Here is a 56214-nt window from a genome sequence, read left to right as displayed (position 1 = left end):
CTGCTGCCGGGACGGTGGGAGCAGTTGAGTACATTTGACCTTTATCAGCTCATGCAGCAGCTCAACCAATTAAATTCAGGCAAGCGTCGCCGCATTGGGTGCGTGATCGGGTTGCTGTTAACCACCGGCCGCAACTTGGAAGGTGTGCTAAATGCTCAGGTGCTACCAAGTAAAAGGAAAATACCCGGTGCTATTGATGAACAGTCAATCGTCGTTGTTCATGGTGACAGCCCTGGTTGGGTGTCTGGCATTTTGCGTCCTGAAAACAGTCGTCAAATGACGGGAGAATGGCCGACGCATATGCGCGTTACTCAGCCACGGATGACGCTACCGATCACTCCATTTAATTGGCAACTGATAGAAGAACATGCAACTCATATCGCTAGACGCGTCAATAAGCGCGCTCTTCCCCTATTCCACAAAGACAATAGAGAAGAGCTCGAAAATGATGTAAAAGCGCTGCTTTCTGACGCCAACCGAAAAACAGGGGCTCGGCTAACCGTACACCGTTTAGGGGCGCATCTTTTTAATACGCTCAACACTGGCGATGCTGATTTGACGGCAGCGTGCCTGATAACGGGGCGTATGCCGTCGTTCGGCCAGCAAGCGTCTCTGTACTACTACGCACCCAGCACACACCGTTTAGCGCAGCCGTATTTACAGGCCATGCGCGCGATTGAACAGCAATGCTCCGCAGGTGCGCCTGAAGCCAATGACGTTAAGCATACTCGTACGACTGCAGGCCCTGCTACAGGCAACCCCCAGCATGTAGGCTCCAAGCTGGTACCTAAAACGGCGTACGTAAAAGAACTCGTTGCCACCTTGCAGCAGCGAATCAAAACCGCAAACAAAAGCGTGCAACCATTAGAGCTGTTCAGTATGCACAATGCCTACGTCGCCTATACCGTCGCCATGTTGATGTTTTCGACCGGCTATCGCAGCATTCGCGACCCACTGCCCAACTGGGAAAATATTTCCTTACCTCGGCGCATGATTATCATCGCGGATAAAACCGATGATGAGCAGAGCCACGCCCGTTTTTTACCGCTCACCAGCCTCATGGTTGAGCAATTGGAGCACTACCAGCGACATCGCAAAGGCATTCTAGGCCGCCTGGACGTTTATCTTCAGAAAGCGTGGAATACACCGTTTATGTTTTTGAACCAGTCCGGCACGCCGCAAGAAGTCACCCCCTCCAGGCTGGAGGTTCACTTGAAATGGCGAGACTCACCGCCGCTCAATATTAACCGCCATTTTTTACATACTCAGTTGAAAGAGAGCGGCTTATCATCAGAGATTGTCGATGCATTTATGGGGCACTGGGATGCGGGGCAGGCGCCTTGGGCAAGCTACTCGACGTTTTGTCCTCGTGAGTACTGTGAGCTTATCGCCCCCGCCATCGAAAAACTGATGAAGGAACAGGGCTGGAAAGCATTAAAGGGTAAGGCGTTATGAGCGAACAGGCCGTCTGGTCAGGCTGGAAACTATTGCCGCCTAAAAAAAGTAACTCCGATGGTCAAGAGGAACGTCGCTATCAGCGCGCCCGTGAGCGCTACCAGCGCCTTTGGAGCACTCTTGAATCATTAGAGCAAAACGTTCCTGGCGTCATAGAAGGCCAACAAGGCCTCGTTATTCCCGACGCAACCACCACGGCGGTGTTCGAAGCGCTGCATCAGAACACGCCACCCAAGGCGCTGCGCAAAACGCACAATTTTTTAGTAAAAGGGTTAGAGCGTGGGCACGAACAGCTGAAATGGTCGGTGACAATTCCCAGCCCATTGGTCACGGTAACCCGCAAGCCCCCGACCGTTACCACCCTGTCTTTCGCTGAACTACATCGCTGGGATGCACTTGTCGCAGCGCACGACGCATTTCCAGGCACAGCAGAACTTAGCGGCCATGCCCTGCATAAGTGGCTGACGGGGCGATGGCTATTTCAGCTTATTCGCGAAGGGGCTCTGCTAAATAAACGTTACGTTGAGCAGCTGCCGGACGCCTTTGAGCAGGGCATTACGTTAGCTGCCGACAAGGCATTTCTCATCTTAGCGGAATGCATGCAGTCGGCAAGTGAGGAAGACAAAGAAGAAGAGGATGAACTCGTTAATGGCGACTCGCTTTCTCAAGAGTCCCCAGAGACGCCCATCGAAAAAGAGCAGCGCTTTCGCTTTCGGCGGCTATTTCTGAGCCCCATCAGCCAATTGCTGCTCCTGAACGTGTACCAAAATAAAGGCAAGCTATGGCCCCGCATCGCTTCCAAAAGTCGCGTGCCTGCCGCGCAATGCTTGACATTTTATCTCAAACATATTGCCGACGATGCGCCGCCAGCAAACATCTCGGCCCTACTTTCTATGGCCAACACTGCGTCAGCGCTGGAAAAGCCGCCCTTGCTGAATCACTACGCAAGCAAAGCCGATATTGCGCTATCACTACGCCCTTCATCCTGGCAGCGGCTGCTTCGTCGCAATGTGTTAACCGACACCTCCATCGACACCAATGACGAAGACGTATATCTGGATTTTCAAGCACCCACTCAGGCCCATACGTCCCCTTCCGATCAGTTAAAGCAGCTTCGTCAGCTGCAAGGGTGCTTCTCAGATTTGTTAGTAGGCCAACCCGGCAGGCGTGAGGCGATTGACAAGATTGATGAGTTTATTGCCACTTCAAACAAGAACGGCGTCATGGTCGTGTTATTGGCAAAATGGTGTCAAAAATTGATGGAAAAAGGTGGCCGGGTTAAATCTAAGCTTGCCGCCAGTACTACCTCTACCTACCTTTCGACAATCGCCACTCCGTTGGTTGCTCACAGCCGATCCATTGACGATGTGCTGTCAGCCAGTGCCGATGAGTGGGAAGCGCTTTATGAAAACGTCTTGAATAGCGCTAAAACACCCGCCGCTCGCGCTAAAATGCAAAATCGCCTCACTGATTTTCATCTTTTCCTGGTGGATACCTGCGCAGTTCCCTACATCGACTTTGAAAGCACCGGCAGCTCGCAAAGACGGGTAGATGTGAACATTGTGACACCTGCTGAGTTTCGCCGCGCGATGGCGTTGATTGACACCTCCCAGCAGCCCGAGCGTTTTCGAACCATGCAGAAACTGGCGCTGATACTGGGCTACCGCTTTGGAATCCGTCGTAGCGAATGCGCGGGGCTGATGCTAAAAGATCTTCCATACCTTTTTGATGACGACCCACACGATGGTGAAGTCATCATTCGCTCTAATGAATACCGGCAAGGTAAAAGCTACTCGGCAACACGGCGACTACCGCTATGGTTACTGATGCCAGAAGAACGGAAACAACTTATTGATTGGGTGAAACGCCGTCACGGGGAAATCACCACCGCTCAGAGACAGAAGCAATTACTTTTTTGCCGCAGCGGAAACGGCCGTTTGCTGCTAGACAATAAAGCGCTCTTTCACCCTATACAAACTGCCTTGAAGACGGTTAGCGGCGACGACATGCTACGCTACCATCACCTGCGGCACAGCTTTGTGTCCTTTACCCTGCTGCGCCTGCTGGAACGTGCGCCGTGTGAACTGCTGCCGCGAGCATGGCGAATGGATGACAACCGCACGATGGCGATGCCAAACGCTGACGCCGATATATCGGCTTTGGCCGGCCTTGCGCCTCAAGATTGCCCTTCCCGCAAACGACTATGGCAGCTTGCGTTGTGGGCGGGGCATGCAAGCCCAGAGGAAACGCTTAGCACGTATACCCATTTGTTAGATTGGGTACTTGGTCAAATAATACACGGACACTTTAACCCCACTCTCAGTCTCGACCAGCAACTTACACTGCTGCACTTACCTTCTAAAACAGCACTAACCAGCTGGCGTAACCGTCGCGGCCTCAAAGGCCAGACACAAGCCAGCGTACTGTTGCAGTATCTGCAAGATGAATGGCAGACGTATGTAGCAGAAGACCCTTTGGAGGAAGAGTGGCAGCCTTACCAACCGCCGATCAAAAATCCGCTTGATAATCCACTAGAAGCCGCGTTTGACTGGCCTGAAGCCACGACAATTTATCAAAGCCTGCGGCTTGTCGAACAGCAAGAGACACGCGGCGTACCGCTTGATGATGCGATCCATCGGACAGCCAAACGGTTCGTTCTCGAGCCTGAGCAACTTACTCTCTGGTTAGAAAACGGAGGGGCGCTGATGCAACGCAAAACGCGCCGCACCAATCAGCAATTTAGCCGTGAAGAGAACCGCCATGACCGGCAACGCCGTGTTGCCTCAAAACACATCTATATGCCAGAACTGCACCGCTGCATGGCACCTCCTATCAAGCCGCATGTACTGAGAGAAGCAGGACAATTTTTTCATAGACTGCTTGATTGGCACCAGAAAGAACCCATCAAGGCCGAAGAGAGCTTGGTCACCTTGCGAAATCACATGCAGCGCAGCACCGGACACATCGTGCTCCCCGACGCAGAAGCGATCAATTGCGTACGTGAACTACTACGACCACTGCGCTGTTTTCAGCATACTTATCTAGTCGTCGAGGTAGCAGCAAATGCCAAGGCAAAACGCATCAAACAGCACTGGTCTGATGCGACCGATATTCCTCATAAACGCATTGAGCTGATACCTACGCCCTCTCCTTCGGGCCGTACTCGCGATTGGTATGGAAACGCCCATCTCAAAATCACTCGGGGTAGCTATAAAAGCCCGCAACAGCCGCTATGGGAAGCGGTGCGCTTCGCAGCATTTATGACAATGCTGGTACTGGGGCTGTGTGATGACGATGCGCAGGGGATATGCACAGCATGAATAAAACTATCCCCACCGGCTTTGCTAAAAGTGGGTGGGGATAAGTTGGATAGTGACTTGGAAGTCAGCGTCCGCTAGCCGTTTACTATCTCGTAACGGGTGATGAAACACAGCTTCTGGCTGGCAAAATTAGCCCAACGCACCGTTACTTGAAGACGCTGACCCATTTTAGGAGCCCCTCCTTTCAATACATGGCGGTCGGTTAAAAAGGCGCGGAGATTTCCTTTGATTCCGATTAAGTAGAGGGACCAGACCTGGTGATGCATCAACCATTCAGGCCCTTCCACACCGGCAACATATACCTCTCCAACAAATTGACGATCCGCTTCGCGGGTAGTGGTTTGCGATGTTACTGCCATGCTTGATCCTCCCAAGCCCAAAGCGTGCGCTCTAATTCCGCGAGAAGACGCGGAATCGCTTGGCGGTTAGCGTCAAGGCCAAGTTGTTGAAGAGTGCGCCCTACCCAGGTCGTTAGCGCATCAAGGTTGCTGTTCTCTTGCCCATCACCAAGCCACATCACGAGCGCGCAGCCAGAAGCTAAGCTAGTAGCGGCGGCCAAGGACTCCGCCAAACGGCGTTCAAGGCGCCGCTGAGATTGGTGGGCTGCCGTAACGCGCAGAGAGTGTTCGATATCGTCGCGGTTCAATTTTAGAGTATTGAGCTGTTTCATCGTCTTCTCCTAAGCGCGTTTCTGGTTAAGCATGCGCTCAAACGCAGAGCCGTCTTGGCGCGTTAGGTTGGGCACAAAGCGTGAGTAAACACGGAAAAGCATTTCCGTCGTGGTATGGCCCATCTGGCGTGCTATCCACTCGGGGCTCTCGCCTGCCGCCAACCATAATGTCGCCGCGGTATGGCGTGTCTGATAAGGCCGACGCTTATTCATCCCCAGTTCTTCTAGCAACGGATACCAGACGCGCTTAGTGACGTTATGATGCGATAGCGCGGTGCCTTTACGCGTAGTGAAGACCAGACCTGTCTTCCCCGTGACTTCAAACTGAGCCTTCAAGGCATCAAAGACCGGCTGCGACATATCAATCGCACGGAAGGAACCATCGTTCTTAGTTGGCACAACCTTGCCGTTCACCACCGCTTGATGTACTAGGATCTGACGACGGGAGAAGTCCACATGCTCCCAGGTTAAGCCGTCAATCTCGCCAGTCCGCATGCCAGTTAAGAAGCGCACGGTGTAGTACTGACGAAAATCGTCGCGGACATTACTGATGATCCGCTGCACCTCATCAAGGGAAAACGGTTCCACATCGGTACGTGGCACATTGAGCGATTTAATCCCGCGGTACGGTGAGCTAAACTCATAGCGGTCGGCGGCTTCATTCAACATCATGCGCAATGGCGTCATGATGTGGTTGATACGGCTAGCAGAGAGTTTCTTGCCGCTCCGGGTATTTACTTTGGCGAGTGACGCCCGGAACTCAAGAATTTCTGCACGGGTGATGCTGCCGACTTCCTTATGCCCTAACGCGGGCAAGATATGGCGATCCAGACACCCCTGCACGGTCACGATTTGCGACTCACGCCATTCGATCTCTTTCTCTGCAAACCACGTTTCAGCAAACTGATGCAGTAATGGCGTTGCTTGATAACCCCCTACAGCAGTCAGCGCCCGTTTGCTTAAGGTCTGTGCTCGCGGGCTATCCGGGAAGTAGCGTCCATAATCAAACGAGCCCAGCGTAATCTCAGCTTCAATTTTCTCCAGAATCCGCTCTAGCTTTTTCCGGTTAGCCGCCGTGTTATCCAGCGTTGTTTGTTCACGGCAGCGTTTGCCCAAATAACGAAAGTCAAAGTACAGCTTGCCTGTTTCTTTGCGCGCAGCAACTTTACCCATGGCACACACCTCCCCCAGCCATCGGCACGCCAAGGATTTCCTCCTTCGAGTGCAACTGCATGTCGCGCTCAATAGGCTCCCACAAATAAAGAATCTTACGGCCGCCAAACGGGCGGATATAGTGAATACCTTCCAGCAACACGTCGTCTTTTAAACGTTCGCGAATGGTGCGGGCATCGTATTTGATGCGCTCAGCAAGCTCGCCTGTCGTTAAGTAGTGAATAGACATCTTACGTCCTCTTTAGTGCATTTATGTAGCTTACACGCTACATAATAGGCATTAAAAAGAAGCTGTCAAGCGCCTTTTGTAGCTTTTACTCAACATAAGATGTGGGAAGCCAAAATACTTGATAAGATATAGCCAATTGAAAAAGGCCACTTCCATGATTAGATTTCGCTTAAAAGAGCTACTGGCTGAGAAAGGCTTCCAGGAAAATCGGCGAGTGACGCTTGATGAAGTGTCACAAGCGACAAGCATTCACCGAACAACACTCTCTAAAATTGCCAACCAGCGTGGCTACAATACGGGCACGGAAAATATTGATCGGCTATGTGAATATTTTGACTGTAAGGTCGACGACATCATTGAATATGTGCCTATGTCAGACAAACCAGAATCAATTGGATAAGCCAAAACTCAAGGAACAACCTTGATAGGGTAGGGAACGTGCTCCTGCGAACAGGGTGCCGTTCCCCCCTCCGAGCCGTGCGTGCAGCTTTCACTGCACACGGCTCTCCATGTTGTTACGAGGACTGTACCTGTTATCAGCTCCCCTTTGCTCAGCCTTTTCTGTAGATGCTATGTTCAGCACTCCTTTTCAGATTTCAGCCTGCTACTAGGCGTACCTAACTACGGCGGGTATGGGATCTACCAGCAATCCCAGCCACTTACGTGGCACTCCAATGTACCGTTTACACGGCGCACACTGCTCCCCTCCCTGAAGAGGGTGTCGCGAAAGGGATAAAGCCGTAAAATGATTCTCTTTTGCCTGGGAACTTACCGTGACGACCGCATGCATGCCCACGCCTTATGACAGGCAATTTTCGCTTTTTTAGGTGTCGCCTGCTTCGTCTATCCCATCCTCTCGCGTCACGGCAACCTCGTCGGGACAACGCTTTCTGCACGGAGATGCCACGGAGGGAGATCTACCTGGGCATGACAAAGCTTGAAGAGCACCTGAGGCAGGCCGGAGTTCGCGCTCCTTTCGTGTTGACCGACCTATTGGATACCCAGACCGGACACCCTTCGAGGATCGTTATGCCGCCACAGGACGTGCACCCTATTCGCCACGCGCGATCATGGGGCTGATTCTCAATGGGACCATACACGGGGTCTCACCTCATCAATGCGGGCGCTGGAACGGCTGGCACGTATCGACATGTGATGCATGTGGGTGACCGGAGGTATCGCTCCCGATCAATGGATGGGTATCACCCAAAAAAACGTGACCAAGCTTGTGACTCATAACGGCCAAAGGTCATTAAGAAGCAAGCGAGCGAGGAAGGTAGTATTAAGAATGTGGCCACGCGTTGGTCACAGGGTGGACACAGACAAAAAATAAGGGCTTACGAGTTAACGTAAGCCCTTGATATATATGGCGCGCCCGGCAGGATTTGAACCTGCGACCCTCGGCTTCGGAGGCCGATACTCTATCCAACTGAGCTACGGGCGCTTGTGGGTGCGTATCGTAACCGTGCGGGGCGGCTGTGTCCAGCCGCGAAGCGGTTTTGCGGGCTTGTTCAATTGACCCTTTTCCCTTCTCTAGTGCATGCTTTGGAAGCACTTCTGCACCTTAGAAAAATCGGGAACACAATAAAATGAAAACATTTGCACGTAGCACGCTGGCACTGGGCATCTCACTGGCGCTGGTGAGCGCCGCGAACGCCGCTGATTTTGCTGATATGGACCCTGTTACCCTGCGCCTGGCCCACGTGGTCAACGAGCAGGATGGTTTCCACATCGCTGCCACCAAGTTTGAAGAGCTGGTGGAAGAACGCACCGACGGCAAGGTCGATATCGAAATTTTCCCCAACGCCACCCTGGGTGACGAGCGCACGCTGCTGGAAGGCATGCAGATCGGCACCGTGGACATGGGCGTGATCACCAACGGGCCGGTGGCCAACTTTGTAGAAGAGATGGCGGTATTTGAACTGCCGTTCCTGTTCCCTTCCCCGGAAGCCGCTTACGAAGTGCTTGATGGCCCGATTGGCCAGGAGCTGCTTGATAAGCTTTCTGAAGTGAACCTGAAAGGCATGGCTTACGCCGAGCGCGGTTTCCGTAATCTGACCAACAGCGAGCGGGCGGTTAATACGCCGGAAGACCTGGATGGTCTGCGCATCCGCGTGATGGAAAACCCGGTTTACACCGATACCTTCCGCGAGCTGGGCGCCAACGCAATTCCCATGGCGTGGACAGAAGCGCTCACCGCCATGCAGCAGGGCACCATCGACGGCCAAGAGAACCCGGTCAACGTGATCCACTCGTTCAACCTAGATGAAACCCAGAACTACATGACGCTTTCCCGCCACACCTACGCCCCGGCGATTTTTGTGATGGGCATGCCTGTCTGGAACCAACTGCCGGAAAACGCCCAAGAGGTACTGCTAACGGCAGCACAGGAAGCGGCGGAGCATGAGCGCCAGGTGAATGCAGAGATGGAAAGCGAACAGCTGCAGGCCCTGCGCGATGCGGGCATGGAGATCAACGACGATCCCGATATGGAAGCCTTCCAATCCGCCGTGGCGCCGGTGTATGAGAAGTACGGCGAACAGTTCGGTGATTACCTGCCGCGCATTCAGGAGGCGCTCAAGTAAGTGACCACCACGACTCAACCGCTGTTAAAGCTGCTGCGTCGAATCGAGCGCGGGCTGGATGCCATCATCCAGCCCGTGGTCTTTGCGGGCATGGCGGCGCTGATTGGGGTGATTACCCTGCAGATCGTCTCGCGAGTGCTGTTCACCGCTGTCGGCTGGACGGAAGAGGTCGCCCGCTTTCTGCTGGTGTGGATTACCTTCCTGGCCGGCACCCTGGCATTCCAGCGCGGGCGACACATTGCCGTGACCTTTGTAGTGGACGCCCTGCCCGGCCGCCTTCGCCAAATCGCGCGCATTGCTGCCCTGCTGATTGTGTTGGCGTTTATGATCACGCTGATAGTGATCGGCTACCGCTACATGCAGGTGCAGAGTTTTCAAAAATCCGCCTCGCTGCGCCTCTCAATGACCTACGTCTACGCGGTGATGCCAATTTGCGCGGCGATCATGGCGTGGTACGCGCTGGTGGATATTATTGAACTGCTGCTGGGCGACGAGACGACACACGCTCAGGAGGAGCCGCTATGACGCTGCTGCTCTTCGGGCTGTTCTTCCTGTTTATGCTGCTAGGGGTGCCGATTGCCTTTGCGATTGGCGCCAGCACGCTGTATGCCCTGCATCAATCCGGCGTGCCGCTGATGGTGGTCACCCAGCAGATGTTCCAGGGCATCAACTCCTTTGCCCTGGTCGCAATCCCGATGTTTATTCTCGCTGGGGATTTGATGGCCCAGGGTAAGGTGAGCGAAAAACTGGTCAGCTTTGCCGATTCGTTAGTCGGCTTTATGCGCGGCGGGCTTTCCGTGGTCTCGGTGATGGCGGGTATGTTCTTTGCGGCGATTTCCGGCTCTGGTGCCGCGACCACGGCAGCGGTCGGTTCTAGTCTGGTGCCGGAGCTAAAGCGCAAAGGCTATGACCCGGCCTCGGCGGCCAGCTTGATCGCCGCCAGCGGCACGATTGGGGTGGTGATCCCGCCCTCGGTGCCGATGATCATCTACGCGGTGATCGCCCAGCAGTCGGTTTCCAAGCTGTTCCTCAACGGCTTTTTGCCGGGACTGGCGATGGGGCTGGGGTTGATGACCATTGCGATTGCCCAGGCCTACAAGCGCCAATACCCCAAGGGCACGCCGCTGTCGTTGGCCACCATTTGGCATACCTTTAAAGATGCCAGTTGGGGGTTAATGACGCCGGTTATTATTCTCGGCGGTATCTTCTCGGGGATATTCACGCCTTCAGAAGCGGCGGTCGTGGCAGTGAACTACGCCATGCTGGTGTCGCTGTTTGTCTATCGTGACCTTAACCTGCCCCAGATTTACAAGCTGCTGATTCGTTCGGCGATGACCACTGCAGTGATCATGCTGGTGATTGCGATGTCGGCGGTGCTGAGTTGGACGCTCTCCAGCTGGCAGGTGCCGGGGGCGATTGCCCAGGCGATGCTGTCACTCTCCACGAACCCTTACGTAATCATGCTGCTGATCGTCGGTATTATTCTGCTCACCGGGGTGTTTATCGAAACCGCCAGTGCACTGATTATCCTCACGCCGGTACTGTTACCGCTGGTGCTGCAACTGGGCATTGATCCGATCCACTTTGGCCTGATTATCGTGGTGGGGCTTTCGATCGGCATGATTACCCCGCCGGTGGCGATCAATCTCTATGTGGCCTCTTCGATTACCCAGCTGCCGCTGGAGCGCATTACCCGCGCCATCATTCCTTACCTGCTGGGGTTGATCGGGGTGTTGCTGCTGGTCGTCTATGTGCCGATCTTGTTGGGCTGGTCAGGCAGTTAGCCACACGCTTTCTGAGAGCGGTAAACGCAACGGGGCTTGCCACTTGGCAAGCCCCGTTTATTTACTGATGGCTAAGCAACCGTTAGAACGCTTCCCACTCATCCTCTGCCTGATGGCTAGATGACGGTTGTGACGAAGGTTTTGCAGCAAGCGCTGGGCGTTTCAGACCGCTGGCATTGCCGCGCTGGGAGGCAGATGGCGAGGCCAGCGCCTGATGCCGCTGTGTGGGCTCATCTTCACCTAACACAAAGGAGTTGATCAGCTGGTTCAGGTGCTCCGCATGACGACGCATGTTGGCGGCAGCGGTAGTGGACTCCTCCACCATGGCTGCGTTCTGCTGGGTCATGGTATCCATTTCAGCCACGGCGGTGTTGATCTGGCCAATACCGCTGCTCTGCTCCTTGGCACCGGCGCTGATCTCGCCGATCACATCGGTGACTTTCGCCACGCTGGAGACAATTTCGCGCATGGTGTTGCCCGCGTTGCGCACCAGCTCCGCCCCGGAGTGGGTGTGCTTCACAGAGGCATCGATCAGCGTGCGGATCTCTTTAGAGGCATCGCTGGAGCGGCTGGCCAGAATGCGTACTTCCTGGGCCACCACGGCAAAGCCGCGGCCATGCTCACCTGCCCTTGCGGCTTCCACCGAGGCGTTGAGCGCCAGGATATTGGTTTGGAAAGCAATCGAGTCGATCATGCTGATGATGTCGCTGATGCGCGATGCGGAGTCATTAATATCGCGCATGGTGCTTTCCACCTGCCCCATCGCGGTTTCACCCTCGCGGGCCACTTCTGCGGTGGATTGCACCAGCTTATTGGCCTGCTGGGCGTTGTCAGCACTGTGATTGACGGTGGAGGTGATCTCTTCCATCGAGGCAGAGGTTTGCTGCAGATTCGCCGCGGCTTGCTCGGTGCGGGTCGCTAGCTCTTCCGAGCTTTGCGAGATTTCGCCCGCCGCTTGATGCACGCTTACCGTGCTGCTGCGCACGTCACGTAGCGTATCCTGCATACGCGCTACAAAGGCGTTGAACTGGACGCCAAGGTCGCCGATTTCATCGCCGCTTTCTACTGCCAAGCGACGGGTTAAATCACCGCGCCCCTGGGCGATATCGTGCATCGCCGAGGCGGTACGCTTGATCGGTCCCAGTGTACGGCGCACAAAACCATACGCCACCAAGGCAATCACGCCGAATAGGACCAGCGCCAACAAGGATGAAATCATAATCGATTGGCGCAAATCGGCAGCCGCATCGGCTTCCAGCTCAGCCATGGATTGGTCAACGTCGGTAACATAAACGCCCGCGCCTACAATCCAACCCCATTTTTCCAGGCGATCAATATAGGAGTGTTTCTGTTCCGGCTCTCCGCTGCCAGGATATTCCCAGGGGTATTCATAAAAGCCACCGCCATCTTGGCCTACCTGGATAAAGTCACGCACGATGTAAGACCCATCAGGCGCTTGTAGTCCGCTTAAGTCCTGGCCTTCCCGCTCTTGGGAGTGCGGAAGTACCACGTTGGTGCCATCGTAGTCGTAAACAAAAATGTAGTTTTCACCCTCGAAGCGCATTGAACGCAGCATCTCAGCAGCGCGTTCCTTGGCTTCGCGGTCGTTGGCATCGGCGTCGTTGTAGATGGGCGCGATAGCGGTAGTCGCCATCTGCACAATGTCGCGCACCGAGGCTCGTCGCTCTTCAATCAATTGTTCGCGCTGTTCCACCAGCGCCTCACGGGTATCTTGGGTACTGCTAAAGACGTCAAACCCGACCAAGGCGACCGTGACCAACAAAAGCGGAAACAAAACCAGTATCAACACCTTGGTTTGCAAGCCAAGGCCTGACTTAGGGGGAGACGTATTAGAATGGATAGGCAGAGTGGGCATTGTGTGTCTTCCAGGTTCGATCTTGAGAAGGGTTTTAGCGTATAGACTAAGTCTATATCGACTGAAAGTGTGTCAACTTTAACCACTTTTTTAGCTTTTTTGCTTTATAGGCAACTATTTAGCTAAAAAACCTTCGCTCCATAACCTAGGTTAAGGTAAAAGCACACTGATCCATTCATGGTGGGGAAGTGGTGGTCAAGGATGGCCCGTTTTAGCAAGACGCTAACACATGTTCTTCGGTTGCCTTGATCTTTTCTACCGCCTGATCAAGGCGACCTTTTTATTGCTACTGTCTTTCTTCCCTTCTCTTAATAACCTCGTTATCTACTCTCGATCTAACATTTCCTGTCGTCCTTGTTATTTGCGCTTGTTACTTGCTTTTGTTACTTACTTGCGCCAGCAGCGTATCATGGCGCTAGCGTACAAGGAGAACGGCAAGCCATGGTTCAAAATTCCTCGTTTATTAGTGCTGCCCTGCTCCTGATCCCTAAGTTGGTACTCTTTGCTTGGCGTGTATTACGCAATTTTCTCAAAAACCACGGCATTCTACTGGCGGGCGGCGTGGGCTATAACATTTTGCTCTCTATCGTGCCGCTATTTGCGCTGCTCGTGGTGCTATTAACCCAAGTGGTCGATCAGCAGCATCTGCTCAACGTGCTGGCTATTCAGGCCCGCCACATGGCGCCCGCCCACGCTGAAGTACTGCTGGATGCCGTACGCAGCCTGCTTGAAACCCGTGATGTGATCGGCATTTTGAGCTTTCCTATTCTGCTACTGTTCAGCTCATTTGCCTTTCGCATGCTTGAAGATGCCCTAGCGATTATTTTCCATGCGCCGGATAGCCCGCATATCAAGCGCAGCGTGTGGGTGTCGGTGATGCTGCCTTACGCTTTTATGGTGGTTCTCGGGGCCGCACTAATGGTGTTAACCCTGGTCGTCACCCTGGCCAGTTCGCTCAATACGTTGGTCTTTTTATTATTCGAGCGCGAGCTGCCCTTAGCGGGGTTGTCAGAACCGGTGCTTAACCTAGCCAGTTTCATCGGCGTTTTCTTACTCTTCAGCGCCATCTACAAAGTGCTTCCGGTGGTCAAGATCGCTTTACACCGAGCGATAGTGGGTGGCTTCGTCGCGGCCTTAATGTGGGAGGGAGTGCGGCTAATATTGGTTTACTATTTCGTCAATCTGTCTTTCGTCAACGCTGTTTACGGCTCGCTGGCCACCCTGGTAATCGTGCTGATCAGCTTGGAAGTGGGCGCAATCATTTTACTGCTTGGCGCCCAGGTGATTGCCGAACTGGAGCGCAACACCCGCCTTGGTCTGCCATGGCACATCGACCCAAGCCGTCAGCCGGTTACCCGGGTTGATTGAGCAACTCTGGCGCGGCTGAGCTAGTCTTTAAAACGCTTACTGCAAAACGATGCTTAAAAATACAATGCTACAAGGGGTGAGAACGATGACGTTGTTCGATCTAACCGGCCGCACGGCGCTGATTACCGGTTCATCCGGCGGGCTGGGGCTTGCGATGGCTCGCGGGCTGGCGCAGTCAGGCGCTCAAATTATTATTCATGGGCGCAATCAGGACAAACTTGAAGCCGCACGCAAGACGCTCTCTGAGGAAGGCCATAAAGTGCTCACAACATCGTTTGATGTTGCTGACGAGGACGCCATTGAGCAGGCCCTTGAAGCACTGAAAAATGATGGAATCAGTATCGATATACTGGTCAATAACGCAGGTATGCAGCTCCGCCGCCCGCTGCTTGAGGTCGAACACGACCAATGGGATAAGGTCATCAACACGAACCTAACCAGTACGTTTCTACTGGGCCGTAATGTTGCTCGGCAAATGATTGAGCGCGGCAAGGGCGGCAAAATCATTAATATTGGCTCATTGATGAGTTCTGTTGCGCGGTCAACGGTGGGTGCTTATACGGCGTCTAAAGGCGGCGTTCGCCTGTTGACCCAATCCATGGCAGCGGAGTGGGCTGAACATGGCATTCAGACTAACGCTATCGGCCCAGGTTACATGATCACCGAAATGACCCAACCGCTGGTCGATGACCCAACATTCAATGATTGGCTCATTAACCGCACTCCTTCCAAACGCTGGGGCGTCCCTGAGGATCTTGTGGGAACGGTGGTTTTCCTCGCCTCTCCGGCGTCGAGCTACGTCAACGGTCAGATCATTTACGTCGACGGTGGGTTGCTGGCGGTTATTTAATCGCTTTCATACCAGCAGCTGCCAGTCGGACGTCCACAAAGACCGCCTTACATTTGGCGGTCTTTTGCATAGAACGTCGTTAAATAACATTCACCCAGCGGAAGCCGCAGCCCCTTCACTGCTCTGCGGGCGCCGCTCATCCAGCATTCCTTTGTCGAGAATAAAGCGGATGATCTCTTCAAGCCCTACTCCGTCATAAAGGTTGGTAAATACGAAGGGGCGTTCGCCACGCATTTTCTTCGAATCGCGTTCCATCACTTCTAATGAAGCGTGAACATACTCGGCGATATCGATTTTATTAATGATCAGCAGGTCAGACTTGGTGATACCCGGCCCACCTTTGCGGGGAATCTTGTCGCCTGCGGAAACGTCGATGACGTAAAGCGTCAGGTCGGAAAGCTCGGGGCTGAAGGTGGCCGAGAGGTTGTCACCGCCCGACTCGACCATGACCAGTTCCAGCTTTGGGTGGCGCGTCTGTAGCTCATCGATGGCGGCCAGGTTCATTGAGGCGTCTTCGCGAATCGCGGTATGTGGGCAACCGCCGGTCTCTACGCCCAAAATACGATCCGCCGGGAGGGCGTCGTGCTTGAGCAAAAAGTCGGCGTCTTCACGGGTATAGATATCGTTAGTGACCACGGCGATATCGTAGTAATCCCGCAGCGCTAAACAGAGCTGCTTGAGCAGCGCGGTTTTGCCGGAGCCTACCGGGCCGCCCACACCAACGCGTAAACAGTGAGTCATCGTTCTCTCCTCGTTAACTTCTAAGCTTTTCAATTTATGAGCTTTTTAACTTCTAAACAGGCGCGAATATTGCGTTTCGTGTAACGCACTGGCCAGGGCCAAGCCGGGCAGCACCGGGCCTAGGTCATCATCTTCCAGCGCTAGCGCTTGGTTAACGGCATCCACCAAGGCTGGGCGCAGTTGCTCGATCACGCGCTGGGCGGCGGTGTGCCCCAGCGGTAGCGCTTTACAGGCCACCGCCAACTGGTTCTCTAGCCACGCCCAGGCAAAGCCCAGCAGGGTTTGGCGCACAGAGACACCACGCAAGTGAGCCGTATAGGCAAACAGCGTCACATAGCCTGCCTGGGGCGGTAGCAAAGGCGTTAGTAAGTCTTCACTTGGCATTTGCTGATCGTTTGGCAATAACTCCAAGCTGCCCAGCAGTCGTTTAAGCGAGGCGCCTAGGCGGCTGTCTTCAGCGGCCAGCTCGGCGGTTTCCCGGGTGGCCGATAGCCACTCATCCCATGCGGCAATCGATGAGCTATCCGCTTGGTTGAATGCTTCATGCAGCCGCGCCAGCACGGGCAGCTCGCAGCGGGTTAGGCCATCTTCCAGTACGCCGCTTAACCACTCGGCAAGGCTCGCTTCATCGCGCACCCAGTCCAGCTCGAAGGCGCTTTCCAGCCCTTGAGAAAACGCAAAGGCACCAATCGGCAGCGCGGGGCTTACCAGTTGCATCAGCCCCAGCAGCGCCAGTTCGTCGCTTTGGCCTTCTAATGCGGTAAGCTCAGTGTGCATGGTGGTGCTCATGCGTGTGGTCATGATCGTGTGCGTGGTCGTGTGAATGATCGTGAGAATGGCCATGACCGTGGGAATGTGAATGCCCGCCGCCCACTTGGTTATAAGCGCCCGGTTCAGGGTCAAACGTGGCGTTGTGGTGCTCTAGTTCGGCACCCAGTAGCTCGGCGAGTTCTTCCAGCACGTGATCCGGCGGGAAGCGCACCCAGCCGCCTTTTTCATCTTCACCCAGCGCCAGCTGTACGTGGCGATTGCCCAGATGATAAGCCAGTCGCGCCAGGGGTAAGCCAGTACTCACTCGCGCGGTAACCACCGGCTCCACTGCCGCGCGGATACGCACGACTTCGCCGCTTTCGGCTTTCAGGCCTTCGCCGCTGCGCAATACCGGACCGCGATCCAGAAATAGACCCAGCTCGCGGCCACTATCGCTTTGGGCTTTTAAGCGCCCGCGAATGCGCAGCTCAAAGGGCAGCGTCAGCGTGTCGCTAGCGGCGCTCTCCTCCACTGGTCCTAAACGTTCTATCAGTTTTAGCATTGCTATCGTCCCTTCGCTATCTCTGCGGCTGTGCCGCGGGTAGACCTACGAGAGGGCGCTGTGAATACCTCCCTGTACGCTACTTTTGCCATCCATGGCAAAAGACCCTCTCTACGGCCTACCCCCGTCACTTCTACCTAATGGAATAGCCTCAATCAAAACAAGTGGTACCGCTGAGCCAGCGGGAGTTCGGTGGCGGGCTCGCAGGTTAAAATTTCGCCATCGCAGCGCACTTCGTAGGTTTGCGGGTCGACGGTCAAGTCGGGGCAGGCGTCGTTGAGCTTCATATCCTGTTTGCGCACTTGGCGCACGTTTTTACACGCCGCTAGTTCGCTGTTTAGCCCCAAGGTCTCTTTTATGCCTGCATCCAAAGCGGCCTGGCTGACAAAGCTGAGCCGGGTTTGGCTCGCTGCGCGGCCAAAGGCACCAAACATATAGCGGTAATGCACCGGCTGCGGCGTGGGAATCGAAGCATTGGGGTCGCCCATGGGCGCTGCCGCAATCATGCCGCCTTTGATCATCATCGCCGGTTTCACGCCAAAGAAGGCCGGTTTCCACAGCACTAGATCCGCCAGTTTACCGACTTCGATGGAACCCACTTCATGGGCGATGCCGTGAGTGATCGCCGGATTGATGGTGTACTTGGCGATATAGCGCTTGGCGCGCAGGTTGTCGGCGCCTAGGGCTTCGTCTTCTGGTAAGAAGCCGCGCTGCACCTTCATTTTATGCGCCGTTTGCCAAGTACGGCAGACCACTTCACCGACCCGCCCCATGGCCTGGGAATCCGAAGCGATCATCGAGATCACGCCCAGGTCATGCAGAATATCTTCCGCGGCGATGGTTTCACGGCGAATGCGCGAATCGGCAAAGGCCACGTCTTCGGGGATATTGGGGTCAAGGTGGTGACACACCATCAACATATCGAGGTGTTCGTCGATGGTATTGACCGTGTAGGGCCGCGTTGGGTTAGTCGACGATGGCAGTACGTAGGGTTTGGAACAGGCGGTGAGAATATCCGGTGCGTGACCGCCGCCCGCGCCTTCGGTGTGATAGGTGTGAATGCAGCGCTCTTTGAACGCGGCCAGGGTATCTTCCACAAAGCCTGATTCGTTCAGGGTATCGGTGTGGATCGCCACCTGCACATCGTAGGCATCCGCCACGTTCAGGCAGTTATTGATCGAGGCGGGTGTGGTGCCCCAGTCTTCGTGCAGCTTGAGGCCCATGGCGCCCGCTTCTAGCTGCGCTTCCAGTGCTTCCGGCAGGCTGGCATTACCTTTGCCTAGCAGGCCAATATTCATCGGCAGGTCGTCCACCGCCTGGAGCATTTTGCCAATGTGCCAAGCGCCTGGCGTGCAGGTGGTGGCGTTGGAACCTGTCGCCGGGCCGGTGCCACCGCCGAGCATGGTGGTCACACCGCTCATCAGCGCTTCTTCGACCTGCTGGGGGCAGATAAAGTGGATGTGAGAGTCGATGCCGCCTGCAGTCAAGATCTTGCCTTCGCCGGAAATGATTTCGGTACCGGGGCCAATCACGATCTCCACATCGGGCTGTACGTCGGGGTTACCCGCCTTGCCAATCGCGGCGATGCGACCTTTCTGAATACCCACGTCGGCTTTGACGATGCCCCACCAGTCCAGAATCAGCGCATTGGTGATTACCGTATCCATCACCGTGTCGTCAGCGCGCTGGCTTTGGCCCATGCCGTCGCGGATGACCTTGCCGCCACCGAACTTCACTTCATCACCATAATGGGTGGCGTCTTTCTCGACTTCGATCCACAGCTCGGTATCGCCCAGACGAACGCGATCGCCCACCGTGGGGCCGTACATATCGGCGTAGGCTTGCCGGCTGATCTTGTTGGTCGGCTTCATTGTTTATCCCCCTCTAGCGCGCCCATCACATCACCCCGGAAGCCGTAAATTTCGCGCTTACCCACAAAGGGAATCAGCGTGACTTCCCGGGTTTGGCCGGGCTCAAAGCGAATCGCTGTGCCGGCGGCCACATCCAGGCGAAAGCCTCGGGATTTGTCGCGATCGAACACCAGCGCTGGGTTGGCTTCGGCGAAGTGGTAGTGGGAGCCGATCTGAATCGGGCGGTCGCCTGTATTGGCCACTTCGACACTAATTCGCTCACGCCCCACACACAGCTCAATATCACCCTCTTTTAATTGGTACTGTCCTGGAACCATTGGGCCGGGAATCATGATGCTCTCCTGGTTGCTGACAACTAGTTGATAGGTGTGTGGACAGTGACCAGCTTGGTGCCGTCGGGGAAAGTGGCTTCGACCTGCACTTCGTCGACCATCTCGGCGACGCCCTCCATCACATCGTCACGGCTAAGAATCTCGCGGCCGTAGCTCATCAAATCAGCCACACTGCGGCCATCCCGGGCGCCTTCCATAATCTCGAAGCTAATCAGCGCCACCGCTTCGGGGTAATTCAGCTTCAACCCGCGTGCCTTACGTCGCTCGGCCAGTTGAGCAGCGGAAAAAAGAAGCAGCTTGTCTTTGTCTCTTGGGGTTAATTCCATGGGGCGTTTCTCCAGCAATCTATTCGATTAGGTTAACCAAATACGCGGTGTGTGGGCGTCTCGCTCGATCCATAGGGGGCGCAAAAGTTGCCAAGCCTGTTCGCATAATGCCCAGGCTTCATTACGCGCGTTACCTAAGTAGCGTAATAGCAGCACGCCATGGCGGACGGTCACCGCCCAGCGTGCGTTATCCGGCAGCGCTTCACGCAAGGCTTCAATCGCCGCAGGCGCGTCGGCAATCCCCACCGCCCAGAGCGTGGCCTGCACCGTGGCGCCACCCTGCCCCCAGCGCCCAGCAAAGCGTGGGTGAAGTGGGTCTAACGGTTGGCGCTCTAACCACAGCGGCTTGCCGTCCAGGGTTAAGCGGAAGTGCTGCTCAATGCGTCCAGAAACATAGGGTAAGTCGCTGGCGGGGCGGCCCAGCGCCATCACTTCCCAGCCCAGGCATCGGGCACTGCCGTGAAGATCAATTTGGGTGCGCTGCTCGCCCTTGGAGCCATCAAAGGCGATAGTCTCCTGGGGCAGCCATTCCAGAGTGGCGCCATCTTCAACGCTTAACCGGGTGTACTGAGCCCACGCCACGCCCTGGCTGTCGGCTTTGTAGAGTTTATTGGCGGCAGGCGTTGTGAGTAGCGCATGGGCACCACCCTCGACATGGGCGTTAATGGTGAGCGCATCGCCGCTGACCAAACCGCCCGGTGGATGCAGCACGTACACATGGCACGCCTCACCGCGCCCTTCTGGGTAGAACGGCCGCTGCACCCGCAGCGGCCCCTGGTGGCGCGCCTGCACCATGCGGGTAACGCCATCGCGCTGGGCAAACCGCAGATCTAGCGATGCCGCCCAGTGGCGGCCCTGGTCAAAGCGGTGGCCGGAGGCAAGGGGAGATTTTGCGATATCGCATAGCATCATAATTAGCTATCGCTTCCTGTCAGTAAGCCATTCGCTAATGAGTGCAATTAATGCGCCAAAATGGTGAAAAGCAGAGTGCAGTGCCATTCATAAAACTAACACTGCGTTTTGTTAGCTGCACAAACTAAAAAAATGCACCAAAAAGGGGCGGAATTGCACTTAAAAGCACCATGCAAGGGCGCCACTATTCGTGCTCTTGACGAATGTGTCATCAACCTGTATATCATTTGATAGATAAAAAGACATCAAATGGAAAACACTATGGATATCCATTTCACTCAATATCAGCCCACTAAAGCCGTGGCCTCTGGCTATTGGCAGCAGGTTGGTCTTCCTGCTCGCGGCCGTAAGCTGCATGAATTGCTACATGCAGGCGTGGAATATCGTGTTTACCCCCAGCTTGCTAAGGTGTCAGGTATTGAGCAGAAGGCGCTGGCGCGCTATGTGGATATCCCTTCCGCCACGCTAAGCCGTCGCGCCAAGTCGGGCCGTTTCAAGATGGCAGAGAGTGATCGGCTGTATCGCTTTGCCGAGCTTTTCAAGGCAGCGCTGGACCTGTTCGAGGGTGACGCGGAGGGCGCCCGTGCCTGGCTGCTCAAACCCAATGCCGGGCTAGGCGGGCGCCGCCCCGTCGAAATGAGTGCCACCTCGGCGGAGTATCAAACGGTACTGAACCTGATCGGGCGGTTGGAGCACGGGGTGTCGGTATGAGCGAGGTCACCGCTTACCGGCTGGTGAAGCGCAAGTTTCAGGAGAGCGCGTTTGATGGCGAGGGTGCACGGCTTTACGGAGGGCGCTGGAACAGCCCAGGCAATGCCTGTGTGTATGTGGCAAGCTCCGAGTCGTTGGCGCTGCTGGAAATCATGGTGCATCTGGAAAGCTATCGACTGCTCAACGCCTATGCGCTACTGCGCCTGACGCTACCCACCGAGAGCATTCTCAGCGTTGGCGTAGAGGATTTACCCGAAAACTGGCAGGAAGCGCCCGCGCCTGCTGAAACGGCTGATCTAGGCGATGGCTGGCTGGCATCTGGCCAGAGTTTAGCGCTGGCGCTGCCCAGTGTGGTGGTACCAAGAGAGCTTAACTACATGCTCAACCCGGCCCACCCCTTATTCGAGCAAGCCATGGCAACAGCCGAGGCACTGCCATTTCAACCCGATCCAAGACTTTGAACCGGGTGTGGGTAACTTAAACAGTTCTTAGCAGATTCCAAAGGCGCGTTAATAGCCCGTCTTACGTTTATTCCCGCAATACTCAGAAACCCTTTTCAGCTCACCTCAGCGTCTGTTATCCGCTTGACATTGCATGAGTAGCGTCACAAACTTAGCCAAGGCTATACTTCTTTCATTAAGACAATCAGTTTACACAAAGCAATTTTAACCCATCTACCTCATGACGAGTCTGGAGCTACATAATGGCAACAAAATATGCCGTGATTCTATTGGGTACGCTTCCTTTAAGTGCATTGGCAACTGCCGATAAAACGCCCTTAAACGTGGTGGCAACGATTGGGATGATTGCAGATGTAGCGCAGGAAGTAGGCGGCGAATGCGTTAATGTGGAAGCCATGATGGGCCCCGGCGTAGACCCCCATCTGTATCAGGCAAGCGCTAGCGACGTAGCCTTGCTGCGGGGCGCCGAACACATTCTCTATTCAGGCTACTCATTGGAAGGACAGCTGGGGAGCGTGCTGGAGAATTTCTCGGCACGAACACCCACGCTTGCCGTGGCGCCCGCTTCCATTGATCCGGCGTCGTTGATCACCGCTCAGGATGTCTACGGGGTCGACCCCCACCTGTGGATGGATGTCTCTTTATGGGCCCAAACACTGCCCACCCTGAGCGATGCATTTAGCGAAGCACGCCCTGAGTGCGCCACGACGATTGAAACCAATACCGAGCGTTATCAAGCTCAGTTACTAGCCTTGCATGACTGGGTTAAAGAGAGCATTGCCAGCATCCCCGAAGAGCAGCGTATTCTCGTCACCGCCCACGACGCTTTCAGCTACTTTGGCCGTGCCTATGACATTGAGGTAGAAGGGATTCAGGGCATCAGTACCGAAACCGAAACCGGGATCGCCGATATTCGCAGCATGGCGGATAGCGTTGTTGCCCGTAACGTGCCCGCCATATTTGTCGAGAGCACCATCAACCCGCGCACCATTCAGGCAGTGATCGATGCCGCAAGGCAGCAAGGCCATGATGTGACCATCGGCGGCCAGCTTTATTCCGACGCCATGGGCGATGAAGGCACGGTAGATGGTACCTATATGGGCATGATCTACCGTAACACCCAGCACATTGTCGAGGCGCTAGGCGGTTCCTTGGCGCCGCTGCCAAAGGCACTGGATGACTGGGCCAGCGAGTGGCAACTCACTCAATAAGCATTCGATAAGGCAGTGCATCCATGGCGACATCCGACCTTACAGACACCGCTCTGAGCATTAAAAACCTGACGGTGAGCTACCATAACCAGCCCGTGCTTTGGGATATCGATCTGGATATCCCCGCCGGTGTAATGGCGGGCATTGTTGGCCCTAACGGGGCGGGCAAGAGCACGTTGATCAAAAGCCTGCTGGGGCTGGTGCCGTCGTTGTCAGGAGAGGTGATGGTGCATGGGCGACCCTACGCCACGCAGCGTAAACGGGTGGGCTACGTGCCCCAGCGCTCAAGCGTTGACTGGGATTTTCCCACCACTGCACTGGATGTGGTCACCATGGGGCTTTATGGGCGTTTAGGTTGGCTCAAAAGACCGGGGCGCAAAGAGCGCCATGAGGCGCAGGAAGCACTTGAGATGGTCGGTATGAGTGCCTTTGCTGAGCGCCAGATCAGCCAACTCTCAGGTGGCCAGCAGCAGCGCGTATTTTTAGCCCGTGCGCTGGTGCAGCAAGCCGATGTGTATTTTCTTGATGAACCCATGGCGGGCGTCGATGCCACCACCGAGCGGGCCATTATCGATATCCTGCGCCGCCTGCGCGATGCGGGCAAGACGCTGATTGTGGTCCACCATGATCTGCAAACGGTTCGCACCTACTTTGACTGGCTACTGCTACTCAACGTGCGGGTCATCGCCAGCGGCAAGGCCGAGGAGGTGTTCAAGATCGATCACCTACGCCAAGCTTACGGCGGCCAAATCGCGCTACTTGATGACAATGAATCGTTAATGTTTTCCGCCTCAAAGGTGAAGTAACCCATGGCGTGGCTTGAGCTTTTATCTGACTACACCTTTCAGAATGTCGTCATTGGCGCCTCACTGCTGGGGCTGATTAGCGGCCCGCTGGGCTGTTTTGCGGTGCTGCGTCGCCAAAGCCTGCTGGGAGACGCAATCTCCCACGCCGCCCTTCCCGGCATCTGCTTAAGCTTTATTATCACCGGTAGCCGCGATATTGGCGGGATCATTATTGGCTCACTGATCACCGGTTCCGCCGCCGCGCTGATCATGCTGATGCTGACGCGTTTGAGCCGCCTCAAAACCGACGCAGGTCTGGGCGCCTGCCTGAGCATCTTTTTTGCCGTGGGCATTGTGCTGCTCACCTATATCCAGGGCACCAATAACGCCTCTCAGGGTGGTCTTGAGGCCTTTCTGTTCGGCCAGGCCGCCGCGACGCTGCGCTCCGATTTATGGGTGATGGGCAGCATTACGCTGGTCACGCTGCTGCTGCTTGCCGCCTTCTGGAAACAGGCCAAGCTGGTCACCTTTGATGCGGAGTACGCCCGCACGCTCGGCATGCCTACCACCGTGATTGAAGCATCGCTCACCGCTATGGTTGCGCTAGCGGTCGTGGTCGGCCTGCAGATGGTCGGTGTGATTTTGATGGCCGCCATGATCGTGGCACCCGCGGCCGCCGCGCGACAATGGAGCCGCCACCTAGGCGGCATGCTCACCATCGCCGCAGGCGTCGGTATTGTCAGTGGTGTTTCAGGGGCGACCATCAGCACCCTGTCGCGTGGCCTGGCAACCGGCCCGCTGATTGTCCTTACCGCAACCGCCATCGTGCTTATATCGTTGGCATTGGCACCTGGACGTGGCCTGCTATGGGGCATGATAAAGCACTATCGCCAGAAGTCAGCGCTGCAGCAACAGCAGCTGCTTTATGCGCTGTACAAACACTCGGCCGATCCCTCACGCGCTTCCTCAACACTTGGGTCACGCCGGATGTTCAACAAGCTTAAGCAGCAAGGCTACCTAACCCGCTCTCTACGCGGTGCTACCCCAAGCGACGGCGGCTGGGGGCTAACGGCACAGGGCCAGGCGGAGGCTAGAAGAGTGGTCGCGGCCTTTGAGGAATTAGCATCATGATGGCAGAGCTACTGACCACAACTGCCCTGCCCATTATACTAGTGGGCGCGATGGTAGGCATCGCCTCCTCGGCGGTGGGCACCTTTTTAGTGCTGCGCGGCAACAGCATGTTATCCGACGCAATCAGCCATTCGATTGTGTTTGGCATCGTTATCGTCTGGCTGCTGACCAAGCAGCAGAGCGGGCCGGTACAATTGATCGGGGCCGCCCTCACCGGGCTGTTGACCGTCCTGCTCACCGAAGCCTTGGCGAGCACCAAACGGGTCAAGCAGGATACCGCTATCGGGCTGGTCTTCCCGGCCCTATTCTCGATCGGCGTGCTGCTATTGAATATTTATGCCAATGATGTGCATATCGACACGCATACTGTGCTGCTCGGTGAGATCGGTTTTGTCTGGCTGGATACCCTCGACATCTTCGGCCTGCCCATCCCCCAGGCGCTGGTATCGATGAGTGTGATGACGGTGCTCAACTACGCGTTTATCGGGCTCTTTTATAAGGAGCTGAAGCTGGCCACCTTCGATCCGGCGCTGGCCAAAACGTTCGGTTTTATGCCCTCGATTCTTTTCTATGTGCTGCTCATGCTAACAAGCTCCACTGCCGTGGCGGCCTTTGATGCAGTGGGTGCAGTACTGTTTATCGCCTTTGCTATTGTTCCCGCCTCCGCCGCCTATTTGCTGACCGACCGGCTGTGGATGATGTTTATCATCGGTGCGCTAATTTCTATCGCCTCGAGTATTTCTGGCTACTACCTCGCCGTGTATCTCAACGTCTCCATTGGCGGCATGATGGCCGTCATGACCGGCGTATTCCTGATCCTCGCCTTTCTGGCAGGGCCACGCTACGGCGTAATTACCCAACTGGTCAAACGCCAACGGGCACGTCAGGCGCCGGTGGAGCCGCCGCCCAACATTTGAAGCCCAGCTTTTGGAAACACGGCTCATCTGCGCGCAAAAAAGCGACCGCCTTTCGACAAACGCTTGGCCAGGCAGGCGGTAACCGGGTGTGGATAACTCAAACCGTCAAGTGCTGCTTGATCAGCTCATTGGAGAGCTCACCGATCTCGCCTTTAGCGACTGGACGGCCGCGATCCATAATTACAAAGCGGTCAGCGTACTTGCGGGCGAAGGGTAGCTTCTGCTCCACCAGCAATACGGTTAAACCATCCTCGTTGATCAACTGGCGAATCACCTGCCCAATCTGGGCGACGATATTGGGCTGAATGCCCTCCCCCGGTTCGTCCAAAATCAGTAGCTTGGGCTCAATCACCAGCGCACGGCCAATAGCCAACTGCTGCTGTTGACCACCGGATAGATCACCGCCACGGCGGTTTTTCATCTCCTTGAGCACTGGGAACAACTCGTAGACCCGCTCGGGAATCTTTTTCAGCCCGTCGCTGCGGGCGGCAAGGCCGGTGCGCAAATTCTCCTCTACAGTCAGCAGCGGAAATATCTGCCGCCCTTGGGGCACGTAGCCAATCCCCAACCGCGAGCGCGCTTCAATGGCTTTTTTAGTCAGTTGGATCTCGCCAGTCTCGGCGGTGTAGCGCAGCTCACCGCTTTTGACCACCACTTCACCCATTACGGCTTTCAGCAGCGTGGTTTTACCCACGCCGTTGCGCCCCATCACGCAGGTGCACTGCCCGGCGGGCACTTCAAGGTCTAAATCCCACAGGGTGTGGCTTTCGCCGTAGAACTGGTTGAGCTTTTCAATGGCTAGCATTAGGCGGCCTCCTCGTCATCGGCACCCAGATAGACCTCGATCACTTTAGGGTCATTGGAGACTTGATCCATGGTGCCTTCCGCCAGCACGCTGCCTTGGTGCAGCACGGTCACTTGGCGAGCAATCGAACGCACAAAACCCATATCGTGTTCCACCACCACCACCGACTGCTTGCCTGCCAGGCCGGTGAGCAGCTCGGCGGTGCGCTCCATCTCTTGCTCGGTCATACCCGCCACCGGTTCATCCACCAGTAGTAGACGCGGGCGTTGCATCAGCAGCATGCCAATCTCCAGCCACTGCTTCTGGCCGTGGGAAAGAATGCCCGCAGGCTGATGGCGGAGCGCCGTCAGGCCTGTGGTTTCCAGCACTTCATCGATGCGGTCTTTGATCTCGCCGGTCATGCGGGCAGTTAGGGTGGGGAAAATACGCTTGTCGGCGGCCATGGCCAATTCCAGGTTTTCAAACACCGAGAGCGCTTCGAATACCGTCGGCTTTTGAAACTTGCGGCCAATGCCCAGGCTGGCGATATCGGGCTCGTTCATATGCAGCAGGTTGTGGCGGCTGCCGAACCATACGCTGCCGCTATTGGGTCGGGTTTTGCCGGTGATGATATCCATCATGGTGGTTTTGCCCGCCCCGTTGGGGCCGATAATGCAGCGCAGCTCACCGTCGTTGATAGTCAGGTTGAGATTATTGATGGCTTTAAAGCCATCGAAGCTGACGGTGACATCTTCCATGTAAAGAATCGGCCCGTGGCGAACGTCCACCGGTGAGGCCTGAGGCGCCATGAAATCGAACACCCGGTCACGCTGGGACAGCGATTGCAGCAAACTCATGCGGAGGCCTCCTTGGACGTGTGTTGATGGTCAGGATCCGTCGTTTGATCCTCGCGCTTACGGCGCTTGAGATAGCGAAACAGCCCGGCCACCCCCTTGGGCAGAAACACCGTGACCAGTACGAACATCGCGCCCAGGGCAAACAGCCAGGCATCGGGCATGACACCGGTAAAGATGGTTTTGGCGTAGTTGACCAAAATGGCGCCAATCACCGCGCCATACAGCGTGGCGCGACCGCCCAGTGCGACCCACAGCACAATCTCAATGGAGAAAATCGGCGAGAATTCGCTGGGATTGATGATCCCCACTTGTGGCACGTAAAGCGCCCCGGCCAGGCCCGCCAGCATGGCCGATACCACAAACACAAACAGTTGAAAGCGCTCGACCCGGTAGCCGAGAAAGCGCGTGCGCGCTTCGGCGTCGCGAGTAGCCACGCTGACCCGGCCCAGCTTGCTGGTGACAATCGCACGGCAGAGGATATAGCCCAGCGCCAGCGCAACGCCAGTGGCGAGGAACAGCCCTAACCGCGTGGCGTCGCTGCGTAAATCAAACCCAACGATTTCGCGGAAATCGGTCAGGCCGTTATTGCCGCCAAAGCCCATTTCATTGCGGAAGAAGGCTAGCATCAAGGCAAAGGTCAGCGCCTGAGTAATGATCGATAGATACACCCCGGTAACCCGTGAGCGGAACGCCAAGAAGCCGAAGACCAGCGCCAGCAACCCAGGCGCCAGCATTACCATGGCAAAGGCGAACCAGGCCATATCGAAGCCGTGCCAGAACCACGGCAGGCTGTCCCAGTTCAGGAACACCATAAAATCGGGCAGCACCGGGTGGCCGTAGGTGCCACGGTCACCAATTTGGCGCATCAAATACATACCCATGGCGTAGCCGCCGATGGCAAAAAAGGCGCCGTGCCCCAGGCTTAAAATGCCCAAATAGCCCCACACCAGATCCACCGCCACGGCAAGCAACGCGTAACTCAGGTACTTCCCAAACAGGTTGACGGTATAGGCACCCACATGCAGCGGATTCCCCGGTGGCACCGCCACGTGCAGGAGTGTGACCAGCGCCAGCGCGGCCAGTAGCACACCCAGAAATATCTGCGTGGAGCGTTCACTGAAGGGTCGTGTTAGCCAAAAATTCGTCGATGATTCGGTCGTTAGTGACATCGTTTAGCCCTCCGCAGCCCGGCCCTTCTGCGGGAAGAGTCCACGCGGGCGTTTCTGAATGAATAGGATGATGAAGACCAGCACGATGATCTTGGCCAGTACTGCGCCTGCCCAAGGTTCCAGCACTTGGTTGATGACACCCAGCGATAGCCCGGCCACCAGCGTGCCCCAGAGATTACCCACGCCGCCGAATACCACCACCATGAAGGAATCGATGATGTAGTTCTGCCCCAAGTTAGGGCCGACGTTGGTAAGCTGGGAAAGCGCGACACCGGCAAGCCCGGCCACACCGGAGCCCAGCGCAAAGGTCATGATATCAACGCGAGTGGCACGAATGCCCATGGAGCGCGCCATGGCGCGGTTCTGGGTGACAGCACGTACCTCTAGCCCCAGCCGTGTACGGCGCATAATCAGCATCAGGCCGGCAAACACCACTAGCGCAAAGCCGAGCACAACCATGCGATTGAGCGTCAGCGACAGCGCATCGTTCACTACCAATGAACCGCTCATCCACTCGGGGGTGATGACGGTACGGTTGAGTGGAGAAATCACCGTGCGCACCAACTGCTGCAAAATCAGGCTGATACCAAAGGTTGCTAGCAGCGTCTCCAGCGGGCGGCCTTTTAGGAACTGAATCACGCCGCGCTCGATCGCCACGCCTGCTAAGGCGGCAACCATAAAGCCAGCGGGAATCGATAGAATCAACGCCAAGCCCGGCTGGCCGGGCAGCAGTTGCTGCATCGCCCAGGTGGTGTAGGCGCCCAGCATCATCAGCTCGCCGTGGGCCATGTTGATCACGCCCATGACCCCGAAGGTGATCGCCAAGCCAATGGCGGCCAGCACCAGTACCGAACCAAGGCTCAAGCCGAAATAGAGGGTTTCCAGGCCGCGATTGAGCTTGAGCTGCTGCTCGATGCCCGCCAGGGAAGCGGCAGCGGCATTGGCGACGATGGGATCATCGCTATTGGCTGCCCGGCTCAACGCCACGCGAGAGCGGGGGTGAAGACTGCCGTCCAGCGCTTCAACCCCAGCCATTTCACCCGCTTCAGCGCGGTAGATCGCCACGGCTTGAGTTAGCCGGTAGCGCACCTGCTCGTCCTCTTCCTGTTCGATCAAGTCATCAAGCGTGGGCACCAGCTCACCGTCTACTTCACCTAACAGGCGCTCGGCTGAGGTGCGACGGCGCTCCACATTAGGCGAGTAGAGGTCAACGACCGCGATGGCACTGCGCAGCTGATTGCGCAGGTTGTTGTTAATGCCGATACGCTCCAGGTCACGTCGGGACATCTCGCCCAGCGCTTCGCCGGTCAGTACATCGGCTACCGGCCAGTCGCGGCCGCGGTTTTCCAATACCAGTACAAAGCGGCCGTCTTCGGTGCGCTGTAGGCGGCCATCCAGCAAGGCCTGCAACCAATCACGAGCGCGCTCATCGTCACTTTGCAAAATCGCGGTAATGGCTTCGCCTTTGGCGGTGTAAGACTCAACGTCCAGTGCTTCTAGCAATTCAAGGGCGGCACTGTCGTTAGCGCCCGTATTGTCAGAACCAGAGTTGTTAGCGGTGTCTGTTTGTGCCTGCGCGGTGAGGGTGGCCCCCAACAGCAGGAAGCAGAGCAGCGCCAAGGAAAGGAAACGCCTCATGGGGTTCTTCCTTTGGTTATTAAAAACGGTTATCTAAGAGGGAAAGATAGCGTGCTCCTTGCCGCGCCAACCATCGAACCACGGCGCGGCAAGGGAGTTTATGTCTTACTCAGCGAGTGCCGCTTCGGCTTCTTCTGCTGCGGTGCTGCCACCGCACGAGCCGTTCACGACGTTGAAGTTGCCGCACTCCATCGGCTTGCGCCAATCGGCAATCAGGTCACGCGAGCCAGGCAGGTAGTCAGACCAAGCATCGCCCGCCACGGTAGACGGCGTCTGCCACACGATGTCGAACTGGCCGTTGTCCTGAATTTCGCCAATCAGCACCGGCTTGGTGATGTGGTGGTTGGGCATCATCGCCGCATAGCCGCCGGAGAGGTTCGGCACGGTCACACCGATAATGGCGTCTTTAACGGTATCGACGTCCGTGGTGCCCGCTTTGCGAACCGCTTCGGCCCACATGTTGAAACCAATGTAGTGTGCTTCCATCGGGTCGTTGGTCACCGCCATATCGTCGCCGGTGTACTCAATCCAGGCATCGATAAAGTCGTAGTTGTCGTCGTTATCGACGCTCATGAAGTAGTTCCAGGCAGCCAAGTGGCCCACCAGCGGCCCGGTATCAATACCGGTGAGCTCCTGCTCGCCCACGGAGAAGGCGATGACCGGAATATCGGCAGCATCGATGCCCTGGTTGGAAAGCTCGGTGTAGAACGGTACGTTGGCGTCGCCGTTCACTGTCGAGATCACCGCGGTCGGTTTACCCTCTTCACCGAAACGGCGAATTTCGGCCACGATGTTCTGCCAATCGGAGTGACCGAAGGGCGTGTAGTTGACCATGATGTCCTCATCCGCGATGCCGTGTTCATCCTTGAGGAACGCTTCGAGGATACGGTTGGTGGTGCGCGGGTAGACGTAGTCGGTACCCACCAGCGCAAAGCGCTCGATACCCACTTCGTTGATTAGGTATTCAACCGCAGGAATCGCCTGCTGGTTAGGCGCCGCGCCGGTGTAGAAGACGTTTTCAGAAGACTCTTCGCCTTCATACTGCACCGGGTAGAACAGTAGACCGTTAAGCTCTTCGACAACGGGCAGTACCGATTTACGCGATACCGAGGTCCAGTTACCGAAGATGACATCAACCTCTTCCTGGGCCAGCAGCTCACGGGCACGTTCGGCAAACAGCGGCCAGTTGGAAGCAGGATCAACCACCACGGCTTCTAACTGACGGCCTAGCAAACCACCAGCTTCATTCTGCTGTTCGATAAGCATTTCGACGGTGTCTTTCAGAACAGTTTCGCTAATCGCCATGGTGCCAGAGAGGGAGTGCAGGATACCGACTTTGATCGGGTCATCGTCTTGGGCGATGGCCTGGGTGCTGGCCCCCATGACCGCGGCGGTAAGTAGCGCGGTGGCGAAACGGCCACTTGAAAGGTATCGTTGCGGGTGTGTCGAGCGTTTGAGAGTGTTCATTGTTAATCTCCTTGCACCCCTTATGAGTGGGGCTTGATGGTTGGCTTCGTACTTGGGGTTGTTGTGTTAGCTCCCCAATACGTCCACTAGCCCTTAACACCTGCAAGGGATGCGCCAGATTGGCACAACGCCCACTTATAGTTAACGAATCAGCCACTTAGTTATCTTAAAATATTCCTAATTATCGTCAAACGCACCAATATAAAGCGCAAAGCTGTTATTAGAGCACCTTAACAATGCACCAATAAGAAACACTGCACCAACTCGGTACTTAGATTAGTCTTATACAATTTAGAAACTTTATACTTACTCTTTAGTTACAAAAAGCAGTAGAAAAAAGCCTGACCATCTTTCAGAGGTACTACTTATAAAAACGGGGCGCCGACTTTCGTCGGCGCCCCGTTGCTCAAGATTGACCTCTTAAGTATCAATCGCTTTCAGGCGAGCCTGAAGAGGGTATTTTTCCCTTCATCCCACGACGTAGGAGAGGACCCACAATATAAGGCAAGATCAAGCCCAATCCAGCAAAGACCCAAAGGCCGATAGCCAGACCGCTATCCCAAAGAATCATCCAGTCGCCGTCGGAGATATCCATGGCATGGCGCAGGTTCTTCTCCATCTCAGGCCCCAGCAACAAGCCAAGAATCACTGGCACCAGCGGAATCTCAAGCTTGCGCAGAACGTAACCGCCCACCCCAAAGGCCACCATGAAGTAGAGGTCAAAGATGGTGTTACTGATCGAGTAGATACCCACGAAGGCAATCATCGTGACGATTGGCAGCAGGTACATGGGTGGTACGGACAGCAGTTTGACGAAGATGCCCACCAACGGAATGTTAAGGATCAGCAGTAAGAAGTTACCGATCAATAGCGCTGCGATCACGCCCCAGACGATGTCGGCATTCTGGGTGAACATCAACGGCCCAGGGGTGATATTGAGCGAAATCAACAACGCTAAGAGTACTGCGGTAGTACCACTACCCGGCACACCCAGGGTTAGCATGGGAACCAAAGCACCGCTCGAAGCGGCGTTGTTGCCAGCTTCGGGAGCAGCCACACCGCGCGGGTCGCCTTGTCCAAAATAACCTTTCTTACCCAACACACGTTTTTCAAGGGTATAGCTGATGAAGCTACCCAACGAAGCACCGGCGCCCGGTAGCACACCGGCAACAAACCCCAGCACCCCGCCACGGAAACTGGTGGGTAGAATGTCGCGGATATCCTTCCAAGAGAGAGAAAGCTTGTTGACCTTCATCTTCTCATTACCACCGCCAGCACGCTCCTCAATGAAGAACAACAGCTCGGAAATGGCAAACAGACCGACGATAGCAATAATGAAGTCGACACCTTCAAAGAGTTCAAGCACGCCGAAGGTGTAGCGCTGAACGCCGGTATTGTCGATACCCACCGTAGCGATCATTAGACCAATACAGGCGGCAACCACTGTTTTGATAGGGTTTTTGCCGGTGATGCCGCCTAAGGTAGCGAACGCCAGCAGGAAGAGCGCGAAATATTCTGCCGGACCGAACGTCAGGGCGAAATTAGCCAGCAGTGGCGCCAGCAGAATCAAACCAATAGTGGCGATTAGACTACCGATAAAAGAGGCCACGGCAGAGATCGCCAGCGCCTCGGAAGCCTTGCCCTTCTGGGCCATGGGATAACCATCAAGACAGGTCATCATGGCCGGTTCATCGCCGGGAATATTCAACAGAATCGATGAAATACGCCCACCGTACATGGCACCCGCATACACGGAGGTCAGCATAATCAGGGCGGTTTCTGGTGCGAGGCCCAAACTGAACGCCAGCGGAATCAGGATGGCCACACCATTGGCTGGGCCTAATCCCGGCAAGGCGCCGATCAAGGTGCCTAGAAAAGCACCCAGCAAGGCGAACATTAGGTTATGGGGCTGCAGAGCAACGCCAAAACCATCCATCAAATAACCTAGAGTTTCCATTAGTTCATCTCCAGGAATGACAACAGACCCAGCGGCAAGGCGAGATCAAGTGCAAAACTGAACAGGAAGTACACTACCACTGCCGAGACTGCCCCAGTCATGTAAGCATTGGTCGGGCGAGCTCCCATTCGCCAGCAAAGCGTCCCCACCGCCAACGTGGTGCTAATAATGAAGCCCAGCGGCTGAAGCAGCATGGCGTAAAAGATTAGCACCACTACGGCGATAATCAGCTCAATACCGGTACGGCTCCATGGCCAGGCGTTGTCAGGGTCAGGGCGTACAATCAAATAAAGGCTGGAAATTGCCAGCACCACGGCCAGCAACTTCGGAAAAGTGTCAGGGCCGACGGCTTCGGCCCCACCAAACGGTTCCGGGAACTGAGTGGCGGCCCAGCCGTACGCGACGGCCAGGACGATCATCAAGACCCCAAAGATGCGGTCGTTAAAGGTCATTACTTAATCAACCCGATATCTTTAGAAAGCTGTTCAATGTCACTGATCTGGTTGAGTACAAACTCTTCAAACTCACCAGCAGTCATGTGGAAAGGCATCAAACCGTTCTGCGCCATAACATTCTGCCACTCTTCACTCTGGTAAATAGTGTCCATGGCATCGGTCCAATACGTTTCAGCTTCTTCGGAGACATCCGCAGGCATATAAAAGCCACGCCAGTTGGGGCCAAGGGCGTCGATGCCTTGCTCACGGGCGGTGGGAATGTCAGCTAGGTCGCCGGGCAGACGCTCTTCGGAAAGCACCGCCAGCACGCGCAAATCGCCGGACTCCATAAACCCTTGGGCTTCAGTGATATCACCGGTAAAGGCGTCCACGTGCCCACCGATCACCTGGGTTAACGCTTCGCCACCATTGTTGTACGACAGGTAGGCAATGCGGGGAAGGTTCTCGACATCGGCTGCTTGAGCGGCAATCAGCACTTTAAGATGATCCCAACCACCCTTAGCGCTACCGCCAGCGAACTTAACACTGCGCGGGTCTTCTTTGAGCGATTCCATCAGTTCATTGAGATCATCAATCTCGGAATCAGCAGCCACGGCGATAATCCCGTAATCCGCCCCTAGAGCACCGATCCAATTGACCTGATCGGCAGTCAAGCCGGGGAATTGCCCTTGAGCCAGACGAGTCGTCGTGGCGGTAGATGCAGCCACCAGCAGATGGTCGTCACCGGCGCGCTTGCTTACGGTATGAGCAAACGCCACACCGCCGCCAGCTCCAGCCATGTTGATGGTTTGTACATTCGCTGGCACTAGATCAAGTTCTTGCATGACATTACCCACACTGCGGCAGGTAAAGTCCCAGCCGCCGCCCGGGTCAGATGGCGCAATGCACTCTACCTTACCTTCAGGCTCGAAGGCTGAAGCGGTACTGGAAAAGGTGGTAACAGCCGCTAGCGGCAGGGCCAGCAACGTTAAATACTTAAAGGAAGGCTTAATGATCATGGCGTTCTCCACGTGTCAGTGTTGTTGTATGGGGCGTCTTATTGTGAGACTGCACGCCGCGAACGTTAGAAGACCTCTACCCTGACCGACAAGCTTGTGCGCATAAAAGACAAAAAGTTCTTTACGGGCATTTTGTTCATTTTGTTCACGCCTACTTGCTTACAGTCAGCACTTATAGAGCATCTAGCCACTTGTGTGCCGTTTCTAACAATCGGTAGCGTCGCTCGGGCCGCCCTACATCACCATAGCCCAGCTCGGCACTCACCGCCTGCTCGGCGACCAGGAACTCTAGATAACGCCGCGCGGTCGAGCGGCTGGCGCCCATGATGCGTGCCATCTGCATGGCAGTAAGCGAGTCAGGGGCGCCAGCCAGTGAATCGATCACCCGGCGCAGCGTCAGCCGATCAATCCCTTTGGGCAGGGCTTGAGACAAGGTTTGAGTTTTAGCACGCGGCGTTTCGCCGGGCTTCAAGCGCGCCAGTACGTGATCCAACTCATCCTGGTTCATCTCGACTCGGTTGGCCAACGCCTCTCTCTCGCGACGAAAGCGGGTCAGCATCTGGGTCATCCGCGCGGCCTCAATGGGCTTGATAAGATAGTCAAATACCCCACCGCGTAGCGCTTCGCTGATGGTTTCCACTTCCCGGGCTGCGGTGACCATCACGATATCCACATGCACATGGTCGCGGCGAATCGCCCACAGCAGCTCTAAACCCTCAACGTCGGGAAGGTAGGCATCCAATAAAATCAACTGGATACTAGCGGCATGCTCCGCCATAAGCGCTTTAGCTTCGCTGCCATTGCGTGCCATACCCACTACATAAAAACCGTCGCTCTGTTCTATAAAGGCCCTGTGGATATCAGCAATGCGAAAATCGTCTTCAACGACCAAAATGCCGTACTGCCCATCAGACATTACTTTCCCCCTAGCCGTTGTGGTCACTGTTTTTGAAATTGTTGTTGAGACTGCTGCGCACACAGCGAACGGTCGAGCACTGCAATAAAGCAGGCGCCACCCAGCTCACTCTCTTCCAGCGTCACTGCGCCGCCGTACTGGCGGCAGAGCCTGGCCACCAGCGCTAGGCCAATGCCCTGGTGCTTGCCAGTTTTGGTCGAGAAACCCTCCTGGAAAATTGACTTAGCAAACTGAGCAGGTACCCCAGGCCCGTTATCTTCCACTTCGATCAGTAGCTGTTCGCCCAAATCAGTAAAAAATAACCGCACTTTGGGCTCTTCACTCGGCCCATTCAGCGCGGCGTGACAGGCGTTGTCCAGCAAGTTACCCACCACGCTCATCATCACCTCTTGACCGGTGGGCGTTAGCGGGCAAGAGAGCGAGCTTTGCTCATCGATTTCCAGCGCCACGCCGAGCTCCCGCGCGCGGGTCAGTTTACCCAGTAGCGTGCCGCTAAGCACGGCATCGGCCACGTTGCGCATTAAAAAGCTCATCTGCGCCTGGGCGCGTTCGGTTTCCTGATGGATCAGCGACAAGGCTTCCTCGATGCGCTGTAACTGCAGTAATCCGGAGATGGTGTAGAGCTTGTTGGAAAACTCATGGGCCTGGGCGCGCAGCATATCCACGTCACGACTGGCCTGGGTTAGCGCTTGGGAGAGATCGACTATCTCACGACGGCTACGGAAGGTGGCCACCGCTCCTTCAATCTCTCCTTCGTACAAAATTGGCACCCGGTTGACTACAACAGGATGATCACCCAGCCACATCTCCTGATCGAATTCCTGCTCACCGCGCCGGAGTACCTCCAGCAGCCTCGAATTGGGCACCACCTCACGGATGGGCTGTCCCAGCAGCACATGCTCGTCATCCAAGTTGAGAAAGCGCCGCGCCTGCTGGTTGACCAAAGTGATATGCCCTTCGCGGTTAACCGCCAGGATGCCTTCGTGGATCGACTGCAAAATGGCCTCTTTTTCCATCGCCAGCCGCGCAATCTCGTAGGGCTCCAGACCTAGAATGACCTTTTTAAGGTGCTGTGATAGCCAATAGGCACCGGCAAAGCCTAGGCAGATCATCAGCGCCACCAATATCCAGCCAAAGCTGTTGTAGCGCGCCACGTCCATCTCGACGCGATCCATCATAAAGCCGACGGACACCAGGCCAATAATATTGCCCTCTTCATCCCAGATAGGCGCTTTGCCACGCATGGCGGTGCCCAGTGAACCGGTAGCCTCGGAGACATAGAACTGACCATGGATCAGCGCCTGATCGTTATCTCCGCCCACCATCCGTTGTCCTATTCTTTCCGGCACGGGGTGGGAGTAGCGGATGCTCTGGGCGTTGCCTACCACGACATAGCGCGCCCCTGTTTCTTGGCGTACCCGTTCTGCCAGCGGCTGGATAATAAACGCGGGATTAGGGATATCAAATGCGTTGATAATTTGCGGCATCGACGCCACCGTTTTGGCCACCGCAAGCGCCCGTTCGCCCATCTGCTGGCTAATGATTTCCGCCTTGCGGAGATTGAGATACGTGCCCTGTGCCAGTAGCATGCCCGCCAGCAATAGCCCCACCAGCAGCATTACCTGTAGGCGAAAGCTGCGTTTGTACCAACTGCGCCTAGCGCGGGTACGGCGCCAGCGCTGCAGCTCGGCTAGTGTTCGGGGGCGAGTAGCACTCATAGATAGACTCGAAATACATGACCGCACCATTATGGCACGCGCCAGCAGACGGCGTTAATCGCCGTCAACCTAGGCCTTCGTTCGCTGATATAATGCTCGATTGCCGAAACCAAGGAGGGATGTAGTGGCTATTGTTGCGAGAATTGTTCGATGGATGCTCTTGCTGGCCTGCTGGCCACTGTGGTTAACCGCAGCCTATGCCAACCCATTTTATGCCCCACCACCGCCTAAGGAAGATGCCCCCGTATTCAGTGGTGATGCAGAGCTTGGTTTTACCCACCTTTCAGGCAATACCAACAGTCAAACCCTGATTGGCAAAACGCGGCTGACGTGGCTGACCGGCAAATTCACCTACTCTTTACGTGGTGAAGTGCGCAATGTGAGTAAGGATAACGAAACCAGCGCCGAGCAGTACCTGGTCGCAGGACGCGAACGCTATGAGCTAGATGGCCCACACTATCTATTTGGGTTTGCCCGCTGGGAGAAGGATCGCTTTGCCGGTTACGACCAGCAGTTGTCAGCGATTGGCGGTTATGGGCGCCAGATTCTTGAGAATGACACCCATACGTTGTCGCTGGAAGCGGGCCCTGGCTATCGTCATGATCGACTGCGCGATTACGACGATGAGCGCTTGATGGTGACCTACACCGCGCTGGATTACCGCTGGGAATTTTCTGACTACGCCGATATCGAGCAGGAAATGTCCCTTGAGTATACCGATCAGAACACGACGTCCCGCTCGCTAACGGCGCTCACCGCCAGGCTAAATTCAAAGCTATCGCTGCGCCTATCCCACGAAATCAAGCACAACTCGCAGCCGCCCGACGACACCAGCGAACGCACGGACAGCACCACCAGTGCGTCGCTGCTTTATCGTTGGTAGCGCCTGGACGGCGCTACCTTGACGATCAGAAGTGGAATTTAACCAGCGCGCTGACGGCGCTTTCGGTGTCCATAACATCGTCGGCAAGGCCATACTTATGGTGCCAGTACGAGTACTCGATCCCGGCGTAAAGTACGCCTGGGTGGCCGCGGTAGTGGCCCAAATCAAGTTTCAACTGCGGATTGAAATGAAACTCTGCGGCATGATCCGACGCCGCCGACGAGTAATCGATGTAGCCATCAAACAAGAAGCGCGACGCACCCAACTCGAAAGGCGCTCCCCAGGTCAGCGTCAGCTGTAGGTCATCGGCGATTTCACTGTTGTTCACGTAATAGAACGTGCTGTTGAAATACTGAGTTCCCGGCACGTCCCAGGCAAAGCTAACGCCCGTCAGGATATTGGTGGCATCGGTGCCGCCGCCAAATTCGTAAGTGCCCGCCAGCGATACGTCTTTAAGCAAACCCCGCTGCAAATCAACGCCGCTCAGCCAGCCAAGACTTAACGCCGGGGAGAATTCGCCGTACAGGTCGTCGTCACCATCGGCCCGGCCACGCCCCTGATTGCGATCCACAAACAGAAAGGTGCCACCCCAGTCGTGCACGGTGACGTTCTCAAACGTCACGTAAGTATCGGTGCGCTCCTCCCCGCCAAACGCTTGATACTGATCGCTATACAGCAGCGAGATGCTCGAGTCTGAAAATAACTTCTCAGCCGATGCAAACGGTGATATCAACATCCCAGCGACTAAACCGGCTGTGGATAAATAGTTCATGCGTTCCCCTCGTTCATAAAAGCTGACAATGCCAGCGAGTCAATACCACAACGATACGTTGCCGCTGCGGCAGTTAACGCCCTTGACCACGATGGGCCCAGGCGGTCATGCGTTTTTCTAATTGGGCAAACAGTTCGTACATCACCATGGCCATGGCGCTAATCACTAGCAGCCCGGCAAATACCAGCCCCATGCGCATTTGTGAACCGGCGCTCATCATCAGGTAGCCAATCCCTTGATTGGAAGCGACGGTTTCCGACACCACCGTGCCTACGAAGGCCAAGGTAATCGCCACTTTTAGCGAGGCAAAAAAGTACGGCAGCGAACGTGGCAAACCGACCTTCAAAAGCACATCCATGCGCCGAGCACCCAGTACGCGCAGCACGTCTTCCATCTCCGGCTCCAGTGTCGCCAGGCCAGTCGCGACGTTGACCACAATGGGGAAGAAGCAGATTAAAAAGGCGGTGAGAATCGCCGGTACCGAACCGATGCCAAACCAGACCACTAAGATCGGCACGAAAGCCACTTTGGGAATAGCGTTAAAGCCCACTAATAGTGGGTAGCAAGCGTTATACAGAAAGCGCGACGAGCCGATAATAAAGCCCAGCACGAGCCCCACGGCGACACCCAAACCAAAGCCGATCAGCGTGGTCCAGAAGGTTTGCCAGGAGTGTATGGCGATAGGTCCGGAATAGGTCACCAGCGCTTGGGCCGTCTCCAAGGCACTGGGGAAGATAAAGCTGGGCACGTCAAATACCCGCACTGTTACTTCCCAGATGATTACCAGTGCAACCACCGCAATCCAGGGCGCCAGCCTTTCCATTAACTGATTATTTTTCGTCATAAGTGCGCCTTTCATTAAGTACTGCGTGCGTTTATCAATTGCTACGGACTTCTCCAATCTGAGCTCGCAGTTCCTGAACCAGATCGATAAAGGGTTTTTGATAAGTGGTTTCCAGTGCACGGGGTCGCGGCAACTCTATGTCACGGCGCTCGATAACCCGGCCGGGGCGGCGGCTCATGATGTAGACGGTATCGGCGAGAAAGGCCGCTTCGCGCAGGTCATGGGTTACCAACACGACGGTGAAACGCTGCGCTTCCCACAGGTCGCGCAGCACGCACCACAGCTCTTCGCGGGTAAACGCATCCAGCGCACCAAACGGCTCATCGAGCATTAATAAGCGCGGCTGGTGAATCAGCGCTCGGCAAATCGACGCACGTTGCTGCATGCCACCGGAGAGCTGCCAGGGGTACTGGTCTTCATAGCCTTCAAGCCCGACTGTTTTGAGCAGCTTGCGCGCCCAACCGACAAACTCTTCACGGCGTTTGCGAAACTGATAGCGGTAGGGTTTAACGATTTCCAGCGGCAGCAAGATATTTTCGAGGGTGGTGCGCCAGGGCAGCAGATTCGCATTCTGAAACGCCATGCCCGATATTTTAAGCGGCCCGGTCACTGGCTCGCCGTCCACATTGATGGCGCCGCCAGTAGGCGATTGCAGCCCCGTACACAGCTTCATGAAGGTGGATTTACCACACCCGGATGGGCCCACGAAGGCCACAAACTCACCCTCGTGGATGCTCAAATCGATCGCTTCAATAGCATTGCCGCTGCCATCGTAGGCGTGACTCACGTTGTCAAAAGTAACAAAACCAGCCGCCATTCTTATTCGCCTTCTTGATCGAACAGTTGGCGTTCATCGCTCGGCGGGAGATAGCGTGAATCAAACACTTGATCAGGCGATGGCAGCGTCGGTAGGTCATAGGCTTCGGCAACCAACTGAATAGCGTCGCGCAAGCGCTCTTCATCAACACCGCCAACGCCATACTCGCGTGCATCCGGGGTATCTACCACGCTATTCAGGGCCAGTTTCAAGCGCCGGGTTTCCATGTCCACATCGATTAAACTATCGCGCGCTCGCACATACTCAATCGCCGCTTCTGGGTCTTCAAGCGTTTCCCCCAGGGCGCGATTGAAGGCCCGCAAAAAGCCCTGCACGGCGTCAGGATGCTCCTCAGCAAACTCATCGCTGGCGATTATGGCATTGCCGTAAAGCGGCACGCCATAATCGGAGAATGGCATGATGGTGAGTTCCTCTTCACTCATGCCACGCTCTTCAAGGTTGAGCAGGCTGGTGAAGTAGAAACCGGTGATGGCATCCACATCACCTCGGCTCAGCAGCGTTTCGCGTAGAGAGGGGTCGACGTTCTGCCATTCAACGGCGTCGGATTCCAGATCATTGGCCTCGGCAAAAATCCCCCAGGCACGGTAGCCGGTATCAAAAGCGGGCGCGGCAATGGTTTTACCGGCTAAATCCGCCGGACTTTCAATACCGCTATCTTTACGGGCAAAAACAGCCGCAGGCGTGCCGTCGTATACAATATAGACACCGCTGATGCCGGGGCCATCAGGGTTTTCGGCTAAAAATTCTACCAGCGCATTAAGATCGCCAAATCCCATTTCGTAAGCACCAGAGGCAACGCGATTAATCGCACCCGCGGAGCCGCTGCCAGAATCAATTTGTACATCAAGACCTTCATCTGCAAAGTAGCCGCGGGCTTCAGCCATTAGAAAGGGCGCCGCGGGCCCTTCAAAGCGCCAATCTAGTTGAAAGCGAATCGTTGTCTCTTCGGCCTGCCCCAGAGTAGGCAACCACAAAAAAACACTAGCGCCTGCTAGTGCAGTGCGTTTCAACCCTCGAATAACTGACAATGAAGCGTTCATAGCGAGCTCACCTTGTATACAAAAAACGTGCTGTATACTTAGCATGGACACTGCCAATTTTTAATAAAACAATTAAATTCAAATAGTTAACAGCCAGTCATATTAACTAATTGAGTATTTAGAAGATTTTTCATGCCCCAGTACTTGCTCCCAATGTCCCACATGCTTTATTAGGGTGCACTTAAATAGCATTGCGCACCAAACTAGTAACTTTATTAGACGTTGGTCTATATTGGCGTTATACTGAGCTCAGTTTCCTGTCCTCGCGCCATTCATTGAATGGCGCTTTTTTTTATCCGTAATTTCTCTGTGTTCGTGCATGACATGCTTAACGACGCACTTTGATAGGCTAGATTTCCGCTCCTTCCTGCTCCCCATAAGGTAATTTGATATGACCCAACCAAGCCCCAACGCTGAGGGCTCTCAACGGTTTTCGCTTGGCGATCCCATTGTGCTGATTTTGAGTATCGGCTTTATTGTCGCTTTTCTGGCGCTGTCGTTTTACGACGTAGCGCTGGTGGCGGATAGCATCAGCGCAGGCTTCGCGTGGACGGCATTAGTTTTAGGCAGCTACTTCCAGCTACTTCTTTTGATGACGTTCTTTATTGCCATCGGTTTAGCCATGACGCCAGCTGCAAAAGCGAAAATCGGCAATTTAGATGCACCAGAAATGAGCACGTTTAAATGGCTCTCGATCATTTTGTGCACGCTGTTGGCGGGTGGTGGCGTATTTTTTGCCGCCGGTGAGCCGGTTTATCACTTTGTAGTAACGCCCCCCGCCTTTGATAGCGAAGCGGGCACTGCCGAAGCTGTTTCTGGTGCGCTAGGCCAATCCTTTATGCACTGGGGTTTTATGGCCTGGGCGGTACTGGGGTCATTAACTGCCGTGGTTCTCGCGCATGCGCACTACGTAAAAGGCCAGCCGCTGCAACCACGTACGCTGCTCTACCCGATACTCGGTGAGCGCTTAATGCGTGGCCCACTGGGCGGTTTAGTCGACGCTTGCTGTGTGATTGCGTTGGTGGCGGGCACGGTGGGGCCCATTGGCTTTCTGGCCACTCAGGTTAGTTTTGGTCTTCATGAGCTGTTTGGCCTGCCGGAAGGCTATACCGGCCAACTGATTATTCTGGGCATACTTGCCAGCATCTACGTGCTCTCCTCCATGAGCGGCGTACATAAAGGCATTCAAATACTTAGCCGGTTTAATGTGCTGCTGGCGCTGGCCATTGGTGCGGTGATTATTGTCTTTGGCCCAACCCTGTTCCTGGTCAATAGCTACGTTTCCGGTATGGGCGCTTATATCAGCGAATTCTTTACCATGGCGACCATGACCGCTGAAACCGCCCCTGCGTGGTGGATGCAGTGGTGGACGGTGTTTTTCTTTGCTTGGTTTATCGGCTACGCACCGGTGATGGCCATTTTTGTGGCGCGAATTTCCCGCGGTCGCAGCATTCGCGAAATGATTGTGGCGGTGGCGATTCTCGCCCCTATCGCCACTACCGTTTGGTTTACCCTGCTCGGCGGCTCGGGTATCTATTACCAGCTCACTGGCGTGATTGATTTAACCGAAGCGCTTAATAACTTCCAGTTTGATGTCGCGACGCTGACCGTCGCCCAAGCGCTGCCCGGCGGCACCTGGATGGCACTGGCAATTTTAGTGCTGACGACGATTTTCGTCGCCACCACCGGCGACTCAATGAGCTACGCCATTGCTGTGGTCGGTGCGGGTCATGACAACCCCAGCCCAGTAATCCGAGCCTTCTGGGGCATCGCCATGGCGCTAATGGCAGCGGTACTGCTGTATATGGGTGCCGGTCAGATTGGCGCATTGCAGCAGTTTATCGTCATCACCGCCATTCCGGTGTCGTTGATACTGCTGCCATCGCTCTGGAATGGCCCTCAGGCGGCCTACGCCATGGCCCGCGAACAGGGCATTATTGAATAAATAAGCTGCTGCTCTACAGCTTTCTTTCCTACAGACCTTCCAGCAGGCGCAAAATCATCTGCGGCTGCTGGTTGGCCTGGGCCAACATAGCGATACCTGCTTGCTGAAGGATCTGTGCGCGAATCAGGTTTGAGACTTCCTGGGCATAATCGGCATCCTGGATGCGCGAGCGGGCGGAGGAAGTATTAACAATGCTGTTATTGAGGCCGTCAATAACGCTCTCGAATCGATTCTGTACGGCGCCCATATAGCTGCGTTGGCGATCTAGCCGCTTAATCGCCTCATCCACCCTATCAATAGGTTTTTCCGTCCCATTGCCATCATCCAGTACGCTTAAGCCTTCCAGCGCCAACCCCTGCAAGTCCATACCTTCAAAACGCACCGCGATGCTATCGCCAGCGTTCGCGCCAACCTGAATGTTTAATGATTTAGTCTCATTAACCAGTCCAATGCCATTGAAGTTACTCTGCTCGGCGATGCGGTCAATCTCTTCCAAGCGCTGGTCAATCTCGTCCTGAATCGAGACAAGATCATCAGACGAGTTGGTGCCGTTGGCCGCTTGTACGCTTAGTTCGCGAATGCGCTGCAGGTTATCGTTAATCTGATTGAGCGTGCCTTCCGCCGTTTGCACCATGGAGATGCCGTCATTGGTATTGCGAATTGCCTGAGTCATACCGTTGATTTGCGCCGTCATGCGGTTGGCAATCGCCTGTCCCGCCGGGTCATCTTTAGCACTATTGATACGCAGCCCGGATGAGAGGCGCTGCATAGCGGTCTGCATGGCTTGCTGACTGCCGCGCAGGTTATTTTGCACGGTAAGCGACATCAGGTTGGTATTAAGGCTGAGCAACGCACGCCTCCGGAGGAAGTTAACCGACCCAGACGCTGGCGGCTATAACGTTACTATCGGCCTAGCCATAAAAATCATAAGCGTTTTACTGGCTCAAGGGTGCGGCCGCTGCTAGCGAGAACTTCGTCGACCGGTACTTTGACATAGTCATGCTGGTAGTAACCCTCATCCACAACTTCCCCATCCCACGCCACCATATCGAGATCCATCGTGCGTGGCCCCGACTTAATCGCGCCGCGTACTCGACCCAACCGGTCTTCCACTTCCTTGAGATAGGCACGAAACGCTGCTTGCTCAAGTGAAGTGCTGACTAATAGTGCGGCATTTAAGAAATCAGGCTGCTGCTGATAACCTACCGGTGTTGTGCGTATCGCTTTTGAGCGCGCCAAGAGCTTGCACTCCTGGCTAAGAATCGTTAGCGCCTGATCAAAATAGTGCTCAGGGTCGATATTGGACCCCAGGGAGATCAAACATTCATGAAGGGAGACAGCCTGTTCGCTAGGCAATGTCGTGGGGGGCATGGCGACATCCTATGTTAGTGGCGTTTTCTAGGAAACATGGAACTACCCTATTGTGAGCCAGCGTTATAAATACCTCCAGGCCCCTGCCATGTTCAAGCTCTGTATAAGTTATTGACAAACGCTGCACTCACGCAGAGAGTTTTGCATATCCATAAAACGATAGGGAACGCTTTATGCATCAACAAGCTGCTTTGGTCACCGGCGGTGCCACTCGTTTGGGCCGATACTTCTCTGAAGCATTGGCCGACGCGGGGTATGACATTGCACTGCACGTTAATCGCTCCCGCGAGGAGGCTGAAGAGGTCGCCAGCGGCATTCGCGCCAAAGGACGAGAGTGTGAAATATTTCATTGCGATTTTTTAAACGACGACCTAAACGTCTTAATACAGTCGGCAAAGCAGCGTTTCCCAGGGCTTAATTTGCTGCTGAATAGCGCCTCCGCCTATGAGCCTGCACCGATTGCCGGGACGGATCTGGCGATGCTGGAAGCTCAGTTCCGAGTCAATATGTTTACCCCGCTACTGCTGACGCGCCACTTTGCCGAGGTGGTTCAAGAGGGCCAAGTGATCAATATCATTGATAACAAAGTGGCCTATCACCAATACCCGTATGCGGCATATTTACTGTCGAAAAAGAGCTTAGCGGAGATGACCCGCATGGCAGCACTGGAGTTCGCCCCGCGTATTCGCATTAATGGCCTTGCCCCCGGCGTGGTGCTGCCTGCCTCCCAGCGCACCAGTGACTATGTGCAGTGGCGTATTGAAGGCATTCCGCTGAAACAGCAGGGAGAACCCGCCCACCTTGTACAAGCACTGTATTACTTGTTGGACAATACTTTTGTAGCTGGGCAAATTCTGTTTGTCGATGGCGGGGAATCCATCAATATTGAGGGGCGACACTCGGAAAACTATACATTATAAGCATGTGTTATAAGCCGATGCTTCTTTAAGAAGCGGCAGCCCCTAACAATGAGCGTCGTTAAAACGCAACGAGGCCGCCCTAAGGCGGCCTCGCTTATGCTTACGGTGTCGTCAATCACACGCTACCTTTCATCGACGTCATCGTGGTCAGGCTTAAGATGATCAGGTTCACGGGTTTGCTGCACACTCGCCTGGCTCTCTTCCTGCTCGATGGGCTTCTCTTCCACTTCCTTCTCTTTAGCGGTTGACTCCAAGACCCGCACATTGGCAGGTGGTGTCTTCCCATTTTTGGTCTCACCAAAGTAGAGCGTGGTGTGTGGGAAGGGAATTTCAATACCCGCCGCATCAAAGCGCAACTTCACCAAGCGATTATAAGCGCGGCCAACACCCCACTGGTCGCCCGGCGTGGTTTTGATCACCACACGAATGTTCACGGAGCTATCCGCCAGGGCCACCACGCCAGCAACCGTTAGGTCAGCAAGCAGCTTATTCCCGTGCTCTTCGCTGGCTTTGAGATCTTCAAAGGCCAATTGGAGCTGCTCAATAGCTTCGTCGATGCTCTCGTTATAGCCAATACCGTATTCGCCCACATGGTTGCCATATTCACGCATGTAGTTAGATACGGTATCTACGCTTGAGAACGGCACAATGTGATAAGTGCCAGACAGGTCGCGGATGCCGACCGAGCGAATGCTGAGCCGTTCGGCGGTACCTGTCACGCCACCTACCGTGACGACATCGCCAGTGTTCATGGCATTTTCTACCTGAATAAACACCCCGGTAATAACGTCTTGCACCAGCTTCTGCGCGCCAAAACCAATCGCCAGACCGAGTACACCAGCACCGGCGATCAGCGGGCCGATATTGATGCCGATTTCCGACAGCACAATCATGCCGGTAATCGTCACCATGGCGATGGCCAGCGCATTACGGAACAGACTAAGCAGCGTTTTCGCCCGCGCGGAAGGTTCACCATAGCCGGTTTCCGGGTTGAGTTTATGCTCAATCAGGCTCGCCAGCCCCAGCCAAACCGCTAGCGCGACAATCAAAATCACCGCGACACCGACCAGTTTACCGACCAGATTGGCACCGCGTTCAGAGGCATACCAAGCGGCTAGATCAAACGCGCCCCAGGCGTTCAACACCATCATGATGACCACAATCAGAATGACGGTACGCAGCACACGCAGTGCATTGGGAACGTAACTATTCAGACGCTTTTCAAGCAACGGGAGTTTGCGCCGCAGGTCGTCTGAAAGCGTGATACGGCGGCCAATGGTCTGGGTAAGGAAGGACGACACCAGCAGTCCGACCACGATGGCGGCCAGGGACTTCAGGGTGGCAAACATCACAAATGGCAGCGCATCGCCGGGCCGCGTTAACGTCAGCACAAACACGATTAAGAAATACAGCAGCGCGAACAGGTGCCAAGTGCGGGCAAATAGCTGCAGGGAAACACGGCTGGCGGTTAAGGTTGATTTTGCCGCCATATCATTCAGGTTATTGCGTAGGCGGAGGCGGTTCTTAAGCACCACTGCCACGGCATAAATAAACGCCAACAGCATGATCAGCGTGCCGACTGCCTGGCCTAACGACGCCGCCACATAGAAATTAATCAACGGCACCACGACCATCAGGCCGTAACCTACCATGCCAATCAAGCGCGCCAACCAGCGGTTCCAATAGGACGCTTCCTGGGTCGAAATAGGCAGTAGGCGCAGCCCTTCATAGTGTGAAGAGAACAGCATCCGCACCCCGGCTTTGAGCAACTCGATCACCAGGAAGGCATTTAAGAATAGGGAGGCGCGGGTAGACAGCTCACCCGCTTCACCAATCGCAAAGGTAGCTAATAGATTGCCACCTACGTAGGAAACGCTTACCAGCAGTACATCTATCACCGCCGCAATGGCCACACAGGTAATCAAGCGCAACACGGGTGTTAAGTTACTACCGTTCAGCGACCAGCCACTGATTTTCGTAAACAGCGGCTTCGCCAAGCGCCTGAAAATCATAAACATCGCAAAGGTCGCGACAATCACCAGGCCCAGATTAATCGCCGCACTGGTGAACGCGGCCATGTCAAAGACACTATCGGCTTCTTGACCGGCGAACAGCCCGCCTACAATGCCAACCACTTGCTCAAACTGCCCGCCCACGTCGCTAACCACACGACTGGTGAGTTCGGCTAGCTGGCGCGGCAACGAGACATCCTCGGGCGCTATCTCACTGCCTTGAGCAGCGGCTTCTGGCGAAAGCTCATTGACAATTCCCTCGGGCAGCGCTGAGGCTTGACTGCGCAACATCTCAATCAACTCTTGGCGCGACTGCTCATCTTCCAATAAATTGGCCAGCGCCTCGTAAGACGTCGGTGCCGGGGCTTCTGATGATGCAGTGCCTTCGGCGCTAGCCGATTCACTCGGCGTGCTCTGTGCCATGGCTGGCGTGGCCAATAGGGCAATCATTGCCAACAGCCAGACACCTAGCCAGGGTAGTAAACGAAGTGGCTTCACACCTTAACCTCCTTTTGGGTGAGTGTTCTTTTCAATCTAACGGCTGCCTACACTCTACACTGCCTGTGCAGCTTGTTAAAAAGTTGTACAGGGTAACATGCCTTAATTAATAAGACGTTTTACTGGCACAGTGGCGCTAGCCAGTAGTGCGCGAGCAGTAATACCACAGCGTAGCGGGCGCCCTTAGCGATCACAATCCACGCCAGCGACCGCCACCAGGGCAGCCGGAACACGCCGGCCAACACGGTAAGGGGGTCGCCAATAATCGGCGCCCATGAAACCAGTAGGCTTAGCTCACCAAAGCGGTGATACCAACCCTCTGCGCGGGCTAGGCTACGTGGCGAGGCGGGAAACCAGCGGCGATCTTGAAACTGGCGGGCATAGCGGCCTAATGCCACGTTGATCATGCTACCTAGGGTATTACCCGAGGTCGCCACTAACCATAGCGCCAATGGAGACTCCCCTATACACCACAGCCGCGCCAGCCACACTTCCGACCCACCCGGTAACAGCGTCGCGCTGACTAAGGCGACAAAAAACAGGCTCAGCATCAATTAGCGAACCTCGTTAACGTGGCATCTGGCCGCCCAACTGCTGGGTGATTTCATCGGCCGTTTGTCGAACCAGTGCACCCAGCGTTAGCAGCCGCGCTTCAGGGATGCGCGCCATGGGACCTGAAACGGAAATCGCCGCCAGCGGGGTACTGTGTTCGTCAAAGACGCAGGCGGCCACACAGTGCAGGCCGATCGCGTGCTCCTCACGGTCACAGGCAAAACCCTGAGCACGAATTTGCTGGGTTTCCTCTTGCAGGGTCTCGGGCTGATAAAGCGTATTAGCGGTCACTCTTGCCAGCTCGCGGCCATCCAGCAATTGAGCGCGCTCATCATTAGGCATCCACGCCAGCAACGCCTTGCCGACTCCGGAGGCATGCAGCGGTGCGCGGGAGCCAAGACGGGTGATCATGCGCATCATCTGGGGCGACTCATGCTGGGCGAGAAACACTGCCGTTTCCCCATCGCGGATACCCAGGTTGGCGGTTTCGCCGGTTTCGGCCGTTAGGCGGCGCAAAAATGGCCGGCTGGTGGCCACGACGTCGCGCGCTTCAAGAAAGCTATTGCCGATGCGGAAGGTTTTGACATCGATTCGCCACAGGCCCTGCTCGTTCTCCTGGGTGACAAACCCCTGGCTTTGCAGTGCTTGTAACAAGCGGTGGGTGGTCGATGGCGCTAATTCGGCCATTTCCGCCACTTCCGAAAGGGCGAGCCCAAGGGGGCTCGCCGCAAGATACTCCAGCAGCGTTAAGCCGCGTACCAGCGACTGGCTGTGCCCGCCGCTGGCTTTGGCGGTATTCGCCGGACGACCGACCGTCCTGCGCTTGGCTTCACTCACCTGACTATCTCCTAAAAGGCGCTCCTACCTGAAAACGCCTTTGCTGACGGCGCCTTCCCTGAAAACATAAAGGGCGTCAGGATAACGTGCCAACACAGCCGTTGTCGCGTTTACGGAAACGAATTCCATTCATTCAATGGCGTTATCTTAGCGATGTCGCCATTGCGGTGGCCGCTTAGCCATAAACGCATCAATCCCTTCGCCCACATCCTCGGCTAACATGTTGCAGGCCATGGTTTCGCCGGCAAAGGCGTAGGCTTCATCAAGCGGCATGGCGAGCTGACGGGCAAACATGGCTTTTCCTGTTCGCACCGCCACGGCGCTTTTCGCGCAGATACTGGCGGTCAGTTCTTCCGTTGTCTCATCCAGCGCATCATCTTCGGCCACACGATTAATCAGCCCCCATTCCGCCGCCTGCTCGGCGCTAATAAACTCACCCGTCAGCAGCATTTCCATGGCACGCTTACGGGCAACGTTACGTGACAGCGCCACCGCTGGGGTGGAGCAAAACAGCCCAACGTTGATACCAGAAACAGCAAAGCGAGCGCTGCGCGCCGCCACCGCCAGATCACAGCTCGCGACCAGTTGGCAACCCGCGGCAGTGGCGATGCCCTGAACTTTAGCAATCACCGGCACAGGAAGATTCACAATGGCCTGCATCACTTCGCCACAGCGGGCAAAGAGCGTTTGGTAATAGGCTTTATCGGGGTTAGCGCGCATCTGCTTAAGATCATGGCCAGCACAGAAGGCTTTGCCTTCGGCGGCAAGTACCACACAACGCACGCTGCTATCGTCGGCGATATCGGCGAAGGCATCGTGGAGGGCTTGCAGCATGGCTTCCGAAAGCGCGTTAAAGCGCTCTGGCGCGCTCATTGTCAGCGTTGTGACGCCCTGCTGGTCAAGGCGTTGCAGGATGGTGGCAGGTGAAGATAGCTCTTCAGAAAAGGATCCGTCAGAGGTGGTGGGCATGGTGAACTCCTGAATGTGAGTAACACAGTGCCCATCAGTCTAGCGCACAAGCTTTGCGTGCAATGCTTGTGCGCTAGACCATTTTTATCAGGATTTTTTCATTAAGCGGGTATCACGGCCTAACGGGTGCGGCTCGCCGCGCGCTTTGGCGAGGTCAATTTGGCGCTGGCGTTCACGCGCAGCGTTGCGGGTTTTCTCCGGCAGCGAGTCGATGCAGTGGGGGCAGCTAATGCCCGGTTCATACGCAGATGACTGCATATCCTCGGCGGAGATCGGCATGCGGCAGGCGTGGCACTGCTCAAACTCGCCTTTGCTCAAGTCGTGGCGCACCGTCACGCGGTTATCGAACACAAAACACTCACCGCGCCATAGCGACTGCTCTTCCGGGACTTTTTCCAGATAGTTCAGCACACCACCTTTCAGGTGATAAACCTCTTCAAAGCCCTCTTTGAGCATAAAGCTGGAGGCTTTTTCGCAACGGATGCCGCCGGTGCAGAACATCGCTACTTTTTTGTGCTTTTCCGGGTCGTAGTGCTCGCGCACGTACTCGGGAAATTCGCGGAAAGTGGTGGTCTTAGGGTCTATCGCCCGCTCAAAGCTACCTATCGCCACTTCGTAATCGTTGCGGGTATCGATCACCAGCACTTCCGGGTCGGCGATGATGTCATTCCAGTTTTCCGGCTCGACGTAGGTGCCCACGGTGTCGTTGGGGTCGATATCCGGTACGCCGAGGGTAACAATCTCTTTTTTGAGTTTGACCTTGGTGCGGTAGAACGGCGTTTCGTCGCAATAGGACTCTTTGTGATCAATATCGGCCAGGCGGGGATCAGCAGTCAGCCAGGTAAGTAGGCCGTCAATGCCTTCGCGACTGCCCGCCACCGTGCCATTGATGCCCTCTTTAGCGAGCAGCAGAGTGCCTTTAACGCCGTTATCGAGCATGGTTTGGTGAAGCGGTTCGCGCAGCGCTTCGAAGTCGTTCAGGGTGACAAATTTATACAGCGCCGCGACCACAATGGGCGGCATTTGGATGGGTACTGACATGTAAAGCTCCAGGTAGTCATCCTCGTAAAGGACGGACCGGGTTATTAAGACGCGCATATTCTAGCGCAACCTGGCGCTGAAAACGTCGATTTATTCGACAGAAACGTACTGAAACCTTCACCCCACGCGGCGTCAACGAGGCGTATATTGTCACTATTCCACATCACATAATCTCGGAGTACAGCATGATTATTCGTCGTTCAAACGAGCGCGGCTACGCCGACCACGGCTGGCTACGCTCATTCCATACCTTTTCATTTGCCAACTACGTTGACCGCAACCATATGGGCTTTCGCGCCCTGCGCGTGATCAATGAAGACCGCGTCGCGGGCGGCCATGGCTTTGGTGCCCATCCTCACCGGGATATGGAGATTATCTCCTACGTGCTGGAAGGTGAGATGGAGCATAAAGACAACATGGGCAATGGCGAGGTAATGCGACCGGGCGACGTGCAGCGCATGTCAGCGGGTACCGGCGTGCTGCACAGCGAGTTCAATCACTCCAAGACAAACGAGCTGCACTTCCTGCAGATTTGGATTGAACCCAAGCAGCTCGGCATTAAACCCAGCTACGAGCAGAAAGCGTTTCCTACCGCCGAGCGTCAAGGCCAGTGGCGTTTAGTGGTTTCTGAAGAGGGCCGCGAAGGCTCCGTGAGCATTAATCAGGACGTGAACCTGTACGCGGGCCTGTTTAACGCTGGCGAACAGCCAACCGCGCCGCCTTCGCGCCACGCTTGGCTGCATGTAGTGAACGGTGAAATGGAAGTGAATGGCGAGACGCTAGGCGCAGGCGATGCTGCGGCGTTTACGCCAGATGAGTCGATTAGCCTCACCGGCAAAGAAGCAGGCGAAGTGCTGCTGTTTGATTTGGCTTGATCACCGCGTTGACTAAACCGCACCAACCAAAACGGCGCCTCTTGCGAGGCGCCGTTTTTACAGCCAACTTATTTAATAAAGGCTTTAGCTGTTTTGTGACGAGTAGAGCGCACGAATTTTCAGCGTGTGATCGACTTCACGCAACGCTTCTAGCGCCTGTGGGCCGTAAGCTTTATCGACATCGATAACCACATAGCCAACTTTCTCGTTGGTCTGTAGGTACTGACCCGAGATGTTGATGCCATTTTCAGACAGCACGCGGTTAATTTGCGACAGCACTCCCGGCACGTTGTCGTGGATGTGCAGTAAACGGTGCTTGTCGGGGTGCGCAGGCAGCGCCACTTCGGGGAAGTTGACCGAGGTCACCGTGGTGCCGTTGTCCGAATACGTGATCAGTTTTTCTGACACTTCGATACCGATGTTCTCCTGGGCCTCCAGGGTAGAACCACCGATATGCGGGGTCAGGATCACGTTTTCCAGGCCGCGTAGCGGGCTTTCGAACTCTTCTTCGTTGCCTTTCGGCTCTACCGGGAAGACGTCAATCGCCGCACCGTTGAGATGGCCCACTTTAAGCGCTTCGGCAAGCGGTTCAATTTCAACAACGCTACCGCGGGAGGCATTAATAAAGATCGCGCCGGGCTTCATGGCGGCAATCTCTTTGGCGCCGATCATCCAGCGGGTAGAGGCAAGATCAGGCACGTGCAGGCTGATGACATCGGAGCGACCCAGCAGCTCTTCTAGGCTTGTGACCTGGCTGGCGTTACCCATTCCCAACTTGGTGATCACATCGTAGTAAATCACGTTGAAACCCAATGACTCCGCCAGCACGGAAAGCTGCGCACCGATGCTGCCGTAGCCCACGATGCCTAACGTTTTACCGCGCGCTTCATGGGAGTTCTTGGCTGATTTCAACCAACCGCCCTGGTGGGCACGGGCGTTTTTCTCAGGAATACCGCGCAGCAGCATGATTGCTTCTGCCAATACCAGCTCGGCCACCGAGCGGGTATTGGAGTACGGCGCGTTGAACACCGCGATACCACGCGTAAGCGCGGCGGTTAAATCGACCTGATTGGTGCCGATACAGAAACAGCCAACGCCGACCAGCTTCTCTGCTGCCTCGAACACACGCTCAGTCAGCTGTGTGCGGGAACGGATGCCGATGAAGTGAACGTCGCGAATCTTTTCGATCAGCGCTTCTTCATCAAGCGATGTGGGCAGATGCTCGATATTTTCATAACCTGCGTTGTGAAAATTGTCCACCGCACTTTGGTGGACGCCCTCGAGTAGCAGGATCTTGATCTTGCTCTTGTCCAGGGACGTTTTGGCCATGGCTGAATCAACCTCTATGGTCGGCGGCATGCGCCGTGTATCGGTTCACGGGAGGCGCATATCGTAGCACAGACCGCCCCATTCACGCCGGGTCAAGATGATGAAAAGTGTGCGTACTGACAATGAATGAACCGCAAGTCGTTACCATAAGCGTAGGCTGAAAGGCAGACGTCACCCCCTGGCGTCGGTGTATACTGTGGGCCTATTTCAGCTTATTTTAAAAAACATACCGGTTGGCAGGCATACCCCAATGAGCGACACCACATCACCTCCGCAGGATTTTGCCACGACGGTTGAGCAACTCGAAACCATCGTTGAACGTCTTGAGTCAGGCGAGCTCTCATTGGAGGATGCGCTGACCGCGTTTGAACAGGGCGTGCGGCTAACCCGCGATGCCCAGCAGCGGCTGGATAGCGCCGAACTTAAGGTGCGTGCACTGAGTGAAGACAGCGAAGGCCGCTTGAATGTGGCGCCTTTTGCTGGCCCCGACGACCCCAAGGATGCGGCCGACGAAGAGAGCAAGGAGACGCCCCCATGGTAGCCACCCAGCCGAGCCAGCTTGCCACCCTGCGCCACCGCAGCAATAGCCGCGTAGACGCCACCCTGGCGGCACTATTTGATAGCCGCCCGGCGGTAGCGCCACGGCTTGAGGCGGCCATGCGCCACGGCTTGCTAGCGGGAGGCAAGCGCCTGCGCCCCCTGCTGGTGTACATGGCCGGTTATGCACTTGGGGCAGACGACGAGGCGTTGGATGCTCCCGCCGCGGCGATTGAGTTAATCCATGCCTACTCGCTGATCCACGATGATTTACCCGCGATGGATGACGACGACCTGCGCCGCGGCCAGCCCACCGTGCATAAAGCCTTTGATGAAGCGAGCGCGATTCTGGCTGGCGACGCCCTGCAGGCACTGGCGTTTGAAGTGCTGGCCAGTACCGCGCATCCTCGACTGGGCAGTTTAGTCCATACGCTTGCCTCAGCCGCTGGCCGCGACGGCATGGTGGCGGGTCAGGCGCTGGATTTAGACGCCGTTGGTGGCCACCCGGATGTCGATGCCCTCGCCCACATGCACGCCCATAAAACCGGCGCGCTGATTGTTGCCGCTGTGCGCCTCGGCGGCTTAGTAGCCGTTGCAGACGATGACCCCCGTTTAACCGCGCTTATTCGCTACGCGCGCGCCATTGGTCTAGCCTTTCAGATTCACGATGACATTCTGGACGTAACCGGCGACACCGTGACCCTAGGCAAAACGTCAGGCGCCGATGCCGCCCGAGCCAAGCCCACCTACCCCAGTCTGCTGGGATTAGAGGGCGCTCAACGTAAAGCGCACAGCCTGATTGACGAGGCTATCGCCGCGCTCGCCCCTCTGGGCGAACGTGCTGCACCGCTGGCTGACTTAGCCCACTATATGATTGAGCGTGACTACTAAACGATGTCCTTGAATACGATGTCTTTGAATATGATGCTCTTGAATACAATACCCATGAAAACATGCCTATGAAAACATGCC

The 56214-nt window shown here is 55.6% G+C and carries 55 protein-coding genes and 1 tRNA gene (2 of these 56 only partly in view); 21 read left to right on the top strand and 35 right to left on the bottom strand.

Annotation, left to right across the window (positions count from 1 at the left end):
* Both V8L71_RS06130 and V8L71_RS06125 read left to right on the top strand, forming a co-directional pair.
* On the top strand, positions 1–1455 hold the 3' portion of the coding sequence (locus V8L71_RS06130) for a hypothetical protein (protein ID WP_336273522.1). It extends 942 nt beyond the left edge of the window; only the last 1455 of its 2397 coding nucleotides appear in the window; its start codon lies off the left edge, out of view; it ends in the stop codon at positions 1453–1455.
* Positions 1452–4775 carry a site-specific integrase gene (locus tag V8L71_RS06125; RefSeq protein WP_336273521.1) on the top strand — a complete coding sequence of 1108 codons (3324 nt, stop codon included), beginning with the start codon at positions 1452–1454 and terminating at the stop codon, positions 4773–4775. The genes V8L71_RS06130 and V8L71_RS06125 overlap by 4 nt, the downstream gene beginning before the upstream one ends.
* Positions 4776–4849: 74 nt before the next feature.
* Here V8L71_RS06125 and V8L71_RS06120 read toward each other — a convergent pair whose 3' ends face one another.
* From V8L71_RS06120 to V8L71_RS06105, 4 genes are read right to left on the bottom strand one after another with little or no spacing between them, the layout of a single operon-like run.
* Positions 4850–5134 (bottom strand): hypothetical protein, encoded by a 285-nt coding sequence (locus tag V8L71_RS06120; RefSeq protein ID WP_336273520.1) that lies wholly within the window; start codon positions 5132–5134, stop codon positions 4850–4852.
* Positions 5125–5445, bottom strand: a complete 321-nt coding sequence (locus V8L71_RS06115) for a hypothetical protein (protein ID WP_336273519.1) — start codon at positions 5443–5445, stop codon at positions 5125–5127. Before V8L71_RS06115 ends, V8L71_RS06120 begins: the two co-directional genes overlap by 10 nt.
* A 9-nt stretch (positions 5446–5454) precedes the next feature.
* On the bottom strand, positions 5455–6618 hold the full coding sequence (locus V8L71_RS06110) for an Arm DNA-binding domain-containing protein (protein WP_336273518.1): 1164 nt from the start codon (positions 6616–6618) through the stop codon (positions 5455–5457).
* Positions 6611–6847, bottom strand: coding sequence for a hypothetical protein (locus V8L71_RS06105; protein WP_336273517.1), 237 nt, complete (start codon positions 6845–6847; stop codon positions 6611–6613). The genes V8L71_RS06110 and V8L71_RS06105 overlap by 8 nt, the downstream gene beginning before the upstream one ends.
* A gap of 154 nt (positions 6848–7001) precedes the next feature.
* Between V8L71_RS06105 and V8L71_RS06100 the strand changes: the two genes are divergently transcribed.
* On the top strand, positions 7002–7247 hold the full coding sequence (locus V8L71_RS06100; RefSeq protein WP_336273516.1) for a helix-turn-helix domain-containing protein: 246 nt from the start codon (positions 7002–7004) through the stop codon (positions 7245–7247).
* Between the two features lie 967 nt (positions 7248–8214).
* Here the strand turns inward: V8L71_RS06100 and V8L71_RS06095 are convergent.
* Positions 8215–8291: transfer RNA gene (locus V8L71_RS06095), tRNA-Arg, on the bottom strand.
* Between the two features lie 145 nt (positions 8292–8436).
* On the opposite strand from V8L71_RS06095, the gene V8L71_RS06090 reads away from it, so the two are divergent.
* Genes V8L71_RS06090 through V8L71_RS06080 form a run of 3 tightly spaced genes read left to right on the top strand, consistent with a single transcriptional unit; the run spans position 8437 to position 11216 of the window.
* Positions 8437–9432: a TRAP transporter substrate-binding protein gene (locus V8L71_RS06090; RefSeq protein WP_336273515.1), complete on the top strand. Its 996-nt coding sequence runs from the start codon at positions 8437–8439 to the stop codon at positions 9430–9432.
* Complete coding sequence (locus tag V8L71_RS06085) at positions 9433–9957, top strand: TRAP transporter small permease (RefSeq protein WP_176303881.1); 525 nt, start codon at positions 9433–9435, stop codon at positions 9955–9957.
* Positions 9954–11216 carry a TRAP transporter large permease gene (locus tag V8L71_RS06080; protein ID WP_336273513.1) on the top strand — a complete coding sequence of 421 codons (1263 nt, stop codon included), beginning with the start codon at positions 9954–9956 and terminating at the stop codon, positions 11214–11216. The genes V8L71_RS06085 and V8L71_RS06080 overlap by 4 nt, the downstream gene beginning before the upstream one ends.
* 82 nt (positions 11217–11298) lie before the next feature.
* Here the strand turns inward: V8L71_RS06080 and V8L71_RS06075 are convergent, their stop codons facing one another.
* Positions 11299–13092, bottom strand: coding sequence for a methyl-accepting chemotaxis protein (locus V8L71_RS06075; protein WP_336273512.1), 1794 nt, complete (start codon positions 13090–13092; stop codon positions 11299–11301).
* 441 nt (positions 13093–13533) lie between these two features.
* Between V8L71_RS06075 and V8L71_RS06070 the strand changes: the two genes are divergently transcribed.
* Positions 13534–14460, top strand: coding sequence for a YihY/virulence factor BrkB family protein (locus V8L71_RS06070; protein WP_336273511.1), 927 nt, complete (start codon positions 13534–13536; stop codon positions 14458–14460).
* Positions 14461–14545: 85 nt separating this feature from the next.
* A complete protein-coding gene (locus tag V8L71_RS06065; RefSeq protein WP_101146810.1) occupies positions 14546–15310 on the top strand; it encodes an SDR family oxidoreductase in 765 nt (254 codons plus the stop codon).
* Between the two features lie 90 nt (positions 15311–15400).
* Here V8L71_RS06065 and ureG read toward each other — a convergent pair whose 3' ends face one another.
* From ureG to V8L71_RS06030, 7 genes are all read right to left on the bottom strand, one after another.
* Positions 15401–16051, bottom strand: a complete 651-nt coding sequence (gene ureG / locus V8L71_RS06060) for an urease accessory protein UreG (protein WP_101146811.1) — start codon at positions 16049–16051, stop codon at positions 15401–15403.
* 45 nt (positions 16052–16096) lie between these two features.
* Positions 16097–16840 carry an urease accessory protein UreF gene (locus tag V8L71_RS06055; RefSeq protein WP_336273510.1) on the bottom strand — a complete coding sequence of 248 codons (744 nt, stop codon included), beginning with the start codon at positions 16838–16840 and terminating at the stop codon, positions 16097–16099.
* Positions 16818–17363, bottom strand: coding sequence for an urease accessory protein UreE (ureE, locus tag V8L71_RS06050; RefSeq protein WP_336273509.1), 546 nt, complete (start codon positions 17361–17363; stop codon positions 16818–16820). The genes V8L71_RS06055 and ureE overlap by 23 nt, the downstream gene beginning before the upstream one ends.
* A gap of 155 nt (positions 17364–17518) precedes the next feature.
* A complete protein-coding gene (gene ureC, locus V8L71_RS06045) occupies positions 17519–19234 on the bottom strand; it encodes an urease subunit alpha (protein WP_336269380.1) in 1716 nt (571 codons plus the stop codon).
* Positions 19231–19551 carry an urease subunit beta gene (locus V8L71_RS06040; protein ID WP_101146931.1) on the bottom strand — a complete coding sequence of 107 codons (321 nt, stop codon included), beginning with the start codon at positions 19549–19551 and terminating at the stop codon, positions 19231–19233. Before V8L71_RS06040 ends, ureC begins: the two co-directional genes overlap by 4 nt.
* 38 nt (positions 19552–19589) lie before the next feature.
* Entirely contained in the window at positions 19590–19892 is a 303-nt protein-coding gene (ureA, locus tag V8L71_RS06035; RefSeq protein WP_066320888.1) for an urease subunit gamma, read from the bottom strand.
* A gap of 27 nt (positions 19893–19919) precedes the next feature.
* Complete coding sequence (locus tag V8L71_RS06030; RefSeq protein ID WP_336273508.1) at positions 19920–20804, bottom strand: urease accessory protein UreD; 885 nt, start codon at positions 20802–20804, stop codon at positions 19920–19922.
* A 261-nt stretch (positions 20805–21065) separates the two neighbouring features.
* On the opposite strand from V8L71_RS06030, the gene V8L71_RS06025 reads away from it, so the two are divergent.
* The 6 genes from V8L71_RS06025 to V8L71_RS06000 all read left to right on the top strand — a co-directional run bounded on the left by V8L71_RS06025 (position 21066) and on the right by V8L71_RS06000 (position 26020).
* Complete coding sequence (locus V8L71_RS06025; protein ID WP_336273507.1) at positions 21066–21515, top strand: Xre family toxin-antitoxin system antitoxin; 450 nt, start codon at positions 21066–21068, stop codon at positions 21513–21515.
* Positions 21512–21976 carry an RES family NAD+ phosphorylase gene (locus V8L71_RS06020; protein WP_336273506.1) on the top strand — a complete coding sequence of 155 codons (465 nt, stop codon included), beginning with the start codon at positions 21512–21514 and terminating at the stop codon, positions 21974–21976. Before V8L71_RS06025 ends, V8L71_RS06020 begins: the two co-directional genes overlap by 4 nt.
* A gap of 242 nt (positions 21977–22218) precedes the next feature.
* The gene (locus V8L71_RS06015; protein ID WP_336273505.1) at positions 22219–23187 is read left to right on the top strand and encodes a metal ABC transporter solute-binding protein, Zn/Mn family; all 969 of its coding nucleotides are present in this window, start codon (positions 22219–22221) and stop codon (positions 23185–23187) included.
* A 23-nt stretch (positions 23188–23210) separates the two neighbouring features.
* Positions 23211–23993 (top strand): metal ABC transporter ATP-binding protein, encoded by a 783-nt coding sequence (locus tag V8L71_RS06010; RefSeq protein WP_101146820.1) that lies wholly within the window; start codon positions 23211–23213, stop codon positions 23991–23993.
* 3 nt (positions 23994–23996) lie between these two features.
* The gene (locus V8L71_RS06005; protein ID WP_336273504.1) at positions 23997–25103 is read left to right on the top strand and encodes a metal ABC transporter permease; all 1107 of its coding nucleotides are present in this window, start codon (positions 23997–23999) and stop codon (positions 25101–25103) included.
* The gene (locus V8L71_RS06000; RefSeq protein WP_336273503.1) at positions 25100–26020 is read left to right on the top strand and encodes a metal ABC transporter permease; all 921 of its coding nucleotides are present in this window, start codon (positions 25100–25102) and stop codon (positions 26018–26020) included. Before V8L71_RS06005 ends, V8L71_RS06000 begins: the two co-directional genes overlap by 4 nt.
* A 97-nt stretch (positions 26021–26117) precedes the next feature.
* Here V8L71_RS06000 and urtE read toward each other — a convergent pair whose 3' ends face one another.
* From urtE to V8L71_RS05950, 10 genes are all read right to left on the bottom strand, one after another.
* Positions 26118–26825: an urea ABC transporter ATP-binding subunit UrtE gene (gene urtE, locus V8L71_RS05995; RefSeq protein ID WP_336273502.1), complete on the bottom strand. Its 708-nt coding sequence runs from the start codon at positions 26823–26825 to the stop codon at positions 26118–26120.
* Positions 26825–27661, bottom strand: coding sequence for an urea ABC transporter ATP-binding protein UrtD (urtD, locus tag V8L71_RS05990; protein ID WP_336273501.1), 837 nt, complete (start codon positions 27659–27661; stop codon positions 26825–26827). The genes urtE and urtD overlap by 1 nt, the downstream gene beginning before the upstream one ends.
* Positions 27658–28830 (bottom strand): urea ABC transporter permease subunit UrtC, encoded by a 1173-nt coding sequence (urtC, locus tag V8L71_RS05985; RefSeq protein WP_336273500.1) that lies wholly within the window; start codon positions 28828–28830, stop codon positions 27658–27660. The genes urtD and urtC overlap by 4 nt, the downstream gene beginning before the upstream one ends.
* Positions 28831–28833: 3 nt before the next feature.
* Complete coding sequence (urtB, locus tag V8L71_RS05980) at positions 28834–30468, bottom strand: urea ABC transporter permease subunit UrtB (RefSeq protein WP_176303901.1); 1635 nt, start codon at positions 30466–30468, stop codon at positions 28834–28836.
* Between the two features lie 105 nt (positions 30469–30573).
* The gene (urtA, locus tag V8L71_RS05975; protein ID WP_336273499.1) at positions 30574–31935 is read right to left on the bottom strand and encodes an urea ABC transporter substrate-binding protein; all 1362 of its coding nucleotides are present in this window, start codon (positions 31933–31935) and stop codon (positions 30574–30576) included.
* A gap of 427 nt (positions 31936–32362) precedes the next feature.
* Positions 32363–33892, bottom strand: a complete 1530-nt coding sequence (locus V8L71_RS05970) for a tripartite tricarboxylate transporter permease (RefSeq protein WP_336273498.1) — start codon at positions 33890–33892, stop codon at positions 32363–32365.
* Positions 33892–34344 carry a tripartite tricarboxylate transporter TctB family protein gene (locus V8L71_RS05965; protein ID WP_336273497.1) on the bottom strand — a complete coding sequence of 151 codons (453 nt, stop codon included), beginning with the start codon at positions 34342–34344 and terminating at the stop codon, positions 33892–33894. Before V8L71_RS05965 ends, V8L71_RS05970 begins: the two co-directional genes overlap by 1 nt.
* Positions 34344–35345 (bottom strand): Bug family tripartite tricarboxylate transporter substrate binding protein, encoded by a 1002-nt coding sequence (locus V8L71_RS05960; protein WP_336273496.1) that lies wholly within the window; start codon positions 35343–35345, stop codon positions 34344–34346. The genes V8L71_RS05965 and V8L71_RS05960 overlap by 1 nt, the downstream gene beginning before the upstream one ends.
* Before the next feature lie 172 nt (positions 35346–35517).
* Entirely contained in the window at positions 35518–36261 is a 744-nt protein-coding gene (locus V8L71_RS05955; RefSeq protein ID WP_336273495.1) for a response regulator, read from the bottom strand.
* 23 nt (positions 36262–36284) lie between these two features.
* Positions 36285–37979 (bottom strand): ATP-binding protein, encoded by a 1695-nt coding sequence (locus tag V8L71_RS05950; protein ID WP_336273494.1) that lies wholly within the window; start codon positions 37977–37979, stop codon positions 36285–36287.
* 154 nt (positions 37980–38133) lie between these two features.
* Here V8L71_RS05950 and V8L71_RS05945 point away from each other — a divergent pair, with 154 nt between their 5' ends.
* Positions 38134–38862 (top strand): DUF481 domain-containing protein, encoded by a 729-nt coding sequence (locus V8L71_RS05945; protein ID WP_101146933.1) that lies wholly within the window; start codon positions 38134–38136, stop codon positions 38860–38862.
* A 25-nt stretch (positions 38863–38887) separates the two neighbouring features.
* Here V8L71_RS05945 and V8L71_RS05940 read toward each other — a convergent pair whose 3' ends face one another.
* The 4 genes from V8L71_RS05940 to V8L71_RS05925 form a co-directional block, all read right to left on the bottom strand.
* Entirely contained in the window at positions 38888–39634 is a 747-nt protein-coding gene (locus V8L71_RS05940) for an outer membrane protein OmpK (RefSeq protein WP_336273493.1), read from the bottom strand.
* Between the two features lie 73 nt (positions 39635–39707).
* Entirely contained in the window at positions 39708–40478 is a 771-nt protein-coding gene (locus tag V8L71_RS05935) for an ABC transporter permease (protein WP_336273492.1), read from the bottom strand.
* Between the two features lie 34 nt (positions 40479–40512).
* On the bottom strand, positions 40513–41295 hold the full coding sequence (locus V8L71_RS05930) for an ABC transporter ATP-binding protein (protein ID WP_336273491.1): 783 nt from the start codon (positions 41293–41295) through the stop codon (positions 40513–40515).
* Positions 41296–41297: 2 nt separating this feature from the next.
* The gene (locus tag V8L71_RS05925; RefSeq protein ID WP_336273490.1) at positions 41298–42356 is read right to left on the bottom strand and encodes an ABC transporter substrate-binding protein; all 1059 of its coding nucleotides are present in this window, start codon (positions 42354–42356) and stop codon (positions 41298–41300) included.
* A 391-nt stretch (positions 42357–42747) separates the two neighbouring features.
* Here V8L71_RS05925 and V8L71_RS05920 point away from each other — a divergent pair, with 391 nt between their 5' ends.
* Positions 42748–44301 carry a BCCT family transporter gene (locus V8L71_RS05920; protein WP_336273489.1) on the top strand — a complete coding sequence of 518 codons (1554 nt, stop codon included), beginning with the start codon at positions 42748–42750 and terminating at the stop codon, positions 44299–44301.
* Positions 44302–44329: 28 nt separating this feature from the next.
* On the opposite strand, the gene V8L71_RS05915 is transcribed toward V8L71_RS05920, so the two are convergent.
* Both V8L71_RS05915 and folK read right to left on the bottom strand, forming a co-directional pair.
* Positions 44330–45151 (bottom strand): flagellin N-terminal helical domain-containing protein, encoded by an 822-nt coding sequence (locus tag V8L71_RS05915; protein WP_336273488.1) that lies wholly within the window; start codon positions 45149–45151, stop codon positions 44330–44332.
* Positions 45152–45225: 74 nt separating this feature from the next.
* Positions 45226–45672 (bottom strand): 2-amino-4-hydroxy-6-hydroxymethyldihydropteridine diphosphokinase, encoded by a 447-nt coding sequence (gene folK / locus V8L71_RS05910; RefSeq protein ID WP_101146838.1) that lies wholly within the window; start codon positions 45670–45672, stop codon positions 45226–45228.
* A 173-nt stretch (positions 45673–45845) separates the two neighbouring features.
* Between folK and V8L71_RS05905 the strand changes: the two genes are divergently transcribed.
* A complete protein-coding gene (locus V8L71_RS05905; protein ID WP_336273487.1) occupies positions 45846–46592 on the top strand; it encodes an SDR family NAD(P)-dependent oxidoreductase in 747 nt (248 codons plus the stop codon).
* A 122-nt stretch (positions 46593–46714) separates the two neighbouring features.
* Here V8L71_RS05905 and ybiO read toward each other — a convergent pair whose 3' ends face one another.
* From ybiO to trhO, 5 genes are all read right to left on the bottom strand, one after another.
* Entirely contained in the window at positions 46715–49102 is a 2388-nt protein-coding gene (ybiO, locus tag V8L71_RS05900; RefSeq protein ID WP_336273486.1) for a mechanosensitive channel protein, read from the bottom strand.
* A gap of 119 nt (positions 49103–49221) precedes the next feature.
* Positions 49222–49653: a YqaA family protein gene (locus tag V8L71_RS05895; RefSeq protein ID WP_336273485.1), complete on the bottom strand. Its 432-nt coding sequence runs from the start codon at positions 49651–49653 to the stop codon at positions 49222–49224.
* Between the two features lie 16 nt (positions 49654–49669).
* Positions 49670–50491, bottom strand: a complete 822-nt coding sequence (locus tag V8L71_RS05890; protein ID WP_336273484.1) for an IclR family transcriptional regulator — start codon at positions 50489–50491, stop codon at positions 49670–49672.
* A gap of 147 nt (positions 50492–50638) precedes the next feature.
* On the bottom strand, positions 50639–51460 hold the full coding sequence (locus tag V8L71_RS05885) for an enoyl-CoA hydratase (RefSeq protein ID WP_336269362.1): 822 nt from the start codon (positions 51458–51460) through the stop codon (positions 50639–50641).
* Positions 51461–51547: 87 nt separating this feature from the next.
* Complete coding sequence (gene trhO / locus V8L71_RS05880; protein ID WP_336269361.1) at positions 51548–52501, bottom strand: oxygen-dependent tRNA uridine(34) hydroxylase TrhO; 954 nt, start codon at positions 52499–52501, stop codon at positions 51548–51550.
* A gap of 185 nt (positions 52502–52686) precedes the next feature.
* On the opposite strand from trhO, the gene V8L71_RS05875 reads away from it, so the two are divergent.
* Positions 52687–53376: a pirin family protein gene (locus tag V8L71_RS05875; protein ID WP_176303913.1), complete on the top strand. Its 690-nt coding sequence runs from the start codon at positions 52687–52689 to the stop codon at positions 53374–53376.
* A gap of 84 nt (positions 53377–53460) precedes the next feature.
* On the opposite strand, the gene serA is transcribed toward V8L71_RS05875, so the two are convergent.
* Positions 53461–54705 (bottom strand): phosphoglycerate dehydrogenase, encoded by a 1245-nt coding sequence (gene serA / locus V8L71_RS05870; protein WP_336269360.1) that lies wholly within the window; start codon positions 54703–54705, stop codon positions 53461–53463.
* A gap of 250 nt (positions 54706–54955) precedes the next feature.
* Between serA and V8L71_RS05865 the strand changes: the two genes are divergently transcribed.
* The 3 genes from V8L71_RS05865 to dxs all read left to right on the top strand — a co-directional run.
* Positions 54956–55246 carry an exodeoxyribonuclease VII small subunit gene (locus tag V8L71_RS05865; RefSeq protein WP_336269359.1) on the top strand — a complete coding sequence of 97 codons (291 nt, stop codon included), beginning with the start codon at positions 54956–54958 and terminating at the stop codon, positions 55244–55246.
* Positions 55240–56133 (top strand): farnesyl diphosphate synthase, encoded by an 894-nt coding sequence (locus V8L71_RS05860; protein WP_336269358.1) that lies wholly within the window; start codon positions 55240–55242, stop codon positions 56131–56133. The genes V8L71_RS05865 and V8L71_RS05860 overlap by 7 nt, the downstream gene beginning before the upstream one ends.
* A gap of 76 nt (positions 56134–56209) precedes the next feature.
* Positions 56210–56214, top strand: the start of a protein-coding gene (gene dxs, locus V8L71_RS05855) for a 1-deoxy-D-xylulose-5-phosphate synthase (protein ID WP_336269357.1). The gene runs 1921 nt beyond the window's last position; 5 of the gene's 1926 nt are visible here — the first part of the coding sequence; its start codon is at positions 56210–56212; its stop codon lies off the right edge, out of view.

This window comes from Vreelandella indica (assembly GCF_037070225.1).
Taxonomy (GTDB): Bacteria; Pseudomonadota; Gammaproteobacteria; order Pseudomonadales; family Halomonadaceae; genus Vreelandella; species Vreelandella arctica.
This window is presented reverse-complemented; position numbering and strand designations above follow the sequence as displayed.

What these genes read in the sequence shown, in the direction of transcription:
- V8L71_RS06125 (WP_336273521.1), top strand. Translation starts at nt 1,452, where the DNA reads ATGAGCGAACAGGCCGTCTGGTCAGGCTGGAAACTATTGCCGCCTAAA.
- V8L71_RS06120 (WP_336273520.1), bottom strand. Translation starts at nt 5,134, where the DNA reads ATGGCAGTAACATCGCAAACCACTACCCGCGAAGCGGATCGTCAATTT.
- V8L71_RS06115 (WP_336273519.1), bottom strand. Translation starts at nt 5,445, where the DNA reads ATGAAACAGCTCAATACTCTAAAATTGAACCGCGACGATATCGAACAC.
- V8L71_RS06110 (WP_336273518.1), bottom strand. Translation starts at nt 6,618, where the DNA reads ATGGGTAAAGTTGCTGCGCGCAAAGAAACAGGCAAGCTGTACTTTGAC.
- V8L71_RS06105 (WP_336273517.1), bottom strand. Translation starts at nt 6,847, where the DNA reads ATGTCTATTCACTACTTAACGACAGGCGAGCTTGCTGAGCGCATCAAA.
- V8L71_RS06100 (WP_336273516.1), top strand. Translation starts at nt 7,002, where the DNA reads ATGATTAGATTTCGCTTAAAAGAGCTACTGGCTGAGAAAGGCTTCCAG.
- V8L71_RS06090 (WP_336273515.1), top strand. Translation starts at nt 8,437, where the DNA reads ATGAAAACATTTGCACGTAGCACGCTGGCACTGGGCATCTCACTGGCG.
- V8L71_RS06080 (WP_336273513.1), top strand. Translation starts at nt 9,954, where the DNA reads ATGACGCTGCTGCTCTTCGGGCTGTTCTTCCTGTTTATGCTGCTAGGG.
- V8L71_RS06075 (WP_336273512.1), bottom strand. Translation starts at nt 13,092, where the DNA reads ATGCCCACTCTGCCTATCCATTCTAATACGTCTCCCCCTAAGTCAGGC.
- V8L71_RS06070 (WP_336273511.1), top strand. Translation starts at nt 13,534, where the DNA reads ATGGTTCAAAATTCCTCGTTTATTAGTGCTGCCCTGCTCCTGATCCCT.
- V8L71_RS06065 (WP_101146810.1), top strand. Translation starts at nt 14,546, where the DNA reads ATGACGTTGTTCGATCTAACCGGCCGCACGGCGCTGATTACCGGTTCA.
- ureG (WP_101146811.1), bottom strand. Translation starts at nt 16,051, where the DNA reads ATGACTCACTGTTTACGCGTTGGTGTGGGCGGCCCGGTAGGCTCCGGC.
- V8L71_RS06055 (WP_336273510.1), bottom strand. Translation starts at nt 16,840, where the DNA reads ATGAGCACCACCATGCACACTGAGCTTACCGCATTAGAAGGCCAAAGC.
- ureE (WP_336273509.1), bottom strand. Translation starts at nt 17,363, where the DNA reads ATGCTAAAACTGATAGAACGTTTAGGACCAGTGGAGGAGAGCGCCGCT.
- ureC (WP_336269380.1), bottom strand. Translation starts at nt 19,234, where the DNA reads ATGAAGCCGACCAACAAGATCAGCCGGCAAGCCTACGCCGATATGTAC.
- V8L71_RS06040 (WP_101146931.1), bottom strand. Translation starts at nt 19,551, where the DNA reads ATGGTTCCAGGACAGTACCAATTAAAAGAGGGTGATATTGAGCTGTGT.
- ureA (WP_066320888.1), bottom strand. Translation starts at nt 19,892, where the DNA reads ATGGAATTAACCCCAAGAGACAAAGACAAGCTGCTTCTTTTTTCCGCT.
- V8L71_RS06030 (WP_336273508.1), bottom strand. Translation starts at nt 20,804, where the DNA reads ATGATGCTATGCGATATCGCAAAATCTCCCCTTGCCTCCGGCCACCGC.
- V8L71_RS06025 (WP_336273507.1), top strand. Translation starts at nt 21,066, where the DNA reads ATGGATATCCATTTCACTCAATATCAGCCCACTAAAGCCGTGGCCTCT.
- V8L71_RS06020 (WP_336273506.1), top strand. Translation starts at nt 21,512, where the DNA reads ATGAGCGAGGTCACCGCTTACCGGCTGGTGAAGCGCAAGTTTCAGGAG.
- V8L71_RS06015 (WP_336273505.1), top strand. Translation starts at nt 22,219, where the DNA reads ATGGCAACAAAATATGCCGTGATTCTATTGGGTACGCTTCCTTTAAGT.
- V8L71_RS06010 (WP_101146820.1), top strand. Translation starts at nt 23,211, where the DNA reads ATGGCGACATCCGACCTTACAGACACCGCTCTGAGCATTAAAAACCTG.
- V8L71_RS06005 (WP_336273504.1), top strand. Translation starts at nt 23,997, where the DNA reads ATGGCGTGGCTTGAGCTTTTATCTGACTACACCTTTCAGAATGTCGTC.
- V8L71_RS06000 (WP_336273503.1), top strand. Translation starts at nt 25,100, where the DNA reads ATGATGGCAGAGCTACTGACCACAACTGCCCTGCCCATTATACTAGTG.
- urtE (WP_336273502.1), bottom strand. Translation starts at nt 26,825, where the DNA reads ATGCTAGCCATTGAAAAGCTCAACCAGTTCTACGGCGAAAGCCACACC.
- urtD (WP_336273501.1), bottom strand. Translation starts at nt 27,661, where the DNA reads ATGAGTTTGCTGCAATCGCTGTCCCAGCGTGACCGGGTGTTCGATTTC.
- urtC (WP_336273500.1), bottom strand. Translation starts at nt 28,830, where the DNA reads ATGTCACTAACGACCGAATCATCGACGAATTTTTGGCTAACACGACCC.
- urtB (WP_176303901.1), bottom strand. Translation starts at nt 30,468, where the DNA reads ATGAGGCGTTTCCTTTCCTTGGCGCTGCTCTGCTTCCTGCTGTTGGGG.
- urtA (WP_336273499.1), bottom strand. Translation starts at nt 31,935, where the DNA reads ATGAACACTCTCAAACGCTCGACACACCCGCAACGATACCTTTCAAGT.
- V8L71_RS05970 (WP_336273498.1), bottom strand. Translation starts at nt 33,892, where the DNA reads ATGGAAACTCTAGGTTATTTGATGGATGGTTTTGGCGTTGCTCTGCAG.
- V8L71_RS05965 (WP_336273497.1), bottom strand. Translation starts at nt 34,344, where the DNA reads ATGACCTTTAACGACCGCATCTTTGGGGTCTTGATGATCGTCCTGGCC.
- V8L71_RS05960 (WP_336273496.1), bottom strand. Translation starts at nt 35,345, where the DNA reads ATGATCATTAAGCCTTCCTTTAAGTATTTAACGTTGCTGGCCCTGCCG.
- V8L71_RS05955 (WP_336273495.1), bottom strand. Translation starts at nt 36,261, where the DNA reads ATGTCTGATGGGCAGTACGGCATTTTGGTCGTTGAAGACGATTTTCGC.
- V8L71_RS05950 (WP_336273494.1), bottom strand. Translation starts at nt 37,979, where the DNA reads ATGAGTGCTACTCGCCCCCGAACACTAGCCGAGCTGCAGCGCTGGCGC.
- V8L71_RS05945 (WP_101146933.1), top strand. Translation starts at nt 38,134, where the DNA reads ATGCTCTTGCTGGCCTGCTGGCCACTGTGGTTAACCGCAGCCTATGCC.
- V8L71_RS05940 (WP_336273493.1), bottom strand. Translation starts at nt 39,634, where the DNA reads ATGAACTATTTATCCACAGCCGGTTTAGTCGCTGGGATGTTGATATCA.
- V8L71_RS05935 (WP_336273492.1), bottom strand. Translation starts at nt 40,478, where the DNA reads ATGACGAAAAATAATCAGTTAATGGAAAGGCTGGCGCCCTGGATTGCG.
- V8L71_RS05930 (WP_336273491.1), bottom strand. Translation starts at nt 41,295, where the DNA reads ATGGCGGCTGGTTTTGTTACTTTTGACAACGTGAGTCACGCCTACGAT.
- V8L71_RS05925 (WP_336273490.1), bottom strand. Translation starts at nt 42,356, where the DNA reads ATGAACGCTTCATTGTCAGTTATTCGAGGGTTGAAACGCACTGCACTA.
- V8L71_RS05920 (WP_336273489.1), top strand. Translation starts at nt 42,748, where the DNA reads ATGACCCAACCAAGCCCCAACGCTGAGGGCTCTCAACGGTTTTCGCTT.
- folK (WP_101146838.1), bottom strand. Translation starts at nt 45,672, where the DNA reads ATGCCCCCCACGACATTGCCTAGCGAACAGGCTGTCTCCCTTCATGAA.
- V8L71_RS05905 (WP_336273487.1), top strand. Translation starts at nt 45,846, where the DNA reads ATGCATCAACAAGCTGCTTTGGTCACCGGCGGTGCCACTCGTTTGGGC.
- V8L71_RS05895 (WP_336273485.1), bottom strand. Translation starts at nt 49,653, where the DNA reads ATGCTGAGCCTGTTTTTTGTCGCCTTAGTCAGCGCGACGCTGTTACCG.
- V8L71_RS05885 (WP_336269362.1), bottom strand. Translation starts at nt 51,460, where the DNA reads ATGCCCACCACCTCTGACGGATCCTTTTCTGAAGAGCTATCTTCACCT.
- trhO (WP_336269361.1), bottom strand. Translation starts at nt 52,501, where the DNA reads ATGTCAGTACCCATCCAAATGCCGCCCATTGTGGTCGCGGCGCTGTAT.
- V8L71_RS05875 (WP_176303913.1), top strand. Translation starts at nt 52,687, where the DNA reads ATGATTATTCGTCGTTCAAACGAGCGCGGCTACGCCGACCACGGCTGG.
- serA (WP_336269360.1), bottom strand. Translation starts at nt 54,705, where the DNA reads ATGGCCAAAACGTCCCTGGACAAGAGCAAGATCAAGATCCTGCTACTC.
- V8L71_RS05865 (WP_336269359.1), top strand. Translation starts at nt 54,956, where the DNA reads ATGAGCGACACCACATCACCTCCGCAGGATTTTGCCACGACGGTTGAG.
- V8L71_RS05860 (WP_336269358.1), top strand. Translation starts at nt 55,240, where the DNA reads ATGGTAGCCACCCAGCCGAGCCAGCTTGCCACCCTGCGCCACCGCAGC.